Raw genomic sequence first — 57,217 nt, forward strand, 5'->3', positions numbered from 1 at the left:
CGCCGCGTGGCGGTCAGCCTGGGCGTGCTGGGCCTGCCGTTCGAACACCGCGACTGGTCCACCGGGCGCGATGCCGCGCAGATCCGCCAATACAACCCGCTGGGCCGCGTGCCCACGCTGGTGCTGGACAGCGAGGAAGTGCTGTTCGAATCCTCGGTGGTGCTGGATTACCTGGACCAAACCGTCGGCGCGGCGCGCGCGCTGCTGCCGGCCAGCGGCATCGAACGCCGCCAGGCGCTGCAGTTGGTCGCGCTGGCCACCGGCGCGGCCGACAAGGCCGTGTCGATGGTCTACGAGCGCGTCTACCGCCCCGAAGACAAGCGGCACGCGCCCTGGCTTGAACGCTGCACCGTGCAGATCGACAGCGCGCTGACTGCGCTGGAAGCGCACTGCATCCAGCGCAAAGATCACGACTGGCTGGTTGGCGAACGCATGACCCAGGCCGACATGACCGTGGCCTGCTGCTGCACCTTCGCCACCGATGCGGTGCCGTTTGATCTTGCGCCCTACCCGGCGCTGGCCGCACGCGTGGCGCGCTACGAGGCGCTGCCGGTGTTCCAGCAGTTCCACGTGGCGTTTGATGCGCCTGCGACGACGTAAGCGGCGCGGCGCTGCCGGCTCAAGCCCCTCTCCCACCGGGAGAGGGGTTGGGGTGAGGGTTCGGGGCGAAGCCTCCTGGATCCAAACCCCATAAGGGCTTCGCCCCGTCCCCTCATCCGCCCCTTCGGGGCACCTTCTCCCGGGGGGAGAAGGGAACAAGCCAAGGTTCAGCTGAAATGACCCAACAACTTCCCCTGCTGATCGAACTGGGCACCGAAGAGCTGCCGGTCAAGGCGCTGCCGGGGCTGGCCGATGCGCTGTTCGATGGCATCAGGTCCGGGCTGGAAAGGCGCGGCGTGGCCGTCGATGCCACCGATGCGCGCCCGCTGTTCACCCCGCGCCGGCTGGCGGTGTTGCTGCCGGCGGTGTCGGCCGAGCAGCCCGAGCAGGCCAGCGAGGTGTTTGGCCCCTACCTCAACGTCGCGCTGGACGCAGAGGGCCAGCCGACCAAGGCCCTGAGCGGATTCGCCGCCAAGGCCGGGGTTGAATGGACCCAGCTGGCGCGTGTCACCGACGCCAAGGGCGAGCGCTTCGTCCATCGCGCAGTCAAGCCGGGCGCGCGCACCGCCGAGCTGCTGCCGGAGGTGATCGCCGAAGCGATCGCGGCCATGCCGATCCCCAAGCCGATGCGCTGGGGCGACCACGACTACGCCTTCGCCCGTCCGGTGCACTGGCTGGTGGTGTTGCTGGGTGATGCGGTGATCCAGATGCCGCTGATGGGCATCACTTCCAACCGCATGAGCCGCGGCCATCGTTTCGAACACGACAAGCCGGTGTGGATCGGCGCGCCGAACGACTACGTTGAGGCGCTGGCCGCCGCGCACGTGCTGGTCGATCCGCAGCAGCGCCGCGCCCGCATCATCGAGCAGGTGCAGGCCGCCGCGCGCAGCGTGGGCGGTGATGCGCGCATCACCGACGACAACCTGGAGCAGGTGGTCTGCCTGACCGAATGGCCCCACGCGATCACCTGCAGTTTCGAGTCGGACTTTCTGGCCGTGCCGCAGGAAGCGCTGATCGAGACGATGGAGGTCAACCAGAAGTTCTTCCCGGTGCTGCGCGATGGCAGGCTGACCGAGCACTTCATCGGCATCGCCAACATCGACTCGCGCGATCCGGCGCAGGTGCGCGCCGGCTATGAGCGCGTGATCCGTCCGCGTTTTGCCGATGCCCGGTTCTTCTTCGACGAGGACCTCAAGCAGGGCCTGGCGTCGATGGGCCAGGGCCTGAAGACGGTGACCTACCAGGCCAGGCTGGGCAGTGTGGCCGACAAGGTCGAGCGGGTGGCCGCGCTGGCCGCGACCATCGCCGCCAGGGTGGGCGCCGATGCCGAACAGGCGCGGCGCGCGGCGCGTCTTGCCAAGAACGACCTGCAGTCGCGCATGGTCAACGAATTCCCCGAGCTGCAGGGCATCGCCGGCCGCCATTACGCCATCGCCGCGGGCGAGCCGGCCGCGGTCGCGCTGGCCATCGACGAGAGCTACCAGCCGCGTTTTGCCGGTGATGACATCGCCCTGTCGCCGCTGGGCAAGGTGCTGGCCATTGCCGAGCGCCTGGACACGCTGGCCGGGGGTTTCGCCGCGGGGTTGAAGCCGACCGGCAACAAGGATCCGTTCGCGCTGCGGCGCAATGCCCTGGGCCTGGCGCGCACGATCATCGAGAGCGGGTTTGATCTGGACCTGCGCGACTTGTTCGAGCAGGCGATCAGGCTGCTGCCGCCCGAGGTGCAGCCAGGCGCCGACCGGCAGATCGAACGCCTGGCCCTGGAGCTGTTCGATTTTGTGGTCGATCGCCTGCGTGGCTACTACGCCGACAGGGGCGTGAGTGCGACCCAGTTCAACGCCGTGGCCGAGTTGAAGCCCGCTTCGCTGTACGACTTCGACCGCCGCATCGAGGCCATCGGCAACTTCGCCGCGCTGCCCGAGGCTGCGGCCCTGGCCGCGGCCAACAAGCGCATCGGCAACATCCTCAGGAAGGCGCAGGCCGAAGGCTTTGCGATCCCCGATCACATCCACCGCGGCCTGCTGGAGCATCCGGCCGAGGCCGCGCTGGCCGAGGCGGTGGAGGCGGCCATCGGCGACACCGATATCGCCCTGCACCAGCGCGACTACGTGCAGGTGCTCTCGCGCCTGGCGCTGGTGCGCGAAGCGGTGGATGTGTTCTTCGATGGGGTCATGGTCAATGCCGAAGATCCGGCCGTGCGCGGCAACCGCCTGGCCCTGCTGCAGCGCCTGCATGGCCGCTTCGGCGCGGTGGCCGACATCGCCCAGCTGTCTGCATGAGTCCTGCGCGCAGGGATGCGCAACGTCATGACCGCTTAACCCGTCCCGGCGCGGGCCCCGGGTATGCTGCGGCCATGCGCGTCCTTGCCCCGCTCGCCATCGCCGCGATGCTGTTGATGCCCGCGGTGTCGTTCGCAGCGGTGATCGTCGACCAGGTTCAGATCAAGGGCCTGGATGAGAACGACGAGGTCCAGCGGGCGATGGCCGAGAACATCCGGGTGGCGCTGACCCTCAATGACGCACTGGGCCGGCGCCTGGGCGAGGCGCGCCTGGAATACCTGTTGGAGCGGACTCGGGACCAGGCCGCCGCTGCGCTGGAGCCGTTCGGCTACTACTCGCCGACGGTGGAGGTGACCTCCAGCCGGCGCGATGCCGAGGTCACCGGCAGTGGCGCCGAGGCCGCCAGCGGCGCCCCTGCACAGCAGCAGGATCAGGATGACGCGGACGAGGACGCAGCGGGCCAAGTGCAGCGCGATGGCGGCGATGCCGATGGCAAGATCACCACCGTCACCGCCCCGGCCGATGTTCCTGCCGATGCCGGCAAAGGCGCCGTCGCCCGGCAGGCGGCCGGCGCGGCCAATGCGGCCGGCGCCAGGTCCACGCGGCCGCGGTCGCCTGCAGAGCACATGACCGTCACCGTCACGGTGAGCCCCGGTGAACCGGTGCGCGTGCGCCAGGCCGACATCCACATCGACGGCCAGGGCCACGACGACCGCTACCTGGCCCGGGACCTGAAGGATTTCGCCCCGCGCGTGGGCCAGGTGTTCGATCACCAGACCTACGAGGCCAGCAAGCTTCGGATCGTGCGCCGGCTGGCCGAGCGCGGCTACCTGGACGCCGATTTCCAGCAGCGCCGGGTCGCCATCACCCGCGCCGAGCACGCCGCCGACATCCAGCTGTCCTGGATCAGCGGCATCCGCTACGACATGGGGCCGACCATCTTCCACCAGGACTACTTCCGCCCGGGGCTGCTCAACCAGCTGGTGTACTGGGAGGAGGGCAGTTATTACCACCAGGGCAAGCTGGACCGCCTGCGCCAGTCGCTGGTGGCGCTGGACTACTTCAGCAGCATCGGCATCGCGCCCAACCCCGATGCGGCGGTGGACGGACGCGTGCCGATCGAGGTCAACCTCAAGCTGGCCCCGCGCACCATCTACCAGTACGGCCTGAGCTACGGCACCGAATACGGCGCCGGTTTCCTGGCCGGCGTGGAGCGACGCTACCTCAACAGGCGCGGGCACAAGCTCAAGACGCTGCTGGACTACGCACAGAACCGCAAGGCGTTGACCACCAGCTACAGGATTCCGGCCTTCGCCTGGCTCGACGGCTGGTACACCGCCGCCGCCCAGCTGTACGAGGAACAGACCGACTACATCGACGCCCGCCGGATCGAACTGATCGGCAGCCGCAGCGGCCAGCTCAACGAGAACTGGACGCTCACCGCCTCGGTCCACGCGCTGCGCGAGCGCTGGCTGTTCCAGCTGGCCGACGAGGACGGCGACGGCGCCGAGGCCGCCGCGCCCTACCGCTATGCCACCTACGTGTATCCGCAGATGGAAGCGCAGTACATCAACGTGGACGACCGGCTGTTCCCGCGCAGCGGCCTGAACGCCAACATGGCCGTGCGCGGCGGGTTGAACGGCGTTGGTTCGGACACCGATTTCAGCCAGATCCACCTTGCCGGGCGCTGGTACAAGGGCCTGGGCCTGAACGACCGGCTGATCGTGCGCGGCGAACTGGGCTACACCTCGGCCGGCTCGCAGGATGCGCTGCCGCCGAGCCTGCGCTTCTACGCCGGCGGCGACAACAGCATCCGCGGCTACCAGTACCGCGAGGTCGGCCCGCGCGTGCGCACCACCGGCGGCCAATATTCGGTGGGCGGCAACAAGCTGGTCACCGGCAGCGTCGAGTACGAGCACTACTACAAAGGTGGCCCGTTCGGCGGGGCGATCTTCGTCGACAGCGGCACCGCCTACAACGACTCGCCGGACTTCAGGACCGGTGTCGGCATCGGCGTGCGTTACAAGTCACCGATCGGCCCGGTCCGCGTCGACATCGCCCATGGCCTTGATGACGCCGATTCGATCGTGCAGCTGTACCTGAGCATCGGAGTGGCGCTGTGAGCCGGCGCCCGGGCGAGCTGTCGCCGGAGGAGCGCGAAGCGCGCATCGCGCAGTTGCGGGCCAGGCGCCGTGCACGGGTGCGCACCCTGGCCGCGCGCAGCGCGCTCGGCATCGGCGTGCTGGTGGCCAGTTTGCTGGTGGCGCTGTATTGGCTGGCGCAGACCGTGGCCGGACGCGACGTGCTGCTGGCCCAGATCATCGCGCGCCTGCCGGCCGGTTCCACCTTCACCTACAGCAGCGCCGAAGGTCCGCTGGCCGGCCCACTGACCCTGCGCGACGTGCATTTCCACCTGGGAGACATCGACTTCACCGCCAGGCGGGTGACCCTGGATCCGGATTTGCGCCCGCTGCTGGGCAAGCGCCTGCGCCTTGACACGCTGGAGGTGGAAACGGCGGTGCTGGACATCCCGCCCGGTCCCGACCAACCCATCGAGCTGCCGCGCTGGCCCGAGGTGCTGCCGCAGATAGAACTGCCGCTGGACATCCAGGCCGACGCCCTGGTGGTGGACGGCTTGCGCTACACCTCGGCCGGCCAGACGGTGGTCCAGGTGAGCAGCGCGCGCGGCGCCATCGACATCGGCGACGGCTATGTCCAGGCCAGCGCGCTCAAGCTGCGCAGCACCTTGGGCAATTTCTCGGTGGATGGCCATTACCGCCCGGGCGACGGGTACCAGACCGACCTGACCGTCTCGGCCGGCTTCCCCGCCGCGCGTGGACGCACCCCGGCGCGGCTGGGCCTGGTCGCCCGCGGCGACGTTGCCCACATGGAAGTGGCCATCGGGGGCCACGCTCCGGCGCCGGTGCAACTCAACCTGGACGTGCGCGGGGCGAGCAGGCCGGACTGGGCCCTGCGCGCGACTGCCCAGCGCCTGGACCTGTCGCTGTTGGGCGTGGGCACGGCCGAGGACCCGCCACTGGCGTTCGACCTGCAGGCCAGCGGCACCGAGGGCGGCGCGGCCATCAGCGGCCAGGCCAGGCGCGGCGATGCGCTGGTGGTGATCGAGCCCTCGCACGTGCGCATCGACGGCCAGACCCTGACCGTGCAGCCGCTGGCCGTGCAGCTGCTGGGCGGCCGGATCACCCTGCGCGGCTACGCCGACTTCACCGACACCCAGGACCCGCGCTTCAAGTTCGCCGTCAACGCGCGCGACCTGAAGTGGGGCCAGGGCGAGCAGCGCATCGATGCCAATGCCGATCTGGGCGTGGCCGGGCGCAAGGCCCGCTGGGTGGCGATCGGCAAGGCCGATCTGGCCCGCGGCCAGGACAGCGCCAGGGTCGATTTCGACGGCCGCGGCGATCTGGAAAGCGTGCTGCTGAAGACCTTCAAGGCGACCACCCGGGCCGGCGCGCTGGAGGTCACCGGCCAGCTTGCCTGGGCGCCGCAGCTGTCCTGGGACGTGCAGGCCAACCTCAAGGAGTTCGATCCGGGCTATTTCGCCGCTGGCTGGGACGGCGCGGTCACCGGCAGGCTGGCCAGTACCGGCGCCCAGCGCGATCCGGCCGCCGGCCAGGGCACCGGCCTGGACGCGGCGCTGGAAGTTCCACAGCTGGGCGGCAGCCTGCGCGGACGCAAGCTGGCCGGCAGCGGCCGCTTCAACCTGCATGGGGTCGACGGCGACGGCGTGCTGGACCTGACCGTGGGCGCCAGCCACGTGCAGGTGCAGGGCAAGGTCGCCGACACCCTGGACATCGAAGCCAGGCTCGCGCCCCTGCAACTGGCCGACCTGCTGCCCGCGGCCACCGGCACGGCGTCCGGCACGCTCAAGCTGAGCGGGCCGCGCAACGCGCCGACCATCGATGCCGACCTGTCCGGCAGTGCGCTCAGCTACAGCACCTACCAGGCCAGGGAATTCAGCCTGCGCGGCCGCCTGCCCTGGCGTGGCACCGGTGGCGAGCTGGCCCTGCGCGGCAGCGGCGTGCGGGCCGGTCTGCTGCTGGACACGCTCCGCGTCCAGGCGCGCGGTGCGGTGCAGGACCTGCAGCTCAACGTACAGGCCAACAGCGCGATGGCCTCGCTCACCGTCGCCGGCACCGCGCAGCAGCAGGCCGGCAACTGGTCCGGCGCGCTGCAGACCTTGCGCATCGTGCCGTCCAGGGGCGATGCCTGGGCGCTGACCCGGGCCGCGCGTTTCGCCCAGCAGGGCGGCGCCTTCACCCTGTCCGACAGCTGCCTGGCCGGCGGCGATGGCGGCACCCTGTGCGTGTCGGCCGATTGGCCGCGCAATGGCCTGCGCGCGCGCTCGGACAGACTGCCGCTGGCCCTGGTGCAGCCGTGGCTGCCGCAGCAGGATGGTCGCGCGCTGATCCTGCGCGGCGAGCTGACCCTGGAGGCCCAGCTCAGGCCACAGGGCAACGCCTGGCAGGGCCAGGTCCATCTGGCGTCGATGGAGGGGGGCCTGAAGATGGGCAGCAAGGCGCGCGGCGAGATCATCCGCTACGACCACTTCAGCATCGACCTGGACCTGACCCCGCAGCAGATCCAGGCGCGCCTGGGCACCGGTTTTGCCGGCAATGGCTTCATCGATGCCAAGTTCACCACCGGCTGGGAGGCGTTCGCCCCGCTCCAGGGGGACGTATATCTGTACAACGACCGGCTGTTCTGGCTGGAGCTGTTCTCGCCGGACCTGGTGCGTCCGCAGGGCAAGCTGAAAGGCCACATCGGCATCGCCGGCACCCGCGGCACGCCGCTGCTCAGTGGCGAGGCCGAGCTGGCCGACTTCACCGGCGAGCTGCCTGCGCTGGGCATCACCCTGGTCGAAGGCCGCGCGCAGCTGACCGCGCTGGACGACGGCAGCGCCCGGATCACCGGCAGCATGAAGTCGCAGTCGGCCACCGGCAGTCAGGCCACCGGCGGAACGCTGGCCATCGACGGCTCGCTGGGCTGGCAGGGGGGCGACGAGCCGCTGCTGCTGAACGTGCGCGGCGAGGATTTCCTGGTCTCGGACACCACCGAGCTGCGTGCGGTGGTCGCCCCGGACATGACCATCGCCCTGCATGGCCTGGTCCTGGGGGTCGGCGGCAAGATCCACGTGCCCAGCGCCAGCATCAACCTGGAAAAACTCAGCGAAGGGGTGTCCACCTCCGAGGACGTGGTGGTGCTGGACCCGGCCGATCCGGAAGCCGGCGGCAGCTCGCGGCTGCAGCTGGACCTGGCGATCAGCCTGGGCGAGGCGGTCGAGCTCAACGGGTTCGGCCTGGAAGGCTCGCTGCAGGGCCAGATGAGCGTGCATTCACGCCCCGGCCGGGCGATGGCGGCCACCGGTCAGCTGGACGTGGACGGCCGCTACACCGCCTATGGACAGAAATTGAACATCAGCCGCGGCCAGCTCAGCTGGAGCAACGACGATGTGTCCGATCCCAACATCGACATCCGCGCCGAACGCGAAGTGGTCAGCGCCGGGGTGACCGCCGGCATCGACGTCACCGGTCGGGCCAGTTCGCCGCGCGCCCGGGTCTGGTCCAGTCCGGAAACCTCCGAGTCCGACGCGCTGGCCTACCTGGTGCTGGGCCGTCCGTTGAGCACCGCCAACAGCCGGGAAACCCAGCAGGTCAGTGCGGCGTCCTCGGCGCTGTCGGCCGGCGCCGGCCTGCTCGCCTCGCAGCTGGGCGCCCGGATCGGCCTGGACGATGCCGGGGTGCTGGAATCGCGCACCATGGGCAGTTCGGTGTTCGGTGTCGGCAAGTACCTTTCGCCCAAGCTCTACGCCAGCTACGGCGTGTCGATGATCGGCAGCGGCACCGTGGTGACCCTCAGATATCTGATGCGCAAGGGCTTCACCGCCGAAGTGGAGTCCTCCACGATCGAGACCCGCGGGTCGATCAACTGGCGCACGGAAAAATAGCCGGGCCGGCACACCGCAGCGCGCTTGCTCCGGCCACCAGCGCCGGCGTTGATCGGCAGGCCTTTCGCGCGGCGTTGTCCGCGCAGGACGGGCAACTGGACCGGGAATGCGAGAGACTCACCACAGGCAAGCCGCTGCTGGGCCTGTGGACCGAGGGTGGCGGACGACGGTCATCCACCTGGCACCGGCCCTGGTGGGCCGGTCTGATCAGGCTGCTGGAGCGCCTCAGGGCATTGTGCGGGAACGATGATTTCAAGACTTCCTCGATGGGTGTGGACTGGCGCCTGGGTGCTCGCCGCCATCGCCGGCATGGTCAACGTGGTGGGGCTGCTGGGTTTCGAGCACCAGGCCATCTCCCACCTGACCGGCAACACGAGCCTGCTCGGCGAGGCGCTGGCCGCGCATGACCTTGCCGGCGTCCTTCACTTCGCATTGCTCATCGGTGCCTTCGTGGCCGGCAGCACGCTCAGCGGGTTCCTGATCCAGGACAGCACCCTGCAGCTGGGCCGCCGCTATGGCGTGGCCCTGCTGCTGGTGTCGCTGCTGCTGTTTGCCTCGGTCCCGCTGCTGCAGCTCAACAGCGCCTACGGCATGTACGCGGCGGCCTGTGCCTGCGGGCTGCAGAACGCGATGGTCAGCACCTACAGCGGCGCGGTCGTCAGGACCACGCATGTCTCGGGCATGTTCACTGATCTGGGCATCTTCCTCGGCCATGCCCTGCGCGGCCTGCCGGTGGACATCCGGCGCCTGACGCTGTGTCTGCTGGTCATTTCCGGCTTCCTGTGCGGCGGCATTCTCGGCACCTTCGCCTTCCATGCGTTTGGCTATCGTGCCCTGTTTTTTCCGGCAGGGCTGACCGCCGTGGTCGCCATTTCCTATGGGGTGTATGCCTTTGCCAGGGGCCAGGCCGGGTAGGGTTGCGCTGGAATCCCCGCTCACCTGGCACCGGTGCTCGATCCATGCCGCGCGCCGGCTTGCCTGGCCTCCGGTGGCTTTCCTGAACACCGTCACGCCCGGCACCAACAGGATCACGGCGATGATGATGAAGGCCCAGAACCGGAACACGCTGTGATCACAGCCTGGCGCGTGGCGTGGCCGCCACCGGGCATGGCCTGCGCCCGGAAAGGGTCATGACCAGCGCGCGCAGGAGGGCGAATCGGCGCACCCTATCATGTGTCCTGTCCGCGCCGCCCGTGCTTGCTGCCCCGATTGCCATGTCCACCACGACCACCACGACCACCACGACCCCCCCTTCCCTGGCTGCCGCCGTCACCAGGCGCCCCGTCGCCGTCGGCATCCTGGCCGCCATCACCGGCTCGCACCTGGTCAACGACATGATGCAGTCGCTGATCCTGGCGCTGTATCCGATCCTCAAGGGCCAGTTCCAGCTCAGCTTCGCCCAGGTCGGCCTGATCACCCTGACCTACCAGCTCACCGCCTCGCTGTTCCAGCCGCTGATCGGCCTGCGCACCGACCGCAGGCCGGCGCCGTATTCGCTGCCGATGGGCATGGCCTCCACGCTGTGCGGCCTGCTGCTGCTGGCCTACGCGCCCAGCTTTGTGCTGGTGCTGGCCGCGGCGATGCTGGTCGGCATCGGCTCGGCCATTTTCCACCCGGAATCCTCGCGCATCGCGCGGCTGGCCTCGGGCGGGCGCCACGGGCTGTCGCAGTCGGTGTTCCAGGTCGGCGGCAATACCGGCACCGCGATCGGGCCGCTGATCGCCGCGGCGGTGATCGTGCCCAACGGCCGCACCAGCGTGGCGTGGTTTGCCGGGGCGGCGCTGATCGGGATCGGCCTGCTGAGCTATGTCGGCCGCTGGTACCAGCAGCATCTGGCCAGCGCCGCCCGTGCGCCCAGGCCGGCCGCGGCCCCGGGCATTGCGCCGTTGCCGCCTCGCACCGTGGCCTGGGTGGTGGCGATCCTGCTGGTGCTGATCTTCAGCAAGTACTTCTACATCGCCGGCCTGAGCAGCTACTACACCTTCTATTTGATCCAGAAATTCCAGGTCTCGGTGCAGAGCGCACAGCTGCATCTGTTCGGCTTCCTGCTGGCTTCGGCGGTGGGCACGCTGATCGGTGGACCGGTCGGTGATCGCATCGGCCGCAAACCGGTGATCTGGGCCTCGATCCTGGGCGTGGCCCCGTTCGCGCTGGCGCTGCCCTATGCCAGCCTGGGCTGGACCACGGTGCTGACGATGATCATCGGCTTGGTGTTGTCCTCGGCATTCTCGGCGATCCTGGTCTATGCGCAGGAGCTGATGCCCAACCGCATCGGCACCGTCTCGGGCCTGTTCTTCGGCTTCGCCTTCGGCATGGGCGGACTGGGCGCGGCGGTGCTGGGCGTGCTGGCCGATCACACCAGCATCTTGTGGGTCTACCAGGTGATCTCGTTCCTGCCGCTGCTGGGGATCGTGGCCGCGCTGCTGCCCAGCCGGCGCCACGGCTGAGGGCCGGCACCAACCCGGCGCAACCGGTCTTGTCAACGCCTTGGATCACCCGCGCATCGGGGCCACAATCGTCGGCTCCGCCGTCCCGATTGAATCCCAAGCATGGCAGCACTGCCCGCCGCGCTCGCGCGCCAGATCGCCCAGACCATCGCCGAGGAGATCGGCGCCCAGGCCCCCCAGGCGCTGGCCGCCATCGCGCTGCTGGATGAAGGGGCCACCGTGCCGTTCATCGCCCGCTACCGCAAGGAAGTCACCGGCGGCCTGGACGACACCCAACTGCGCACCCTGGAAACACGCCTGGCCTACCTGCGCGAACTGGAAGAGCGCCGCGCCGCGATCCTGTCCAGCATCGAAGAGCAGGGCAAGCTCACCGATGCATTGCGCGGCGAGCTGCTGGCCGCCGACAGCAAGTCGCGGCTGGAGGACCTGTACCTGCCGTACAAGCCCAGGCGCCGCACCCGCGCCCAGATCGCGCGCGAAGCCGGCCTGGAGCCGCTGGCCGATGGCCTGCTGCAGGACCCCACCCGCGTGCCTGAAGACTTTGCCGCTGGCTTCGTCGATGCGGACAAGGGCGTGGCCGATGCCAGGGCCGCGCTGGAAGGCGCGCGCGCGATCCTGATCGAGCGCTGGGGCGAGGACGCCGCGCTGCTGGGTCAGCTGCGCAGCTGGCTGGAGTCCGAAGGCGTGCTGCGGGCCCGGGTGATCGACGGCAAGCAGGAAGCCGGGGCCAAGTACCGCGACTACTTCGACCACAGCGAAGCGCTGTCGAAAATTCCTTCTCACCGGTTGCTGGCGCTGTTTCGTGCGCGCCGCGAGGAGGTCATCCAGCTCGAACTCGAACCGGGTGCCGACCCCGAGGCCGGCAACGCCTATGCCGAAGGCCGCATCGCGCTGGCCGCCGGCATCGCCGCGCAGGGCCGCGCCGCCGATGCCTGGCTCTCGCAGGCCTGTCGCCTGGCCTGGCGCGCCAAGCTGCACCTGCACCTGATGCTGGACCTGTTCAACCAGGCCCGCGAAAAGGCCGAAGGCGAGGCGATCACCGTCTTCGGCGACAACCTCAAGGACCTGCTGCTGGCCGCGCCGGCCGGCCCGCACGCGGTGCTGGGCCTGGACCCTGGCATCCGCACCGGCTGCAAGATCGCCGTGGTCGATGCCACCGGCAAGCTGGTGGCCACCGACGCCATCTATCCGCACGAACCCAAACGCCAGTGGGAGCAGTCGCTGCACACGCTCAAGCGCCTGTGCGCGCAGCATGAGGTGGCCCTGATCGCGATCGGCAACGGCACCGCCAGCCGCGAGACCGACAGGCTGGCCGCCGAGGTGATCAAGGCCTGCAACAACCCCAAGCTGCAGAAGATCGTGGTCAGCGAAGCCGGCGCCTCGGTGTATTCGGCTTCGGAAACCGCGGCCAGGGAATTCCCGGACCTGGACGTGTCGATCCGCGGCGCGGTCTCCATCGCCCGGCGCCTGCAGGACCCGCTGGCCGAGCTGGTCAAGATCGATCCCAAGGCCATCGGCGTGGGCCAGTACCAGCACGACGTGGACCAGTTCCGGCTGGCGCGCGCACTCGATGCCCGGGTCGAGGACTGCGTCAACGCGGTCGGGGTGGACGTCAACACTGCTTCGGCGGCGCTGCTCACGCGCGTGTCGGGCCTGTCTTCGACCGTGGCCGAAAACATCGTGGGCTATCGCGACCAGCACGGCGCCTTCAGGAGCCGCAAGGAGCTGCTCAAGGTGCCGCGGCTGGGCGAGAAGACCTTCGAGCAGTGCGCCGGGTTCCTGCGCATCGCCGATGGCGAGCAGCCGCTGGATGCCTCGGCGGTGCATCCGGAGGCCTACCCGGTGGTCGAGCGCATCCTCGGCCAGGCCAACGGCCGCGGCATCAAGCAGATCATCGGCGACACCGCGTTCCTGCGCAGCCTCAAGGCCGAGCGCCTGACCGACGAGAAGTTCGGCCTGCCCACCGTGCGCGACATCCTCAAGGAGCTGGAAAAACCCGGCCGCGACCCGCGCCCGGAGTTCAAGGCCGCGCGCTTTGCCGAGGGTGTGGAGGACATCAAGGACCTGCGCGAAGGCATGATCCTGGAAGGGGTGGTCAGCAACGTGGCCGCCTTCGGCGCATTCGTCGACATCGGCGTGCATCAGGACGGGCTGGTGCACATCTCGGCGCTGTCGGACCGCTACGTCAAGGACCCGCGCGATGTGGTCAAGGCCGGCGACATCGTCAAGGTCAAGGTGCTGGAGGTGGATGTGGCGCGCAAGCGCATCGCCCTGACCCGCCGCCTGGACGATGTGCCCGGCGCGCCGCCCGCACGCGAGGAGCGCAGCGCCGGTCCGCGCGGCAACAGCAACCCAGGCAATGCGCGTGGCGCGCGTCCCGGCAGCGGCGGCAACGCCCGCCCGCCCAGGCCGACCGCACCACCGGCCGACAACGCCCTGGCCGCGGCCTTGGCCAAGGCCCGCGGCAGGTAGCGGGTACGGGCGTCATGTCGCCCCTGGATGCCTGCACCTCATGCGTCCATCAGTTCGCCTGAAGAGCCCGCCAGGCAACCGCGCGCGCCCACCGCGCGCGCCTGCGGCGCGAACGGGGTCGACGCGAACGGGGTCAGGTTCACTTTTCCTACAGCCGGATGCGGCAGGGACGCACGCCAGGACGTGGCACGCCCTGACAGAACGGCTGATCGGCGACGCCGATGCTGATGCCATGGCCCGTCTCCCCCGCATTGCGCTCCCCGGGATTCCGCAGCACGTGGTGCAGCGGGGCAACAACCGGCTGCCGTGCTTCCTGGATGATCGCGACCGCCTGCGCTACCTACAGCTGCTGCGCGACGCACTGCATCGCTCCGGCTGCGCGCTGCATGCCTACGTGCTGATGGACAACCACGTGCACCTGCTGCTGACCCCGCCCACGGTACAGGCCACCGGACGGCTGATGCAACGCCTGGGCCGTCACTATGTGGCCTTGTTCAATGGCCGCCACGGCCGCACCGGGACGTTGTGGGAGGGCCGGTACAAGGCCTGCCTGATCGACAGTGAAGACCACCTGCTGCGCTGCTATCGCTATATCGAGCTCAACCCGGTGCGCGCGGCGATCACCGATGATCCGGCACGCTACCGCTGGTCAAGCTGCTTGGCCAACCTGGGCCTGCGGCCCCACTCCGCGCTGCAGCCCCATCCCAGCTTCCTCGCGCTTGGCTCGGACACCGCCACCCGCGCCAACGCCTACCGCGCCCTGCTCGACGCCGCGCTGACCCCGGAAGACCTCGCGGCTATCCGAGCAACCCTGCAACAGCAACGCGCCTTGGGCACCAGCGCCTTCCAGGCTATGGTCCAGGCCAAGACCCAACGCTTCGCCGGCGTCAGACCCGCCCACCGCCCGCGAAAGAGCGCCGCCACCGGCGATAAGTGAACCTGACCCCGTTAGTTCGCGCGATCCTCGGGCAGGCCTGGTAAAATCCATTAGCTCCCGGAAATCCCAAGAAACTTATCGCTTGGGATTTCTTAATAAATCTGAGGTTTATATGTACAAATTAGGAAGGCTTCAGTACGGATTGTCTTTGACAACATTATCTATTTTAATAGCTACAGCAAGACCAAGTGGTTGGTGGAAAGTATATGCAGCACTGGCAATACTAATGACAGTTTGGTTTTTATTTTCTATATTATCCAAGAATACTAACTGGAAGAGTTAAGAACGACGCCCCCCGCCATGAGCAGCAGGGGGCAGGACGCCAGGGCCGAGGACTGCGTCAACGCGGTCGGCGTGGACGTCAACACCGTCTCGGCCGCGCTGGTCACGCGCGTGTCGGGGTTGTCTTTGACCGTGGCCGAGAACATCGTGATCTACCGCGACCAGCACGGCCATTGAACTTGGCCGGGTTGTGCGTGGTGCCAAAACCTCAGGGACGGAGGTAATTAAGCCGCCTGCGGCTCCCGCCCTTGCCCAGCGCACGTTCCACCATCGCCTGGAAGCGCGGGTTTCCCATGAAACGCTCCTGTATGAGGTGCTTCCGCACCGCGTCTTTGTCTTTCGGAGCTGGCCTTGGCGCTTAATTACCTCCGTCCCTGAGGTTCGTGGTTACGGTGCGCGCTTGCTCAGCAAATCCGCCATCCGGGTTTGCCAGCCTGGGCCGCTTGCCTTCCAGCGTTCCAGTGTCTCGGGCGGCAGCCGCAGGGTGGTCAACGCCTTCGATGGCCGCTTCCCTGGGCCGCGTGTGCGCTTTGGTTTGAGCATCTCTGCAGCGAGTTCAGTCGGGAAAACTTCCCGCAGCACTTCTGCGGCGGGCCGCGCCCTAGCGAAGGTCTCGTTCGTCCATTCGGGGTTGTCGGTGTCGATCATCTCGGGATCAGGGCGTTTGCTCATAGCGGCGAACCTCTCGTTTGTTGGCCTTGCGTAGGCTGATGACCCGGATGCCGCCGGCGATGGGGGCGAACACCAGCATGTACAGGCGGTCGGCCAGCAGGCCCAGCGCCTGGAAGCGGCGCTCCGGGTAGTTGTGGCGCGTGTCTTCCACGATGCGCGCCGTGCTGAAATCGAACTGCGAAGCCTGATCGAACGAGATGCCGCGTTCGGCGATGTTCCGTTCGTTCTTTGCTGGGTCGAATTCAATTTCCATTATGCAAATTGTAGTAACGAAAAGTGCGGGTGTCAAGCATTTTGTTACTGCAATTTGGCAAAAGGGTGGCAAAAGGGGACGTGGCAAAAGGGGACGGAGGCAATTAAACCGCCTGTGGCCGCCTTGGCCGGCCACGTGCACGGCAAGCGGCCGGACGTCCCAGCGCACGGCAAAAGGGGACGGAGGCAATTAAACCGCCTGCGGCCCCCTTGGCCGGCCACGTGCACGGCAAGCGGCCGGGCGTCCCAGCGCACGTTCCACCATCGCCTGGAAGCGCGGATCTCCCAGGGCACGCTCCTGCATGAGGTGTTGCCGCACCGCGTCTACATCTTCCTGGGTCTGGCCCCGGCGTAGCCAGGCGCCGTATGCCTGAGCACGTGCGGCAGCATCTGCGCCCAGGCGCAGGTAGACCTCGTGCTGCGTGATCAACGGATCCGCCGCGCGACCCAAGTGGGTGAGGACACTTGACCATCGATACTCCTCTGGAAGCGCCACCATGCGGGCGCGCGTCGGGTTGCGCTCGATGTAGCGCAGCACGGTCAGCGCGTAGTGGTCGGTCTGGACCAGACAGGACTTGAAGCGCCCCTGCCACAACGTCCCACTGCGGCGGTGCCGGGTGTTGAAGGCCTGCACGTAGGACTGCCCGCTCAACCGCATGGCCGCCGAGACCACACCGCTACGGTCGGCCGAGACAAACAGATGCACGTGATTGTCCATCATCACGAAGGCATGGACCCGCATACCAAAGCGCTCACATGCCTGGCGCAGCAGATGGTGATAGTGATGCCGATCTTCGTCGTCCAGGAAGATCGCGCAGCGGTTCACGCCGCGCTGGACGACGTGCATCGGGATGCCTGGAAGCTCCAGGCGCGGCTGACGCGGCACGGGCTTACCCCACGATGAGAAAGATCCAAGCCTGCTCGTCGCAGACCGCGCATGCGATCAGACATTGCCGCAACAGCCCGTAGGATTTACGGCTTACTGTAATTACCTCCGTCCCCTTTTGCTGCGTCCCCTTTTGCTGCAACGCTGCAGTCCTCCGCTCGCCCAACCCCCGCTGGCCTGCGATGATGGCCGCTGCCAACGCTGCTGCCATGACATGACTGACGCCATCACCCTTCCCGCCGTGCGCACCATCGCCGTCAAGGGTGTGGTGATCGGCGAAGGCATGCCCAGGATCATCGTGCCGATCACCGCTGCGAGCGCGGCCGGGGCGCTGGCTCAGGCCGGGCGCATCGGGGCCAATGCCGACACCGACGTGGTCGAGTGGCGGATCGACTACCTGGACATCGCCGGCGATGCCCAGGCACTGATCGAACTGGCTCCGCAGGTTGCGGCGGCCGTCAACGGAAAGCCGGTGCTGCTGACCTTCCGCACCCGCAGCGAAGGCGGCGCCGCGGCGATCGACGATGCCGGCTACGGCAGGCTCTACGCGGCACTGATCCAGGCCGGCGCCGCCGACCTGTACGACGTGGAGATGTGCCGCGATCAAGCAGTGGTCAGGCAGATCGTGGCGGCCGCGCACGCCGCCGGTGCCTGGATCGTGATGTCCAATCATGACTTCCAGGCCACCCCCGACACCGCCGAGATCGTCTCGCGCCTGCGCAGGCAGCAGGCCCTCGGCGCGGACGTGCTGAAGATCGCGGTCATGCCGCACGACCCGGGTGATGTGCTCAAGCTGCTCGCCGCCACCTGGCAGCTGCGCCAGTCCAGCGACCGGCCGCTGCTGACCATGTCGATGGGTCCGCTCGGGGCGGTCTCGCGCCTGGCCGGGGCCACCTTCGGCCAGGCCCTGACCTTCGGCATGCTCGGCGCCGGCTCGGCGCCGGGCCAGATCGAAGTCGGCACGCTGCGCGCGATCCTCACCGCGCTGGACCATGGCGGCAGCGCGACGCCGTAGGCGAGGCGGCCGTTGCGGCGGCGCGCGCGCCTACCGCGACCGCAACAGCAAGGTTTGACGCCTTGCTTCTCGTTTCCGGCGCAGCATCGTCCAGTCCTCTGCGCTCGCGCTCAGGTGACCCTTTCGTTCTGTCAGGAGCAACCCAGCATGGCTTTTCTCGACCTGCCCACCCATCGCCTGCATTACCGCATCGACGGCGCCGAAGCTGCGCCCTGGCTGACCTTCTGCAATTCGCTGGGCGCGGACCTGTCGATGTGGGACGGCCAGGTGGCCGAACTGGCCGGTGACCTGCGCATCCTGCGCTACGACCGCCGCGGTCATGGCCGGTCCAGCGCTGCGCAAGGCCTCTACACGATCGATCAGCTCGGTGGCGACGTGCTCGCGTTGTGGCAGGCGCTGCAGATCGAGCGCACCCATTTCTGCGGGCTGTCCCTGGGCGGCCTCACCGGCCAATGGCTCGGCCTCAATGCCGCAGATCGCCTGGACAGGCTGGTGGTCTGCGCCACCGCGGCCAGGATCGGCACTGCCGAAAGCTGGGCCGAGCGCATGGCCACGGTGCGCGAAAAGGGCCTGGAGCCGCTGGTCGAAGGCACGGTGGCGCGCTGGTTCACTAAAGGTTTCAGCGACCGCCACCAAGCACAGGTCAAGGCGATCATGGACGTGTTCCTGGCAACCGCGCCGGAAGCCTACATCGGCTGCTGCAATGCGGTGGCCCAGGCCGATTTCCGCGATGCATTGCCCGGGCTCGGCGTGCCGCTGCTGGCCATTGCCGGCGACGATGACCCGACCTGCCCGCCAGCCGACCTGCAGCACATTGCCCAAACCGTTGCCGACGGCCGCTGTGCGCAGGTCCCCGGACGCCACCTGTGCAATGTCGAGTCGGCCGCCGCGTTCACCGCTGTGCTGGGGGATTTCCTGCGCGTCTGAGCCCGTGCCACGGGTCACGGGTTTCAGTCGCGCCTGTCCTGATTGGCGGCGTCGAAAAAGCGAACGGCGCCGCAAGGCGCCGTTCGCGTGCGTAACGCCTTCGCGCTTGCGCGTTACATCTTGTTGGCGACCTTCAGCTTGCTGGCGTCGACCTTCTTGACGCCCTCGATGCCCTTGGCCTCGGTCACGGCCTGATCCTTCTCGGCCTGGGTGGCCACCGTGCCGCTCAACCAGACCACGCCGTTGGTGGTCTCCACGCTGATGTCGGTGCCCGAGGTCTTGCCGCTGGCCAGCAGGTCGGCCTTGACCTTGGTGGTGATCCAGGTGTCGGTACCGGGCTGATCGGACTCGGCATCACGGTCCATGCTGCCATGCTCCATGGTGTCGTCGTGCTTCATGCCCTCGGCCGCCATCGCGCTGCTGACCTTGAGCTTGCTGGCATCGACCCTCTTGACGCCTTCGATGCCCTTGGCCTCGGTCACGGCGCGCTCCTTCTGGGCCTGGGTGGCGACCGTGCCGCTCAACCAGACCACGCCGTTCTTGGTCTCGACGCTGATGTCGGTGCCCGGGGTCTTGCCGCTGGCCAGCAGGTCGGCCTTGACCTTGGTGGTGATCCAGGTGTCGGTGCCGGGCTGATCGCTGTCGGCAGCGGCGGTCTGCGAGGTCGAGCGGTCCGCGGACTGGGCCATGGCCGGCGCGGACAGGCCCAGCGTGACCAGGATGGCGAGTGTGAGCGAAGTGCGTGTGTGGTTCATCATTGACTCCCTGTGGTCCCCATGTTTTGGGATGGCGCATCATCCCGGCACCCCTGTTCAGCGACCGTGACTCGGTGGGCGGGACGTCATCGCGGAAGCTGAACAAGGCGAACACGCACCGCTCACGCACGGCGCCGCCTGTTGTTGTTTTTGCCCCCTCTCCCCGCAAGCGGGGGCGTTTCAGGCAAGCCCCGGTTCGTCCAGGCGCAGGGTCAGGCACTTGGCCGAACCGCCGGCCTTGAGGAACTCGTCCAGCGGCGTTTCGCGCACCCGGTATCCGGCCGCTTCAAGTTGCGCGCGCAGGGCCGGGGTGGCCCGGTTGAGGATCACCACCTCGTCCAGGTTCACCGCGTTGCAGGCGAAGGCCAGGGCGTCGCGCTCGGAGACGGCGATGCGCTTGTCCTGCGGCACGCGCGCGGCGATGGCGGCCTGCGCGGCCGGGTCGAATGCGGCCGGGAAGTACAGAAGGTGGCCGCCGGAGAGCGGGCACAGGCAGGTGTCCAGGTGATAGAAGCGCGGATCGACCAGCCGCAGCGGCACCACCTCGATGCCCAGCAACGCGCCCAGCGCGTCGCCGGCGCGCGCATCGCTGCGATGGCCATGGCCGAACCACAGCCGCGGCGCGGCGCGGTCCAGCAGCGCATCGCCGGCGCCTTCGAACTCGATTCCCTCCAGTGGGCCTAGCTCGAAACGCTGGGCCGAGAACCACCGGGTGAAGTGCGATTGCTCGCCGGCGCGCTCGGCATGACGGAAGCGGCTGGGCACGGCCAGGTCGCGGTAGACCAGGCCGGCGTTGGCGGTGAACACCATGTCCGGCAGCCCGGGCACCTGTTCGATCAGTGCCACCTCGGCCACATCGGCCACCAGCTCGCGCAGGGCGTCCCACTGGCGCGCGGCGCGATCGCGGTCGGCCTGGTCGCGGTTGCCCGTCATCCAGGGGTTGATGTCGTAGTCCACCGAAAAGTGGGCGGGCGGGCACATCAGCACGCGCGGACGGGGCGAAGTGGACATGGCGGCAGCTCCGGGGAATGGCGATATGGCATGCTAGGCCGCGCGCCAGAGAGGCGGCAGTAGGCAGATCGCCATTGTTTTGCGCAAAGCTGTCATTTCGATGACAACTGCTGGCAGATCGCCAGGTACCCCACAGCAACGCCCGGACTGCCCATGGCCGATGCACTCGACGCGCTGGATCAGGATCTCATCGCCCTGTTACGGGCTGACAGTCGCACCCCGGCGGCGCTGCTGGCCAAGCAGCTCAAGGTCTCGCGCAGCACCGTGCAGAACCGCATCGCGCGGCTGCAGCGCAGCGGCCTGCTGCTGGGCTTCACCATCAGGCTGGCCAGCGAGACCGGCCTGCACGGGGTGCGCGCCATCACCCAGATCGAAGTGCGCGGCGGGTCCAGCGACAAGGTCATCGCCGCGCTGCGCCGCCTGCCCGAAGTGGTGAGCGTCTATTCCACCAACGGCCGCTGGGACCTGGTGGCCGAGGTCCGCACCGAGGATTTGGCCGGCTTCGACCAGGCCCTGCGCCGGCTGCGCGACATCGAAGGCATCGCCTCATCGGAAACCAGCCTGCTGCTGGCCGAGCAGGGCTGAGCAACCCGATTCAGCGCGTGCTGCGTCGGCGCCGCACGATGCGCAGGCCAAGCAGGACCAGGATGATGCCGGTCGCGCCAAGGCCGAAGGTCAGCAGAGCGCGATGATCGGCCACCTGCGCTGGCGCAGACATGCCCAGCACCCGCAGCAGGATCGACCCAGCCAGTGCAAGGGCGCCGATGCCCAGCAGGGTTGACGCCTGCCGGGGCAGCGGCCGTCCCACGCGCGCCTGCCAGGGTTGCTGGCGAAGGCCCAGCCGGCGGGTCAACCGGGCAAGGGCTCCCCCAGCTGCAATCAGCAGCGCGGTCCAGGCCAGCAGCATCCAGCCCGGCACCTGTCCGCGCGCGATGGCGTAATGGTTTGCCAGCAGGACCAGGGCCGCTTCCAGCCCGATCACCCAGCCCAGCACCATGCCGTGCAGGCCGCCGCGCACGCTGCACCACAGTGACAGCGTCGCGTTGACCAGCAGGCAGGCCAGACCGGTGCCCAGGAGCATGGCGAAGTACACCACCGGCGCCTGCAGCACGACCCCAAAGACGGCCATCACTGCGCAGGCGATTGCGGTGCTGATGCCCATGCGCTCCAGCAGCAGCCGGGCCAGGTCATGGGCGCGGCCCGCACCGGTGGCCTGGCCAGGCAGCAGCGCCAGTTCGTACAGACCCAACTCCGGCTTGCGGAACAGCGTCCACAGGCGCATCAGCGCACTGACCGAGACCACGGCGACCATGATCGAAGGCAGGAACAACAGAAACCTCCGGTCGCCTGTTCCCGCCTGCCCGCTGAGCGGCGCAATCAGCCACAACCCGGCCAGTGCCACCAGCCAAAGGTGGCCCAGCAGCAGGGCGCGCAGCCTGGGCTTGCCGATCGTCGGTCCCAGCGCCACACCCAGAATGGCCCGCGCGCGCTTCTGCACCGGCAGCATGAGATCGGGATGGACGTTGCCGCCAAGCCAGCCGATGGCCTGCTGCTGACGCATCTGTTCCAGGGAAAACGTCCCGGTCAGCAAGGCGATGGCGATCGGCCGCAACCATTGGCCGGCCGGCGCGCCGTGCCGGAACATGGGCCACCAGCACAGGGCGATCAGCCCGGCCAGCACCAGCGGCGTCACCAGCGCGCTGGCGTCGGTCCAGGGCGGCTGCTCGATGCCGATGTGGGCGGCGAGCTTCAGGGCAAAGCCCAGCGGGATCAGCGCTGCCATCACGATCGGCGGCACGCTGGTCAGCAGCATCGTGGCCAGGGCCACGACGGTCAGGACCCACACGCCGGGCAGGAGGCTGGCTTGGTCCAGCCAGGCCCAGGCCAGTGCCGGCAGCAGTACCGTCAGCGCCCAGGCCGGCAGCAGCAGGGTGGCCAGGGTGCGCCAGGTGCGCGGCAGCAGCATGCGATGCATCTGCCAGACCGTGCCCAGCAGGTGGCCGCTCATCAGCATCCACCAGAATGCAATGCCGATGCTGCTGAGCAGCAACCGGGGCATGTGCGCCGGCGGATCAAGGCAGGCGGCGCCGAGGTTGAACGCCAGCCACAACCCGTGCACCAGCCAGGTGCCGGCGTGGCGGCTGACCAGCACGACGGCCGGCAGGGTGAGGGTGCGCGCGCTCACCCTGCGATCTCCACGAACAGATCTTCCAGACCCAGGTGTTGCTGGCGCACGCCCGGGTGCTCGGCCAGTTGCCGTGCAGTGTGGCCGTCATCGACCAGGACCAGGCTGGACACGCCCCCAGGTTGTAGGTGGCGCGCAAGTTCGCCCGGCAGTGGCGCGGGCAGCTGGTCGGCCACCTGCGCCGGCACGTGAACACGGATGATGTCCTCCTTGGCCGCGTCGATGTCGGTGTGCAGCAGCAGCCTGCCTTGGTGCAGGAAGGCCACGTGCGAGGCCACCCGCTCCAGGTCCGAGACGATGTGGGTGGAGAACAGCACCGTGCCGCCTTCCTCGCCGGCCTGGGCGGCGATTTCGCGCAGCAATTGGCGGCGCGCGACCGGGTCCAGCGCGGAAGCCGGTTCGTCCAGGACCAGCAGCGCCGGCCGCGGCGCCAGGGCGCGGACGATGGCCAGGCGCTGGCTCTCCCCTGGCGAAAGTTTGGACAACACCTTGTCCGGGCGGATGTCCCAGCGTGCCAGCAGGGCTTCGGCATGGGCCTGGTCCCAGCCGCTGTAGAGCTGGGACAGGAAACGCATCAGCTGGCGTGGGGTCATCCACTGGAAGGCGAGCGGCTGCTGGGGCACGTAGCCCAGGCGCTGCTTGGCCGCGTCATTCATGCGCAGCGACGGTTGGCCGAACACGAACGCCTGGCCCGCGTCGGGTTCGGCCAGGCCCAGCAGCAGGTTGAGCAGGGTGGACTTGCCGGCGCCGTTGCGGCCGATCAGGCCCAGCACGGTGCCTGGGGCCAGCTGCAGCGACAGGTCCTGCAGCACCTGCTGACGGCCGTAGCGCTTGGACAGGCCTTCGGCGCGCAGTGGCACCTGCGCCTCGGCGGTGGAAACGATGTCGGTGAGGTGCAGCGATCCAGCGGCGGTGTTCATGCTTGAGACTCCTGGTTGAGCAGCGATCGCAGGCGAGCCAGGACGGCCTCATCCGGCAGTTCGAGTTGACGGGCGTGGTGGGCCACGGTTTGCAGCGCCGGCTCCAGCAGCGCCAGGCGCGAGGCCGGCGAGCGTGCGCTGCGGTCCTGGGCGGCGACGGCCATGCCCTTGCCGCGCTGGCGCACCAGCACGCCCTCGGCCTCCAGCAGGCTGTAGGCCTTGGAAACGGTCATGGGATTGATCGCGTGGAACGCGGCCACCTCACGGACCGAAGGCAGCGTCTGGCCGGCCGGCAGCTGACCGGCGCTGGCCAGCCGGCGCAGCTGGTCGACGATCTGCCGATAGATCGGCACGGCCGAAGTGGGTTGAATCGAGAGCAGCGATGCGTCCATGTGTATCAATACTCTAATACACGTGGCGCTGTGTCAAGTGGCAAGCCGGCGCTCGGCGGTCGAAGGTGCGCCCATTCCACTGTCACCAAGCCGCGATCGCCCAGGGCAGATGCAAGCACCCGCACGCCACCGGCAAGCGCCCGACGCCGCAGCTCGCCCGAGATGATCAGAACTCCACAAACGACTGCCAACTGCGCATGGTCGGCGCCACCTCGGCTTGCCGTCACCGCCACGGCGAGCCGCCTCCACGCCTGCTCCTGGAGCAGCCCCCGCCGATCAGCCCGAGCCGTACAACTTCGCCGCCGGCTGGAACAGCACCCAGCTGGTGGCGATGTACTTGTCGCCGCCCTGTGGGCGGTTGCCGCGGTGGGTGTGGGTGAAGGCGGCCGGGGCGATCAGCAGGCTGCCGGTGCGCGGGGCGATGCTGCGCCGCTGGTGGAAGAACTCGGTCTGGCCGGCCTGAAAGTCGTCGTTGAGGTACAGCGTCCACAGCAGGTGGCGGTGCAGGGTCTCGGCCTGGCCGTCCTTCGGGTACAACTCGCAGTGCCAGTACGGATAACCGCCTTCGCCGGCGCGGTAGCGCTGCAGGTTGATGCGTCCGGGCCGGAACACGGTCATCAGCAGGTGCGAGAGGGTCGCATCGTCCATCGATTCGAGGTCTTCGTAGACGATGCGTCGCGCGCTGCCGCCGGCGGGCGTGTACTGCAGCATGACCGGCGCGATCAGCGCGAACGGATAGGTCCGCAGGTACTGCTTGAGACCGTGGAAGACCGCCTGGTTGAGCATCTGCTCGACGTCGGACCAGCCTGCGCGGCCGCTGATGGCGATGTCGCTGGAGCGCTTGAGGTCGGGAAAGTGGCCGCCGCCGACCCGGCCCGGGGCCTCCTGGCCGCTGGCTTCGAAGCGCTCGATGATCGCCGCGCAGGCCGCCGGGTCGAGCGCCTCGGGGATCACGGCGATGAAGTCCTGCTGGTGCGCATGCATGGCCGCCACGATACCAGTGGCCCCGCACCATCGGCGTCAGACCGGCCTGGCCTGGCCCGGAAGCGTCAGCTTGGCACCCCGGGCGACGCCGATAGGGACGCGTCGGCGGGCTGGAAGTAGCGCTCGGCCGCCTGGACCTCGCCGCGCGAGCCCAGGAACACCGGCACGCGCTGGTGCAGCCCCTGCGGCGCGATGTCCAGGATGCGCGCGCGGCCGGTGCTGGCCAGGCCGCCGGCCTGTTCGACCAGCAGGCCCATCGGGTTGGCCTCGTACATCAGGCGCAGCTTGCCGGCCTTGGACGGGTCCTTGTTGTCCCACGGATACATGAAGATGCCGCCGCGGGTCAGGATGCGGTGCACGTCGGCCACCATCGAGGCGATCCAGCGCATGTTGAAGTCCTTGCCGCGCGGGCCGTCCCGGCCGGCCAGCAGGTCGGCCACGTAGGCCTGCATCTGCGGTTCCCAGTGGCGCTGGTTGGACATGTTGACCGCAAATTCGGCGGTTTCCGCCGGGATCTGCATGTTGGCCTGGGTCAGCACGAACAGGCCCTGCTCGCGGTCCAGGGTGAAGGCGTGGGTGCCATGGCCGGTGGTCAGCACCAGCATGGTCTGCGGCCCGTAGATGCAGTAGCCGGCCGCGACCTGGGCGTGGCCCGGCTGCAGGAAGTGTTCGTCGCGCGGGTCCTGCACGCCCTGCGGCGGGCAGCGCAGCACCGAGAAGATGGTGCCGACCGAGACGTTGACGTCGATGTTGGAGCTGCCGTCGAGCGGATCGAACAGCAGCAGGAAATCGCCCTTGGGGTATTCGGCCGGGACCGGCTGGCAGTGGTCCATTTCCTCCGAGGCGCACGCGGCCAGGTGGCCGCCCCAGGCATTGGCTTCCAGCAGGATGTCGTTGCTGATCACGTCCAGCTTCTTCTGCACCTCGCCCTGGATGTTGCCGGTGCCGGCCTCGCCCAGGACCCCGCCCAGTGCACCCTTGCCCACGGCAATGGAGATGGTGGTGCAGGCGCGCACGACCACCGAGATGAGCTGGCGCAGCTCGGCGCTGATGCGCCCGTGGCGCTGTTCTTCAACCAGGTAACGGGTCAGGGTGACAGGCTGCATCGGCGACGGTGCCTCGTGACGGGGGGGAGGCCCGCATTGTCGCCGCAATCGCATGACCAGGCGATGTGCGGCCCATGAAGGGGGCCAGGCACCGCTGCTGGCTTTGCCATCGCGCCAACCAGGGCGTGTGCCGGGCCATGCCGGCAAGGTCGGCACGCACGGCCATGGACCAAAGTTGCTTTGCCAAAACCGGCGCACCGGGCGTGCAATGGGCGCCTGCACGCCCTGGCGCTGGCCGCGTAGCGCATCGGCGCGTTGCCCATGCCGCCTGCGCGCGCCGGATGAAGACCAGGCCTGGCACCTGGCTGCTCGGTGCCTTCCCACTGCCGTTGAGACGCCATGATCATTTCCGCCTCCACCGATTACCGCGCCGCCGCGCAACGCCGGCTGCCGCCGTTCCTGTTCCACTACATCGATGGCGGCGCCTACGCCGAGCACACCCTGCGCCACAACGTCTCGGACCTGGCGGACATCGCCCTGCGCCAGCGCGTGCTCACGGACATGTCGGCGCTGGACCTGCGCACCCAGCTGTTCGGTGAAACGCTGTCGATGCCGGTGGTGCTGGCGCCGGTGGGCCTGACCGGGATGTACGCCCGGCGCGGCGAGGTGCAGGCCGCGCGCGCGGCGGCCTCGCGCGGGATCCCCTTCACCCTGTCGACCGTGTCGGTGTGCCCGATCGAGGAAGTGGCCCCGGCCATCGAGAGGCCGATGTGGTTCCAGCTGTACGTGCTCAAGGATCGCGGCTTCATGCGCCATGCGCTGGAGCGCGCACAGGCCGCCGGCGTGACCACCCTGGTGTTCACCGTGGACATGCCCACGCCGGGGGCGCGCTATCGCGACGCGCACTCGGGCATGAGTGGGCCGAATGCCTCCATGCGGCGCATGTGGCAGGCGGCGACCCATCCGCGCTGGGCCTGGGAGGTGGGCCTGCACGGCAGGCCGCACGACCTGGGCAACGTGTCGGCCTACCTGGGCAAACCGACCGGGCTGGCCGACTACATCGGCTGGCTGGGGGCGAACTTCGATCCGTCCATTTCGTGGAAGGACCTGGAGTGGATCCGCGCGTTCTGGAAAGGTCCGATGCTCATCAAGGGCATCCTGGATCCGGACGATGCGCGCGATGCGGTGCGCTTGGGCGCCGATGGCATCGTGGTCTCCAACCACGGCGGCCGCCAGCTGGACGGCGTGCTGTCCACCGCGCGCGCGCTGCCGGCCATCGCCGATGCGGTCAAGGGCCAGATCAGGATTCTGGCCGACTCGGGCATCCGCAGCGGCCTGGACGTGGTGCGCATGCTCGCCCTGGGCGCCGATGCGGTGCTGCTGGGCCGGGCCTGGGTCTATGCGCTGGCCACCGCCGGCCAGGCCGGGGTGGCCCAGCTGCTGGACCTGATCGAAAAGGAAATGCGCGTGGCGATGGTCCTGACCGGCTCGCGCACCATCGCCGATATCGGCCCGCACACGCTGGTGCCGCGCAGCGCCGTCTGAGCCCGGGTGTGGGAGCGGCCACGGCGGCGATCAAGCCTTCCCAGGCCCCCATCGCCGCCGTGGCGGCTCCCACGCAGCGGCGGGCGGCAGCCTCTCAGCCCTTGACCACCGCGGCGATCGCCTTGGCCACCCGCTCCAGGTTGCCCGCGTTGAGCGCGGCCACGCAGATGCGGCCGGAGCTGATGGCGTAGATGGCGTGCTCTTCGCGCAGGCGCTCCACCTGCGGCTTGGTCAGGCCCGAGTAGCTGAACATGCCCGCCTGCCGGGCGATGAAGCTGAAATCGCCGGCGCCGGCGTCGGCCAATTTCTGCACCAGGCCGGCGCGCAGCGCATGGATGCGCTCGCGCATGGCGGTCAGCTCGGTTTCCCAGTCGGCGCGCAGCTCGGCGTTGTTGAGCACGCCGGCCACCAGCGCCGCACCGTGGCTGGACGGGCTGGAGTAGATGGTGCGGATGATGCGCTTGACGTGCGACTGCACGGCCTTGGCCTGCGCGGCGGTGGCGGCCACGATCGACAGCGCGCCCACCCGCTCGCCATACAGCGAGAACGACTTGGAGTAGGAGCTGGCGACGATGAAGTCGCTGATGCCGGCATCGACCATGACCTGGATCGCGGCCGCGTCTTCGCGAATGCCCCTGTCGAACCCCTGGTAGGCCATGTCGATGAACGGGAACAACTCGCCATCCTTCAACACCTGCGCCACCTGCTTCCACTGGGCCACGGTCAGGTCGGCCCCGGTCGGGTTGTGGCAGCACGCGTGCAGCAGCACCGTGGTCCTGGGCTTGAGCGCCTTCAGGTCGGCCAGCATGCCGGCAAAATCCACGCCGTGGGTGCCGGCATCGAAGTAGCTGTACTCGCCGACCTCGAAACCGGCGGCCTCGAACACGGCGCGGTGGTTTTCCCACGAAGGCTTGCTCAGGGCCACGGTGGCGTGCGGCAGCAGCTTGCGCAGCAGCTCGGCGCCCACCCGCAGCGCACCGCTGCCGCCCACGGTCTGGGTGGTGGCCACGCGGCCGGCGGCCAGCAGGGCCGAACCCTGGCCGAACAGCAGTTCGCCGGTGGCCTGGGTGTAGGCGGGCAGGCCGTCGATCGGCAGGTAGCCGCGCGGCCTGGCTTCCAGCGCCAGCGCCTGTTCGACCTTGGCCACCGCCCTGAGCAGCGGGATGCGGCCGGACTCGTCGTAATAGATGCCCACGCCCAGGTTGACCTTGCCCGGGCGGGTGTCGTGGTTGTAAGCCTCGGTCAGGCCCAGGATGGGATCGCCCGGAACCTGTTCAACGGATGCAAAGGAAGACACGGCGTGACTCGATGAGGGAGAAAGGAAGGGCGCGCCCCAGGCCGCTGGCGCGCGGCGAAAAGCGGCGGGAAAAATGGGCCGCAATCTTAACAGGCGCAGGCGCTGGAGACCCGGCGTTGGCGGGGCCTTCGGCGCTCGGCAGATGGTTGCAGGCGACAACGTTCAGCCCGTCGCCACTGGCGCGGGCCGATGCTGTTGTTGCATGGCGGCGGCCCCAGACTGCCGCTTCCACCGTGGCCACAAGGGGAACACCGATGGACACCGCCAACCTGATCTGGGGCATGTTGTTTGGCGCCATCGGCGGCGGCTATCTGGTCTATGGCCTGCGCCAGAAGCTGCTGGTGCCGGCGCTGTGCGGATTGGCGCTGGGGCTGTTGGGCTGGTGGGTGGACGCGGCGTGGCTGACGCTGAGCATCGGGATCGTGCTGATGGCAGTGCCGTATTTTTTCCGGTTTTGATGTGGCCGGCCGGCGCTGACCCAGGCCCGGCGCACGCGCACCGCTACACCTTGCCCTGCGCCTGCAACGCCGCGAACTCCTCGTCGGTGAACAGCCGCGAGCGCACCAGGAAGCGCACCCCTTCGCCGTTTTCCAGCGAAAACATCCCGCCCCGCCCCGGCACCACGTCGATGATCAGCTGGGTGTGCTTCCAGTATTCGAACTGCGGGGCGCTGATGTAGAACGGCGCGCCGCCGATTTCGCCCAGCTGCACGTCGCGGTCGCCGACGATGAAGTCATCGGTGGGAAAGCACATCGGCGAGGAGCCGTCGCAACAGCCGCCGGATTGATGGAACAGGACCGGTCCGTGGCGTGCGCGCAGCTTCTCGATCAGCTGCAGGGCGGGGAGGGTGGCGATGACCTGACGGGTGTCCATGGTGATCTCCTGGTTCGATGGATTGCACGATCGGGCTCAGCTGCCGTCGCCGCCCCAGGTCCAGCGGGCACCGGCCATCACTCCGCGGCCCGGGCCGGGTTCGTAGTAGCGGCCATTGCCTTCGTTGACGATGACCGAACCGATGTACTCCTGGTCCAGCAGGTTGTCCACGCGCACAAAGCCGGTGAGTGCGCCGTGGGGGAAGTCCCAGCGGTGGCCGGCCTCCAGGTTGGCCAGGAAGTAGCCCGGCGAGGATGCGCTGCCCTGGTCGTTGACCGTGACATCGCCCACGCCTGCGCCTTCCAGGCGGGCGTTCCAGGCGCCGTGGCGCCAGCCCAGGGTGGCGCTGAGCTGGTTGCGCGCGGTACCGGGGATGCGGGTGCCGGCGGCCACCAGGGTGGCCGGGTCGGTGCAGCCGCTGCCGGTGCAGATCGGGAAGCTGTCGCGGAAGACCGCGTCCAGGTAGGTGTAGGCCACCTCCAGCGACCAGTCCTGGGCCAGTGGCAGGCCGGCGGCCAGTTCCACCCCCTGGCGACGGGCGCGGCCGACATTGCGGTAGCTGCTGCGGCCGCCGACGTTGCGGGCCACGGCCAGTTCGTCGTCGGTGTTGGCCTGGAACAGCGCCAGCTCGGCATGTGCGCCGGACCGGGCGCGCCACTTGGCGCCCAGCTCGTAGTTGCGGCTGACCGAGGGCTTGAGATCGAAGGCCAGCCCGGCGCCGCCGTCGGCGCGGTAGCCGATTTCGTTGAAGGTCGGCGTCTCGAAGCCACGCCCGGCCGACAGGTACAGGCGCAGGTCGTCGCCGGCGGCAAACACCAGCCCGGCCACCGGCGTGGTCTGCGAATACTCCCTGGCGCCGCTGTCGTCGGGGTTGGCGCCGACGATGTACAGGTCATGCGAGTCGAAGCGCACCTGGCTGTGGCGCGCGCCCAGCAGCAGCGACCAGCGCGGCACCAATTGCCAATAGGCCTGCGCGTACTGGTCGAAGTTTTCCACCGTGTCGCGCTGGTTGCGGCGCAGCCGGCCGCGCACGCCCAGCACATCGCCGACGAAGTTCTCATGGCCGGTGCGGTGCTGGCGCTGGCGCTCGAAGTTGCTGCCGGCGGTGAATTCCAGCGGCCGGCCAGCCAGTTCCCCGTCCCACGACCAGCGCCCGTCGGCGCCGCCGTAGTCGCTGTCCAGGTCGATCACCGCGCCATTCTGCAGCGGGTTGCCTTGCGCGGCGATCGGAATGGACAGGTACTGCACGACCTTGCGATTGCCGCCCCAGGCGCTGACATGCAGCTTCTGGTGCGCGCCGAAGGCAAGCGTGTACAGCGCCCCCAGCTGGTTCTGCTGGACCGACTTGCGGGTGTTGTACTCGGTGGCCTGCGCCGTGGCCTGGGTGCGGTCTTCCTGCACCTGCGCCCAGGTCAGGCCCAGCGGATCCTGCGCATCGGACTGAAAGCCGTTGCCGACCAGAGCCAGGGTGCCGGCGTTCCCCAGGTCGAAGGTGAACCGGGCGTTGGCCGAGTTGCGGTCGGCCGCGCTGTGGTCGCGGTAACCGTCGGTCATGAAGCGCTGCACCGCCACGTTGTAGCCCGCCGGCCCGGAGCTGCCACGCACACGCGCCCCGGCGGTCCAGCTGTCGTCGCGGCCATAGGTGCTCTGCACGGTCAGTTCCTGGTCCTGCGTTGGCGCGGCGCTCCACAGCTGGATCACCCCGCCGGCGGAGTTGCCGTACAGCGCCGAGAACGGCCCGCGCAGCACTTCCACCCGCGCGCCGCCGAGCAGGTTGAAGTGCGAGAGCTGGCCCTGGCCGTCGGGCATGGTCGCCGGGATGCCATCGGAATACAGGCGGATGCCGCGCACCCCGAAGGTCGCGCGCGCACCGGCGCCGCGGATGGAGATCTGCGTGTCCTGGGCGTAGTTCTGGCGGTCGCGCGCAAGCAGGCCGGGCACACCGCCCAGCTCATCGGACAGGTTGACCTCGTTGTGGCCACTTTCGCCCAGGTCCACGGTGGTGACCGAGGCCGGGACATCGAAGGCGGGCACGCGCTCGAGCCGGGTGGTCACCAGCACCCGCTCCAGGGTGAGCGGATCGGCCGAGGGCGGGACTTCATCGGCCCGGGCCGGCGCGCTGGTCAGCATGACGGCCAGGCAGGCCGCCTGCAGCAAGGGGATACGCGGGGAATTCATGGAGGGACAGTCTTCGTCTGCGGGGGTTGCGGCTGGAGCGCCAACGCGCGTGGCCAGTGCGGACGGAACAAGCGCCGGCCGCGCGCCCAGATGCTACGACTTTGCTCGCGCCGCTGATGTCAGCGCAGCCCCGCAAAGATGCACATGCATCCACTGGCGCTGCAATGCACTGCGTTGACCGGAGGTGGAATGCTGGAACAAGGCGATCCGCCGACCGAACTCCAGCGTCCATGTCCACGCTGATGCTGCCCAAGGCTTCCGAACGCGTCCGGCTGCCTTCCAGCGCCAGCATCACGACCCGGTGGTTTGCCAGGACGCACCGAGGGTGAGCTTGGCGTTGGACTTCAGGCCGCCGGTGGCCAGGATGTCCTCACGGTTGCCGCTGATGCCGTCGTTGGCGCCAGTTTCACTTTCTCGGTGATGCCCAAGGCAGTCGCACCCCGACGAGAAGGTGCGACCGCCGGCAACAACCCGATCAGAAGAACCCGAGCTTCTTCGGCGAGTAGCTCACCAGCAGGTTCTTGGTCTGCTGGTAATGGTCGAGCATCATCTTGTGGTTCTCGCGGCCGATGCCCGACTGCTTGTAGCCACCGAAGGCGGCATGCGCCGGATAGGCGTGGTAGCAGTTGGTCCACACCCGCCCGGCCTGGATCGCGCGGCCCATGCGGTACAGGCGCGAGGCATCGCGGCTCCACACGCCGGCGCCCAGGCCATAGAGCGTGTCGTTGGCGATGGCCACCGCCTCGGCCTCGTCCTTGAAGGTGGTCACCGAGACCACCGGGCCGAAGATCTCCTCCTGGAACACGCGCATCTTGTTGTGGCCCTTGAACACGGTCGGCTTGACGTAGAAGCCGCCGGCCAGATCGCCCTCGAGCTTGTTCTGCTCACCGCCGATCAGCACCTGGGCGCCTTCCTGCTTGCCGATGTCGATGTAGGACAGGATCTTTTCCAGCTGCTCGCCGGAGGCCTGCGCGCCGACCATGGTGTTGGGGTCCAGCGGATTGCCCTGCTTGATCGCCGCCACCCGGGCCAGCGCCTTCTCCATGAACCTGTCGTAGATCGACTCCTGGATCAATGCACGCGAGGGGCAGGTGCAGACCTCACCCTGGTTGAAGGCGAACAGCACGAAGCCTTCCACCGCCTTGTCCAGGAAATCGTCATCCTCGGCCATCACGTCGGCAAAGAAGACATTGGGCGACTTGCCGCCCAGCTCCAGGGTCACCGGGATCAGGTTCTGGCTGGCGTACTGCATGATCAGCCGACCGGTGGTGGTCTCGCCGGTGAAGGCGATCTTGGCGATGCGCGGGTTGCTGGCCAGCGGCTTGCCGGCTTCCAGGCCGAAGCCGTTGACGATGTTGAGCACCCCGGCCGGGAGCAGGTCGCCGATGACTTCCATCAGCACCAGGATCGAGGCCGGGGTCTGTTCGGCAGGCTTCATCACCACACAGTTGCCGGCGGCCAGGGCCGGGGCCAGCTTCCAGCACGCCATCAGCAGCGGGAAGTTCCACGGGATGATCTGGCCGACCACGCCCAGCGGCTCGTGGAAGTGGTAGGCCACCGTGTCCTTGTCGATCTGCGAGATGCCGCCTTCCTGGGCGCGGATCGCGCCGGCGAAGTAGCGGAAATGATCGGCGCACAGCGGCACGTCGGCGTTGAGGGTCTCGCGGATCGGCTTGCCGTTGTCCCAGGTCTCGGCGTAGGCCAGCAGCTCCAGGTTCTGTTCGATGCGGTCGGCGATCCTGAGCAGGATGTTGCTGCGCTCGGTGGCCGAGGTTTCGCCCCAGGCGGTCTTGGCGGCATGGGCGGCATCCAGCGCCGCCTCGATGTCGTCCTTGCCCGAGCGCGGGATCTGGGTGAAGACCTTGCCGGTGATCGGGGTGATGTTGTCGAAATATTCACCGCCCTTGGGCTCGACCCACTTGCCGCCGATGAAGTTGGCGTAGCGCGGCTTGAAGATGGACTGCGGGTCGGTGGACAGCGGCTTGGTGCTGGTGACGGCATTCATTGCTTGTCTCCTGGTGCGGATGTGTTGGTGCACGTGTAAGTCTGCGATGGCGCGCATGACCCGTGCCAGAAACTCCATGCTGCATCGCGTCACCTGCCGATCGCAGGCCATCGCACGTTTGCCAACTGAAACCTGTTGCGGCGCATCATCGCTTCCCATTGCCAAGCGCCTCACGCTGTGATGTTTATTGACACAGCACACTGTTGCGCTGTCGCAGGTTGCGACACCTGGAGGGCACATGGCACAGCAGCAAACCCTGTCGGACCGGCATCTGGGCCTGGCCCGACGCGCATTCTTCGAACACGGCGGCGCGCCGGTGGGCAAGGTGCCCGAGACCATCCTGCGCTCGTGGGTGCGCTGCCAGCGCCAGGGCCTGGCCGCCGAGCAAGCCCCGCACATCGAGCCGGTTCCGGCCGCGCGCCTGCAGGAAATGCGCGAGCGCCACGAGAAACTCTGGCGCCTGGCGCGCGCCGAACTGGAACTGCTGTCTTCGGATGCGGCCGCCACCGGCAGCATCGTCATCCTTACCGACGAGGACGGCTGGATCCTGGATGCCGAGGGCAGCGCCAGTTTCCTGGACCGCGCCGGCCGGGTGGCGCTGATGCCGGGCGCGTGCTGGAGCGAGGCGCAGGTCGGCACCAATGCCATCGGCACCGCGATCGTGGAAGGCCGCTCGGTGGTGGTCCATGGCGGCGAGCATTACCTGACCCCGCACGGGATCCTGAGCTGTTCGGCCTGCCCGATCTTCGACCCGTACGGGCTGCCGGTGGGCGTGCTGGACATTTCCGGCGATTCCAACGTGCAGCACATGCACGCGCTGGGATTGGCGCGACTGGCGGTGGCCAACATCGAGCATCGTTACTTCGATGAGGGCATTCCCGACGCGGAGCTGCTGCGCCTGCACCGCGATCCGGCGCTGCTGGGGACCGCGCGTGAAGGGCTGCTGGCCTTCCGCAGCGGCCGCCTGGTCGCGGCCAACCAGGCCGGGCTGCAGTTGTTCGGCCTGGACCGCAGCGAGCTGGGACGCGCCCCGTACGCGGCCCTGTTTGAAGATGCACTGGGCAAGTTGCGCGACGACGGGGTGCTGCTGGACCGCCAGGGCCGGGCGCTGTATGGCCGGGTGGACGACGGCCAGGCACGCCCCAGGCGCCCGGCCGCGCGGCCGCCGATCACCGTCTCGGCCGCGCTCACCCCGCAGCCGGCCGACGCGCCGCTGTTCGACCCGGTCCAGGAAGCCGACCTGGTCCGCGCCTGCCGGGTGCTCGATGCCGGCCTGTCGGTGCTGGTGCAGGGCCAGACCGGGACCGGCAAGGAAGTGTTCGCCCGCGAACTGCACCGACGCTGTGCGCGCGCCGGCAAGCCGTTCGTGGCGGTCAACTGCGCGGCCCTGCCCGAAGGCCTGATCGAAGCCGAACTGTTCGGCTATGAGGACGGCGCCTTCACCGGTGCGCGCAAGAACGGCAACCCGGGCCTGCTGCGCCAGGCCGATGGCGGGGTGCTGTTCCTGGACGAGATCGGCGACATGCCGCTGGCCCTGCAGCCGCGCCTGCTGCGGGTGCTGCAGGAGCGCGAGCTGTCACCGTTGGGCGGCGGCAAGCCGATCAAGCTGGATTTCGCCCTGGTCTGCGCGACCCACCGCGAGATGCAACAGGCCATGGGCGAGGGCCGCTTCCGCCCCGACCTGTACTACCGCATCGCCCACCACACCGTGCACATCGCCCCGCTCAGCGCCAATGCCGATCGTGCTGCCGTGGTGGATGCGCTGTGGCAGCGCCTGGGCCAGGGCCGCAGGCTCACCGAGCAGGCCAGGCAGCAGCTGGCCGACTACAGCTGGCCGGGCAACCTGCGCCAGCTCGGTGCCTGCCTGCGCACCCTGGTGGCGTTGAGCGAACCCGGCGCGCTGGTCGGCGTCGAACTGCTGCCGGCCTACCTGCACGACCTGCGCCCGGCAGCCAGCCGCGCGCAAACGCCGGCCAATCCCATGCTGGCCAGTCCCGCAGCGTCGGCTTCACCGCTGGAGGCGCTGGCCGAGGCGGCCATGCGCCAGGCCCTGGCCGAATGCGATGGCAACGTCAGCCGCGCCGCACGCAAGCTGGGCATCAGCCGCAGCACCCTGTACCGCCGCCTGGGCCAGGACCTGCACGGCAAGCCGCATTAGCCTGACCGCTTGCGCCCGGCCGCCTGCGTGCAGTGTGCATGCCCCCTCTCCCCCGCAAGCGGGGGAGAGGGCTGGGGTGAGGGGGAGGCGCACGGCGCCGGGAACGCCACGCAGCCGATGGGCCAGCCGCCATTGGACCTGCCCCGGCCACCGTGGCCGGGCAGGCACTCCCAGCCAGCCGTCAACGCCCTGGCAGCGCCGATCGCATCCTTTGACTCAGGCCGCGCTCGCCTGCGCCGCCTGGCGGCGGAACATCGCATCGAGCAGTGCGCGCATGCGGGCCAGATCACGCATCGCAGCGGCACAGGTGGCGGCGTCGCGGGTTTCCAGCACGCGCTGGGCGGCATCGGACAGGTCGTGCAGGACCTGCGCCGCATCGATGTCCAGGAAGATCCGCAGGCAGCGCACGTGCCGCTGCAGGGACTGCTGCAGGGGCAGGTCGGCGCTGCCGGGCTGGGCGGCGATGGCGTTCAAGGTCAGGTCGAGCTGGGCGAGTTCGTCGAACAACTCATCGGTATCTGGACGCATCTGGTGATATCCCGTGGGTGGCCCCGTCGGTCAAGCGAACGGGGGTTGCGCGATCCTCGGGTCAGCCACGTGAACGGGCGGTTACGGCGGCGGTGGGGAGACCATCGCGATGCGTCCGGCCTTCAGCCTGGCACGCCGGCCGCGGTGCCATCCAGTTGCCATCTCAGGCCAGCACGGCGTGCCCGATTCAGGTCGCTGCGCGGCGCACCTGCGCATGCCGGCACCCATCCCGGGCGGCGTCGCTCGCGTTGCTGGCCCGATGTCGGCGGCCCTGGCCCCGCCAAAGGCCGGTCCTACACGTCGCCAGCGTCGGCCCAGCCCGCGCCGGTGCCGCGGTGCAGGATGCGATCGTGGTCCTGCACGCGCCCGGCCGGCAGCGCCTGGGCCTGTTGCAGCTGCGTGTAGAGCGCGGTGAAGTCCGCTGCGGTGGCCTGGATCAACGCATCGAAGCTGTCGATCACGAAGTAGGTCTTCTGGAAATCGTCGATGCGGTAGCGCGTGCGCATGACCCGCATGAGGTCGAAGCCGATCCGGTTGGGCGCGTCCGATTCGAGCGCATGAAGCGATTCGCCGCGCGAGGAGACGATGCCGCTGCCGTAGATGCGCAGCCCCTGCGGCGTATTGATCAGGCCGAACTCCACCGTGTACCAGTACAGCCGGGTCAGGTTGACCAGCGCGTCGGGGCCGATGCGGTGCGCCTTGACCCCGCCGCGGCCGTAGGCCTGCATGTAGTCGGCAAAGCGCCGGTCCATCAGCAGCGGCACGTGGCCGAACAGGTCATGGAACAGGTCCGGCTCGGCAAGGTAGTCGAGCTGCTCGGGCCGGCGGATCCACCAGGTCACCGGGAAGCGCCTGTTGGCCAGGTGTTCGAAGAAGGTCAGTTCCGGCAGCAGGCCTTCCACACTCACCAGCTGCCAGCCGGTGGCCGCACCCAGCACCACGTTGAGGTCGTCAAAGCGCGGGATCTGCTGGGCGATCATGCCCATCGCGTCCTGCGCCACCAGGAACTCCTCGCAGGCCCGGCCTTGCAGCACGCTGCGCTGGCGCTCGAACAGGCGGCCCCAGGTGGCGTGCTCCTGCGGCGTGTAGCGATCCCACCGCTGGTCCACCACGGCGGTGCTGTAGACCGGCACGTAGCCCTTGTCGGTGAGCGGGTTCGCGGCGCGGCGCGGGGGCGTGTTCATGCGCGTTTCCAGGCAGCCAGGCAGGCCTGTCACGCTACCGGCAAGGCGGCGCAACGGGCTTGCGAAAGTTGCGCTGCGCAACCGGGCGGGCGCAATCTTGTTGCGTCACTGCATGTTGCAACGCGAGAAATGGACGCCAATCCCCTGCTGGACCGCACGGATCTTCGCTTGCTGGCGCTGCTGCAGACCCAGGGCCGGGCCAGCAATGCCGAGCTGGCCGCGCAGATCAACCTGTCGCCCTCGGCCTGCCTGCGCCGCACCCAGCGGCTGGAAGCGGCCGGGGTGATCAGCGGCTACGGTGCCCGGCTGGAGGCGCGCGCGCTGGGCCTGGGGCTGCAGGCCTTCGTGCGCGTGCAGCTCGAACACCACGACCAGCCGGCGATCGACCGCTTCGCCGCGGCGGTGACCTGCTGGGACGAAGTGGTCGCCTGCCATGCGCTGGCCGGCGACATGGACTACCTGCTGCAGGTGCTGGTGCGCGACCTGGATCATTTCTCGCGGTTCCTGCTGGACAAGCTGCTTGCGTCGTCCGGCGTGGCCGACGTCAATTCCAGCTTCGTCCTGCGCACGGTCAAGGACGCCGTCGGCATTCCGCTGCCAAACCACTGAGGGAACCGATGCAGGCGCTGGTTCCCGGCGCGCCGGCGCCTGGGCTGATCGATGGTCACACGGCGCTGTGCCACTCCTGCACGATCTGCCGCTCCCTGGCTGCGCGCGCAGCGTCACGACCTGCTGCCAGCCGATCCGCTGGCGCTTGCGCGGACCGGACAGTGGCTGGCAGGCCACCGGCCGCAGCTGCGGTGAAATGAAAACCGGCCCGCTTCCTCGCAGGAACGGGCCGGCCGGATCACACTTGGCGCGGGTTACTTGCCCAGCAGCGCCAGCGCTTCGTTGAAGGTCTTGCTCGGGCGCATGGCGCGGGCGCACTTGGCTAGGTCCGGGTGGTAGTAGCCGCCGATGTCCTGCGGCTTGCCCTGGGCACCGTTGAGCTCGCCGACGATGGTGGCTTCGTGCTCAGCCAAGGCCTTGGCCAGGGCGGTGAACTTGGCCTTCAGCTCGGCGTGTTCGTCCTGCGCGGCCAGGGCCTGGGCCCAGTACAGGGCCAAGTAGAAGTGGCTGCCGCGGTTGTCGATCTGCCCGACCTTGCGTGCCGGCGACTTGTCGTTGTCCAGGAACTGGCCGGTGGCCGCGTCCAGCGTCTTGGCCAGGGTCAGGGCGGCCGGATTGTCGTAGGTCTGGCCCAGGTGTTCCAGCGAGGCGGCCAGGGCCAGGAATTCGCCCAACGAGTCCCAGCGCAGATAGCCCTCCTGGATGAACTGCTGGACGTGCTTGGGCGCGCTGCCGCCGGCGCCGGTCTCGAACAGGCCGCCGCCGGCCATCAGCGGCACCACCGAGAGCATCTTGGCGCTGGTGCCCAGCTCCAGGATCGGGAACAGGTCGGTCAGATAGTCGCGCAGCACATTGCCGGTCACCGAGATGGTGTCCTGGCCCTTGCGGATGCGTTCCAGAGAGAACTTCGTGGCTTCCAGCGGCGGCAGGATGCGGATGTCCAGGCCGCTGGTGTCGTGATCCTTCAGGTATTTTTCGACCTTGGCGATCACCTGCGCGTCGTGGGCGCGGGCCTTGTCCAGCCAGAACACCGCCGGAGTGTTGCTCAGGCGCGCGCGGGTCACCGCCAGCTTGACCCAGTCCTGGATCGGCGCGTCCTTGGCCTGGCACATCCGCCACAGGTCGCCGGCTTCCACCGCGTGCTCGAACACGGTTGCGCCCGACCCATCGCTCACCACCACCTTGCCGTCACCGGCGATCTGGAAGGTCTTGTCGTGGCTGCCGTATTCCTCGGCCTGCTGCGCCATCAGGCCCACGTTGGGCACGCTGCCCATGGTGGCCGGGTCGAACGCGCCGTGTTCGCGGCAATCGTCGATGGTGGCCTGGTACACGCCGGCGTAGCAGCGGTCCGGGATCACCGCCTTGGTGTCCTGCAGCTCGCCCTTGGCGTTCCACATCTTGCCGCTGTCGCGGATCATCGCCGGCATCGAGGCGTCGATGATCACATCGCTGGGCACGTGCAGGTTGGTGATGCCCTTGTCCGAATCGACCATCGCCAGCGCCGGGCGCGTGGCGTACTGGGCCTCCAGGTCGGCCTTGATCGCCGCGGCCTGGTCGGCGGGCAGCCTGGCGAGCACCGTGTACAGGTCGCCGATGCCGTTGTTGGGGTTGAAGCCGACCGACTTGAGCGCTTCGCCATGTTTGGCCAGCACGTCCTTGTAGAACTCACCCACCACGATGCCGAACATCACCGGATCGGAGACCTTCATCATCGTGGCCTTCAGGTGCACCGAGAACAGCACGCCCTGGGCCTTGGCATCCTCGATCTGGGCGTCGATGAAGCTGGCCAGCGCCTTCTTGCTCATCACCGCGGCATCGACGATCTCGCCGGCCTTGACCGCCACCGCGTCCTTGAGCACGGTGGTAGTGCCGTCATTGCCGACGAAGCTGATCTTCAGGGTGTCGGCCCCCGCCAAGGTGACCGACTTTTCGCTGCCGAAGAAATCGCCCGATTCCATGTGCGCCACGTGGGTCTTCGAATCGGCCGACCACTTGCCCATGCGGTGCGGATGCTTGCGCGCGTAATTCTTCACCGACAGCGGCGCGCGGCGGTCGGAGTTGCCTTCGCGCAGCACCGGGTTGACCGCGCTGCCCTTGGTCCGGTCGTAGCGCGCCTTGATGTCTTTTTCGGCCTCGGTCCTGGGCTCGTCCGGGTAGTCCGGCAGCGGGTAGCCCTGGTCCTGCAGCTCCTTGATGGCAGCCTTGAGCTGCGGCATCGAGGCGGAGATGTTGGGCAGCTTGATGATGTTGGCTTCCGGCCTGGTGGCCAGTTCGCCCAGCTCGGCCAGGTCATCGGCGACCCTCTGCTCGGCGCCGAGCAGGTCCGGGAACTGGGCCAGGATGCGCCCGGCCAGCGAGATGTCCCGGGTCTCCACCACGATGCCGGCCGTGTCGGTGTAGGCATCGATGATGGGCAGCAGCGACTGGGTGGCAAGGAAGGGAGCTTCGTCGGTCAGCGTGTAGATGATCTTGGGTGTGCTGGACATTGCGGGTCTGTCTCTCTTGCGGATGCGGGAATGTGCGGATAAAAGCCGGGGGCGCGCAGCACGCCGGCGCGGATCGCACCGATGCGCGTGACGGGCGTGCCGCTGGCATCGTGGCCGGACTTGGCAGGTGCCTTGCCAAGGGGCGGCCGTGAGCGGCCAAGCACACCATTGTCGCCGCTGGCGGGTGACAGGGCAAAGCGGCGCAGCCGTATGGCGTGGGCTGCTGTGTTGCAGCGGTTCTGCGCGAACAGTTGGTTGCCGGCGAAAGCATCGTGTCCCCGACGACCGTGGGAGCCGCTTCAGCGGCGAAAGGTGTTCCCGGCAAGGCGCCTTCGCCGCTAAAGCGGCTCCCACGACCGCAATGGCATGCCTGTGCGCAGCTCCAGCCTTGCCGACGGCTCGGAAAACCACGCGCGCCTTCTACAATGGCCCGATGAATCCGCCCAACCCCGCCATCCGCCTGAAGAACGCCTGGCGTTCCAGCCATCCCTGGATCTTCCAGAAACTGGTGGACAAGCCGCCGCAGAAGCCCAAGCCCGGCACCATCGTCGACGTGTTCGGCGTGGACAACGCCTGGGTCGGCCGCGGCTTCTACAACGGCCATTCGCGCATCGCCGTGCGCATCCTGGAAACCGACCCGGACGTGGCAGTGGACCAGGCCTGGTTCCACAACAAGATTGCCCAGGCCGTGGCGCTGCGCCGCGAGTTCCTCAAGCTGGATGAGGTGTCCGATGCCTGGCGGGTGGTCCACAGCGAGGGCGATGGCCTGTCCGGGCTGGTGGTGGACCGCTACGGTGAGCTGATCGTGGTCGAGTTCTTCGCCGCGGGCATGTTTCGCCATCGCGAATGGGTATTCGAAGCCCTGCGCGCGCAGTTTCCCGGCTGCCGCTTCCATGCCTTTGCCGAGGAGCACGTGCAGAAGCAGGAAAGCTTTGATTTCCACAGTACTTCGGGCACCGAGGCGGAAATCATCACCGAGTACGGGGTGAAGTTCCGCGCCGACCCGGCCGGCGCGCACAAGACCGGTTTCTTCGCCGACCAGCGCGAGAACCGCCAGTGGCTGAGCCAGCTGGCAGCCGGCAAGACCGTGCTGGACCTGTGCTGCAACACCGGCGGCTTTGCCGTGTATGCGGCCGTGCGCGGCGCCAGCGAAGTGATCGCCGTGGACATCGACCAGGACGTGATCGCCATCGCCAAGGGCAACGCCAGGCTCAACGGCGTGCGGCCCAAGTTCGTCCAGGCCGACATTTTCCCCTACCTGCGCGATGCCGCCGCCCGTGGCGAGGCCCACGACATCGTGATCCTGGACCCGGCCAAGATGACCCGCGACCGCGAGCAGGTGATCCCGGCGCTGAAGAAATACCTGGACATGAACAAGCTGGCCCTGGGCGTGGTCAAGCCCGGCGGGCTGCTGGCCACCTTCTCCTGCACCGGCCTGGTGGCCGAACACGAATTCCTGGACATGCTGCGCCGCGCGGCCTATTTCTCCGGCCGCACCATCCAGATCCTGAAAGTCTCCGGCGCCGGCCCGGACCATCCGTTCATGGCCCACGTGCAGGAGTCACGCTACCTCAAGGCGGTGTTCTGCCGGGTGCTGGACTGAGCGCGCGCGGGCGCGTGGCGGCACGGTCAGCGATCCAGTGGACTGACCACGCCGCGCGCGCCGCGGTTCAGCACGTGGGTATAGATCTAGGTGGTGGCCACGTCCTTGTGGCCGAGCAGTTCCTGCACCGTGCGGATGTCGTAGCCGGCTTCGATCAGATGGGTGGCAAAGCTGTGCCGGAAGGTATGGGCGGTCACCGGCTTGAGCAGCTGCGCGCGCGTGCGTGCAGTCTTCAGTGCCCGTGACAGCACCGCCTCGCCGAAGTGGTGCCGCCGCTGCACCCCGCTGCGCGGGTCGACAGCCAGATGGTGCGAAGGAAACACGTATTGCCAGCCCGGTTCGCGATTGGCATTTGGATACTTGCGTTCCAGCGCATGCGGCAGCCACGCATGGCCATGGCCTTGGGCCACATCGCGCCGATGCAGCAGCAGTGCCCGTTCCACCTCGCGCTGCAGCGGCTCGGCCAGCGACCTGGGCAGCACCGTGCGGCGATCCTTGCCGCCTTTGCCGTCGCGCACGGTGATCTCCCCGCGGGTGAAATCCACATCCTTGACCCGCAGCCGCAGGCATTCCATCAGGCGCATGCCGGTGCCATACAACAGGCTGGCGACCAGCCAGGCACGGCCGTCCATGCAGGCCAGCAGCGTGCGGGTTTCCTCGACCGACAGCACCACCGGCAGCCGCTGCGGGCGCTTGGCGCGGGTCAGGTTCTCCAGCCAGGGCAACTCGTCTCCAAGCACTTCCCGGTACAGGAACAGCAGCGCGGCCAGCGCCTGGTTCTGAGTGCCGGCGGCCACCGCGTGTTCGTTGGCCAATGCGGACAGGAAGGTTTCCACCTCGGCCGCGCCGAGCTGGCGCGGATGGCGTTTGCCGTTGGCCAGGATGAACCGGCGGATCCAGCCCACATAGGCCTGCTCGGTGCGCAAGCTGTAATGCTTGGCCCGCAGACGCCGGCGAACCTGCTCCAGCAACCGCGGCTTCTGCCCGTCCGCCGCCGGCCCCGCTACACCCATCTCCCGTTGTCCGTAACTCATACATCCCCGCATCCCGTCCATTGCGCGGACAGCGTGGATCCACGCGAGCGCGCCCACCATCAGCAAAGCGGCTGGTGCGGGGTAGGAAAATGCCTTGACTTGCAGGACCGGTCGCCTGAACAATCCGTGCAACACCCCGGTTTCGGGGTCGAATAGGCGTTAGGCCCCCTCCACTACTCCAATCAGACTGAAAATATATGAGCCGCACTATGCTCGCCGTTGCCGCCCTCAGCCTCATGTTGGTAGCTGGTCCACTGTATGCGCAGAACCCTCCGGAATCAGCCACGGTGACGGAGCTCTCCGATTCTGCGTTACCGGCTGACTTGGATCGAGTACTTCGGGACTATGAGCGCGCATGGCGCGCGGGGGACGCGAAGGCGATCGCCTCGCTTTTCACGGAGGATGGGGTCTTGCTGCAAAACCACCGTCCGCCAATCCGCGGGCGCCCGGCTATCCAGGCTGTCTATGAGGGCCAACCCGGCAGCCCATTGCGGCTACGCGCGCTCGCTTATGCGGGTGGAGACACTGTTGGCTATATCGTCGGTGGGTACCGTTACGGCGATGCGCCGCACGACATCGGAAAGTTCACCATCACCTTGCAGCGTGCGCCTGGCAAGCATTGGCTGATCTCCTCAGATATGGACAGTATGAACGCGCCGCCGAAACCCCGACCGGCACCGGATACACCAGCGCCAACCAAGACCCCACCCGGGTCTCACTAGACAGGGGTCTAACAATTCATTCAAGCCGAACCCGCTTCGCGGGTCGGCTTAATTCAGGCGTTAGAGGGCACTGATGGCACAGTACGTAGCTGAAACGATCTGGATTCGCGGTGACCAAGACTTTCTTGGAAACCGTTACAGCCGCCGGCACACCTTACGGTTTGATGCGGGCTTTGATATAGCGGGATCTTCGTCGCCGCACGTGGTGCCTATCCCTTACTCGGATACGGCTGCTGTAGACCCGGAGGAGATGTTCGTATCCTCATTGTCCAGTTGCCACATGCTGTGGTTTCTATCTATAGCTGCAAAACGCAAATTCGTAGTGGAATCCTACAAGGACGTTGCTGTTGGCGTCATGGAGAAGAATTCGCAAGGAAGAGTGGTTATGAGCGTGGTTACACTCCGCCCTGACGTTCAATTTTCGGGTGGCAAGCTACCGACTCGCGCAGAGCTTGATCAGATGCACCACGAAGCACACGAGGAGTGCTTCATTGCTAACTCTGTCAAGAGCGAAGTCCGTTGTGAGCCCGTGTATGGTGCCCTCTAACAATTCATTCAAGCCGAACTGGCTTCGCCAGTCGGCTTAATTCAGGCGTTAGGCCGCCACCCACCTCTTCTCAGTACGGATGCTTATGAGTGTACATGCAGATATGCCTGCGTCAAAGATCGTCGCGGTTCTTCTCGGGTTCCCGATTGTCTCGACGCTGTTCTCTTTGCTTCTTTTAAATAAAGGCGCTTTCTCTTGGACAGGCCTTGATTTTTTCACGGCCTTCTGGCTGCTGATTACGTTTTGGTACTTAGCACAGATCGTCATCTTAGCTAAAGTACTTAAATCATCTGGCTGGAGCTGGAGTGACATTGGCTACTCGTTCAATCGAAGAAAAACAGCGTACTTTGTATCCGGCTATTTGGTCTTTGCTTTTGCTTTGCTCGGGTTCGTTGAGTTCGCACTTGCCAATGCCGGCTCTGATCCAGAGAAGGTCAAAGCTCTGTCCAATCTCGCCAATCTCACCCCGAAGAGCCTGCCGCAGCGCATAGTGTTTATCTTCATGGGACTCGCAGCTGGTCTCTGCGAAGAGCTCGTGTATCGTGGCTTCGCTATAAGCTCCATGAAGAGCCGTGGCATCAATCAATGGTTAGCCTCTTTTATTGCCGCATTCCCGTTTGTATTTCAGCATGGCCTCAAGTCGCTTGATCAGTTCTGGTGGTTCTTTATTTGGGCTCTTGTGTTTGGTGCAATTTTTATCATCGCCAAGCGGCTCTATATCAACATCGTCATCCACTGGCTTGTGATTCTCTCGGCAGTACTAGCTATTTTGCAAACACTGAGATAGGTCGCACTGGTGGCCTAACAATTCATTCAAGCCGAAGCCGCTTCGCGGCTCGGCTTAATTCAGGCGTTAGGTGGTGATGCGGATGGATTCGCATGGTTTCTTCTTCGGACAGTTCGCCGCGTCGGCCAGGGTCGGCGCCGGTGACGGCGTTGACCTTGCCGCGAGCGGATCGTCTGCGTTGGCCTCGGGGCGTTGGGCCCGCTGCACTCGGCTTGTCATGGCTTCGGCTGCATTGCGCGCCACGGCGTTCCGGGCAGGCCCAAGACTGCGGCGCTGTGGCATTCTTGGCTCAAGCGGTGACGGTGCTCCGGCATCACCACCTAACAGTTCATTCAAGCCGAACTGGCTTCGCCAGTCGGCTTAATTCAGGCGTTAGGTGGTGATGCGGATGGATTCGCATGGTTCCTGCTTCGGACCGTTCGCCGCGTCGGCCGGGGTCGGCTCCGGTGACGGCGTTGACCTCGCTGCGAGCGGATCGTCCGCGTCGGTCTCGGGGCGTTGAGGCTGCTGCACTCGGCTTGTCATCACTTCGGTGGCATTGCGCGCCACTGCATCCCGGGCAGGCCCAAGGCTGCGGCGTTGTGGCACTCTTGGCTCAAGCGGTGACGGTGCTCCGGCATCACCACCTAACAGTTCATTCAAGCCGAACTGGCTTCGCCAGTCGGCTTAATTCAGGCGTTATGCGGCACTGGAACAAGGTCATCCCGGGTCATTTCTTCGGACAGTCCGCGTCAACGTGTCGGGTCGCTTCGTTCAGCAGTCCACGGCTTCGGCCAGTGCACCGCAGCATTGGCGGCGCGACTTCGGCAAGTTCGAATGATCTGCAGTATCCCCTGCTCCCGATCGCTGGCGGCTTCGGTCACATCCGAGACTTCAAGCATCATCGCAACTCAATCGTGGTGTAGTGTGTCGGCCAAGGGGTTGGGTGACGGGCGTCCCATGGGCAAGCGGCAAGGTTCCCGGCCAGTCCCGCATAACAAGTCATTCAAGCCGAAGCCGCTTCGCGGCTCGGCTTAATTCCAGCGTTAGGTGGTGATGCGGATGGATTCGCATGGTTCCTGCTTCGGGCCGTTCGCCGCGTCGGCCAGGGTCGGCTCCGGGGGCCGCGCTGACCTCGCTGCGGGCGGATCGTCCGGCTCGGTCTCGGGGCGTTGGGGTTGCTGCACTTGGTTTGTCATCACTTCGGTTGCATTGCGCGCCATGGCGTTCCGGGCAGGCCCAAGGCTGCGGCGTTGTGGCACTCTTGGCTCAAGCGGTGAGGGTGCTCCGGCATCACCACCTAACAGTTCATTCAAGCCGAACTGGCTTCGCCAGTCGGCTTAATTCAGGCGTTAGGTGGTGATGCGGATGGATTCGCATGGTTCCTGCTTCGGGCCGTTTGATACGTCGGCCAGGGTCGGCTCCGGTGACCGCGCTGACCTCGCTGCGAGCGGATCGTCCGCTTCGGCCCCGGGGCGTTGGGCCTGCTGCACTCGGCTTGTCATCGCTTCGGTGGCACTGCGCGCCATGGCGTTCTGGGCAGGCCGCAGGCTGCGGCGCTGTGGCACTCTTGGCTCAAGCGGTGACGGTGCTCCGGCATCACCACCTAACAGTTCATTCAAGCCGAACTGGCTTCGCCAGTCGGCTCAATTCAGGCGTTAGGTGGTGATGCGGATGGATTCGCATGGTTCCTGCTTCGGACAGCTCGCCGCGTCGGCCAGGGTCGGCTCCGGTGATGGCGTTGACCTTGCTGCGAGCGGATCGTCCGGCTCGGTCTCGGGGCGTCGGGCCTGCTGCACTCGGCTTGTCATCCCTTCGGTGGCATCGCGCGCCATGGCATCCCGGGCAAGCCCCAGGCTACGGCGTTGTGGCATTGTTGGCTCAAGCGGTGGCAGTGCTCCGGCATCACCACCTAACAGTTCATTCAAGCCGAACTGGCTTCGCCAGTCGGCTCAATTCAGGCGTTAGGTGGTGATGCGGATGGATTCGCATGGTTCCTGTTTCGGACGGTTCGCCGCGTCGGCCAGGGTCGGCTCCGGTGACGGCGTTGACCTCGCTGCGGGCGGATCGTCCGGCTCGGTCTCGGGGCGTTGGGTTGCTGCACTTGGTTTGTCATCACTTCGGTTGCATTGCGCGCCATGGCGTTCCGGGCAAGCCCAAGGCTGCGGCGTTGTGGCATTCTCGGCTCAAGCGGTGAGGGTGCTCCTGCATCACCACCTAACAGTTCATTCAAGCCGAACTGGCTTCGCCAGTCGGCTTAACTCAGGCGTTAGGTGGTGATGCGGATGGATTCGCATGGTTCCTGCTTCGGGCAGGTCGCCGCGTCGGCCAGGGTCGGCTCCGGGGGCGGCGCTGACCGCGCTGCGAGCGGATCGTCCGCTTCGGCCTCGGGGCGTTGGGCCTGCCGCACTCGGCTTGTCATCGCTTTGGTGGCGTTGCGCGCCACGGCGTTCCGGGCAGGCCCCAGGCTGCGGCGTTGTGGCACTCTTGGCTCAAGCGGTGACGGTGCTCCGGCATCACCACCTAACAGTTCATTCAAGCCGAACTGGCTTCGCCAGTCGGCTTAATTCAGGCGTTAGGTGGTGATGCGGATGGATTCGCATGGTTCCTGCTTCGGGCCGTTTGATACGTCGGCCAGGGTCGGCTCCGGTGACCGCGCTGACCTCGCTGCGAGCGGATCGTCCGCTTCGGCCCCGGGGCGTCGGGCCTGCCGCACTCGGCTTGTCGTGGCTTTGGCTGCATTGCGCGCCACGGCGTTCCGGGCAAGCCCAAGGCTGCGGCGTTGTGGCATTGTTGGCTCAAGCGGTGATGGTGCTCCGGCATCACCACCTAACAGTTCATTCAAGCCGAACTGGCTTCGCCAGTCGGCTTAATTCAGGCGTTAGGTGGTGATGCGGATGGATTCGTATGGTTCCTGCTTCGGGCTGTTCGCCGCGTCGGCCAGGGCCGGCTCCGGTGATGGCGTTGACCTCGCTGCAAGCGGATCGACCGGCTCAGTCTCGGGGCGTTGGGCCTGCCGCACTTGGTTTGTCATCACTTCGGTTGCATTGCGCGCCACGGCATTCCGGGCAAGCCCACGGCTGCGGCGTTGTGGCACTCTTGGCTCAAGCGGTGATGGTGCTCCGGCATCACCACCTAACAGTTCATTCAAGCCGAACTGGCTTCGCCAGTCGGCTTAATTCAGGCGTTAGGCCGTAGCCCGATAGCCTTCCGCATGTTTCACTCAACAAAAAAGGGGAATTCCGCAATGCGTCTTTACGTCTCGCTCGCTCTCGCTGCAACGCTCACTGGATGCGCCACGAGCACTTACTGGCTTTACCCACCGGGAGGTGACGACGCACAGTGGAACCGCGATGTGTACGAGTGCACACAGGAAGCACAGCAACAGTCGTCCTCTGCATACGTAAATCCTTATGGTGGAGCCGCCCAAAGCGGATCGGGCACGAACTATGAACTCCGCAACGCCTGTCTACGGGCGCGCGGATATCGTGAAGGGCAGCCATGAATGTTTTCGTGCTGAAGACGCAACTCCCGCCCTCCGACGAGGTGCGGAGAGAATGTCATGACGCCCCCGAGGAGATAGACGCGGAGCTGTATCTACGGTCACTAGCCGACGACATCAACGGACTGTCCATTGTCCGAAACGTCGATAGAAGTGGTTTTGTCCTTACCATCCGGGCTGACATCGGAATCAAACAGGCCGAACTGAAGGCAGCGATGAAGCCGTACTTTTCCGGTGATCGGTTCTGCACTCTCCGCTTTGTTTCATTAGAGCCCGTAGCTTAGTAGGCGCAACGGCCTAACAATTCGTTCAAGCCGAACCTGCTTCGTTACAGCAACGGCGTGGCAGAAAAAGCTTGCCACGCCGTTGCCTCCACTACGCAGGTCGGCTTAACTCAGGCGTTAGGCCTCAGGAGCAGCAGCCCCATGATTCATCTTCTAAACCTCATAGGCCAGCTCTTCTACTTCGGCTTTGCCATCTACTTCGTCGTCGCAGCATGGATTGATAAAGGTTTCGGCGCTGCTGTTGTCATGTTTATACTTGCTTGTATCTTCCACGCACCAATCGCCAAGATGTTTCCCTTGCCAAACTCAAACGACCAGTCAAGGCCTCGCAAGCGGCGTTGACTTCGGGAGGCTCAATGAAGCAGATAGATCCTGAGCAGTTGAAGCGCGACAAACCCACAGCGTCGTGCGCGGGCTGCGGCAAAGAAATTGATCGGACTTCTGCCCAAGCTGGCTGGGTCCAACATAACGGCCGCTACTACTGCCCATCGTGTGCACGCGATGAGGGGTTGTACTGAGGCCTAACAATTCATTCAAGCCGAAGCCGCTTCGCGGCTCGGCTTAATTCAGGCGTTAGGTGGTGATGCGGATGGATTCGCATGGTTCCTGCTTCGGGCAGTTCGCCGCGTCGGCCAGGGTCGGCGTCGGTGACGGCGTTGACCTCGCTGCGAGCGGATCGTCCGCGTCGGTCTCGGGGCGCTGGGCCTGCCGCACTCGGCTTGTCATCACTTCGGTTGCATTGCGCGCCACGGCGTTCCGGGCAAGCCCAAGCCTGCGGTGTTGTGGCACTCTTGGCTCAAGCGGTGACGGTGCTCCGGCATCACCACCTAACAGTTCATCCAAGCCGAACTGGCTTCGCCAGTCGGCTTAATTCAGGCGTTAGGTGGTGATGCGGATGGATTCGCATGGTTCCTGCTTCGGACAGTTCGCCGCGTCGGCCAGGGTCGGCTCCGGTGACGGCGCTGACCTCGCTGCGAGTGGATCGTCCGGCTCGGCCTCGGGGCGTTGGGCCTGCCGCACTCGGCTTGTCGTGGCTTTGGCTGCATTGCGCGCCACGGCGTTCCGGGCAAGCCCAAGGCTGCGGCGTTGTGGCATTGTTGGCTCAAGCGGTGATGGTGCTCCGGCATCACCACCTAACAGTTCATTCAAGCCGAACTGGCTTCGCCAGTCGGCTTAATTCAGGCGTTAGGCCGCGCAGACAAAGGAGTGAGTCGTGAAGAGAATGATCCTTGCAGTTGTATTGATGCTAGCTGTGTCTACGCTCGCCAAAGAGCTGATCAGCCTGGCGGGACCAAGTGATATCAATCCTTGGCAGGTGGAGCCAGGCATCATTGGCCTACTGGCGGCCTGTTTAGGTGGATTCATCGCTCGCGCTCATTTCGTGCCTATCGCGTTGCTAGTGCACGCCGTGGTTTGGTTGGTCATTCTTTACACTCTGCGCCTTATTACCAATGGCCAAAGCTCTTATGTGGACCTTGCGGCCTACAACGCTGTTGCAATGGCCATCTCGTTTCCGCTGGTGGCGCTCGGTGCGTATCTTGGGCAACAGTTATCCAGACTTCGCGGGTCAAGAGCTTCGGCCGCGGCCTAACAATTCGTTCAAGCCGAACTTGCTTCGTTACGGCTTTGGCATGGCAGGAAAAGCTTGCCATGCCAAAGCCTCCACTACGCAAGTCGGCTTAACTCAGGTGTTAGGTGCCACTGCATGGTTCGCACAATCGGCGAGGACAAAAGCGAGCAAAAGGTTATTGATGACATTGCCGACTTCGGGTGGCATTGCGTCAACATCCTCGCTGAGGGCGAGCACGTCGCGTACTCGTTTACCGTGGGTCTATTCCAAAGCTATGGGCATCCTGAGCTCATCATCTTCGGCCTGCCGTCCGAGATAGCTCATCAAATCCTCGCCATTGCCGCTGATGCAGTACAGTCTGGCGCGCCGCTAGACCTCACTCAGCCAACCGACGCGCTACTCAACAACTACCATTGCTGTTTCGCTGAGGTTCCGCTCACTGAGTACTACGAGCACGTTGGCTACTGCAGATGGTATTACCAAGGCAATGGCTTTCCGCTCTACCAGATTGTTTGGCCGTCTCGGTCCGGTCTGTTTCCGTGGCATCATCAGGCCACACCGGAGTTCAGGGCCTCTCAGCCTGTTATCGCGCAGGCGCCGGGTGGCACCTAACAATTCATCCAAGCCGAACCCGCTTCGCGGGTCGGCTTAACTCAGGTGTTAGGCCTCACAACGACCATGCTCGATCCTGCAAAAGTCCTCGCCGGTGCTCGCTCCAGGGTTCACTTCAACCCTCATGACCTGGTCAGAGAGTTGATGGCTTATGGAGAATCGGATGCGGCGGAGAAGCTTCTGCTGCTAGACGAGCAGGCCATAGCTGCAGTGGGTGTCCTTGCCTCCAGGCACTACTCCGGACCAGACAACCCAATACTCGACAAGGCAATTTGCTTGGGTATCGTGGAGTTCTTGGAAGGACAAGGCAGGCCACTCAAGCGCAATCGACGGGTCTACCCAAAGAGAGATGGCGCCAGTGACGCCTAACAATTCATTCAAGCCGAAGCCGCTTCGCGGCTCGGCTTAATTCAGGCGTTAGGCATCACAATGGAATTTCTCGCCTTCTTGAAAGACTACTCGTACATCCCCGCTATCGTGCTAGCTGCATTCGGTTGGTGGTGGGTGCACAAGCTCAACGCAACTCGTGATCGGATCAATGCAGAAAGGAGCATGCGCATCACAGAGCTAGCCAAGGTTTATGCCATTATTTTGCGCGTGGGCATTTACGGAACTCTTACAAAGAAGGACGATGCAGGAAAAATCACTTGGGTCAATGAAGAGCTCGAGGACGCTATCGGCAAGATCTACCTGTACGGCACCAAGCGCCAAGTAGACCTGACTCAAAACTATGTTCAGTCATGGGCCGAGACAAATGGCGCCAACGGCACGGAGCTTCTCAATGACATTCGTGAGCACATCCGTGGCTCCTTGGGGTTGCCGCCAGTTCATGGCACGCCAAGCTACCTCCGGGTTGAGGTTAAGCGGGGCAATGCGGGTGATGCCTAACAATTCATTCAAGCCGAAGCCGCTTCGCGGCTCGGCTTAATTCAGGCGTTAGGCCGCTATGGACAATGATGATGTTCTGAGATCAGAGGATGTTGCCTATGTGAGAATCGCAGTTCTGCAGGTTCGTCGTAGAGTCCTTCTCGGTACTGCGGCAGTTTCCATCGTCGCCGCAGTAGTCATGGGCCTTGTCGTGTACTACTTCAAATTCCATAACGTCGTCGCCTCAACGTTTGTCGCTGCAATATTTCTCATACTTGGCGCGCTTGTCGTTTTTCGTTGGTGGCGGCACTATCGCAGCGTACTTGGACAGATCGATCACATTGCCCAGCGAGTTGCGAGTGGAGAGACTTTATACGGATCCAAGATGGCAATTCACTCTTATCGGTGAGCGGCCTAACAATTCATTCAAGCCGAACCCGCTTCGCGGGTCGGCTTAATTCAGGCGTTAGGTGGTGATGCGGATGGATTCGCATGGTTCCTGCTTCGGGTCGTTCGCCGCGTCGGCCAGGGTCGGCTCCGGTGACGGCGCTGACCTCGCTGCGAGCGGATCGTCCGGCTCGGTCTCGGGGCGTTTGGGCTGCCGCACTCGGCTTGTCATCACTTCGGTTGCATCGCGCGCCATGGCGTTCCGGGCAGGCCCCAGGCTGCGGCGTTGTGGCACGCTTGGCTCCAGCGGTGACGGTGCTCCGGCATCATCACCTAACAGTTCATTCAAGCCGAACTGGCTTCGCCAGTCGGCTTAATTCAGGTGTTAGGTGGTGATGCGGATGGATTCGCATGGTTCCTGCTTCGGGCCGTTTGATACGTCGGCCAGGGTCGGCTCCGGTGACGGCGCTGACCTCGCTGCGAGTGGATCGTCCGCGTCGGTCTCGGGGCGTTGGGCCTGCCGCGCTCGGCTTGTCATGGCTTCGGTTGCATTGCGCGCCAGGCGTTCCGGGCAAGCCCAAGGCTGCTGCGTCGTGGCATTCTTGGCTCCAGCGGTGGCGGTGCTCCTGCATCACCACCTAACAATTCATTCAAGCCGAACCCGCTTCGCGGGTCGGCTTAATTCAGGCGTTAGGTGGTGATGCGGATGGATTCGCATGGTTCCTGCTTCGGGCCGTTCGCCGCGTCGGTCAGGGTCGGCTCCGGTGACGGCGCTGACCTTGCTGCGAGCGGATTGTTCGCTCGGTCTTGGGGCGTTGGGGCTGCCGCACTCGGCTTGTCATTACTTCGGTTGCATTGCGCGCCGCGGCGTCCCGGGCAAGCCCAAGGCTGCGGCGTTGTGGCACTCTTGGCTCAAGCGGTGGCAGTGCTCCGGCATCACCACCTAACAGTTCATTCAAGCCGAACTGGCTTCGCCAGTCGGCTTAATTCAGGCGTTAGGTGGTGATGCGGATGGATTCGTATGGTTCCTGCTTCGGACAGTTCGCCGCGTCGGCCAGGGTCGGCTCCGGTGACGGCGCTGACCTTGCTGCGAGCGGATCGTCGGGCTCGGTCTCGGGGCGTTGGGCCTGCCGCACTTGGTTTGTCATCACTTCGGTTGCATCGCGCGCCACGGCATCCCGCGCAAGCCCACGGCTGCGGCGTTGTGGCATTGTTGGCTCAAGCGGTGACGGTGCTCCGGCATCACCACCTAACAGTTCATTCAAGCCGAACTGGCTTCGCCAGTCGGCTTAATTCAGGCGTTAGGCCACATGGACAGTTCTGACCGCGTGTCGCTGGAGGACCTCGCAGAAGTCCGGCGGGCCTTGTCTGTCATGAGCCGCCGCTCACTTATCGCTGCGACAGCGGGTGGTCTCATCTTTAGCGCATTGGCAGTAGTAGCGTGGCTGTGGCTGCATCCCGGCGAGCCTTCTACCGCCGTCTTCCTAGCCGTTGCCACCTACTTACTGTTCGGGCTGCCGCTCTTGGTGCGTTGGCTGCGTCATTGGCGCAAGATTCGTCGGCAGCTCGCAGCGGTCGAGGTGAAAGTTCGGGCTGGTGAGGTGGTGTATGGGTCGCAAGTGCAGTTTCACTAGCTTGTGGCCTAACAATTCGTCCAAGCCGACGCCGCTTCGCGGCGCGGCTTAACTCAGGTGTTAGGCCTCATGTCGAGCCTTCTTGAAATTCTTGGTGTGACGCTGCTCGCAGCGTTGTCTATCTACTGCTTGTGGTACGGGATCAAGGGTCTGCGCGCTGGCGAGGTGGATTCACCAACAATGATGAGTCCAGGCACCACCAAGGCAGCGGACGCGCCCGTTACGTACTGGATTCTTGAGGTCTGTTGGTTCTTTGGAGCGACCGTCCTCGGGGCAACAGCACTTCGGTGGTTTCATGCAATCATTGAGGCCTAACAATTCATTCAAGCCGAAGCCGCTTCGCGGCCCGGCTTAACTCAGGCGTTAGGCCTTGCGAAGAAGGGTATTGCGACGTGAAGAATTTTTTATTGCTCGTAATCATCGGTGCCATCGCCTGGTACGGCTACGGCAAGTACAAGGCTATGAGCGCTCGGGAGGCAGCCGCTCACTATCCTGCAGCGGCTACCCACGCATCGCCTTCCGCTGCATCAGAGACAGCACAGTTCAGCTGTGATGGTCGCACGCACTGTTCACAGATGCGCTCTTGTGCGGAGGCCACGTATTTTGTGCAGCACTGCCCTAACACCGAGATGGACGGAAATAGTGACGGCGTGCCTTGCGAGCGGCAGTGGTGCCAGTGAGCGGCGCAATGCCTAGTTCATCCAAGCCGAGCCCGCTTCGGGGGTCGGCTTACAGTAATTCAGGCGTTAGACATAAGAGGGAAGCAGCAATGTACTTGAAGGACTCAAAGCTCTGGGTTGCCGTCGCGGCGGCATTGGCGGGGTATCTCAACGTCCGCCTCGTCGAGACGTTCTGGGTATTCTGGCTGCCCATCAATCCGATCGCGGATATGCTCTTTGGGCACCGACCTGTGTCGCCCTATTACGGGTGGGTGCTCTATCCCACCGACGCGCTCGCGTCTGTGCTGGTCAGCCTGCCGCTCGGTGTGTTCATAGCTTGGCTGGGCACTCGGCACTATCGCTGGGCAGTTGCGTTCGCCACGCTGCCCTATCTGAGTTCAGTTTATTGGTTCGGCCTTCTCGAGATCGTCCCGACCGCACGCCTTGAGGCTGCGGCCATTGCCGTCATCTCTGTGGTCGTGACTCCGCTGGCCTGTTGGAGCGGGCGTTTGTTGCTCAATCGCTTCACGCCCAACACCTCGTCCAAGCCGAATCCGCGTCACCAGTCGCCTTAATTCAGGCCTTTGGCGACAAGCGGCGACACATGCACGCTTGATATCTTGGCGATGGTCTGGAAGCTTGCCCAGCTTTCATCAGCACCCACCCGCTGGGCTAGGTGCTGGATTCGCTGGTTGCTCCGCATCTTTCGTTTTTTCCCCACCGAGCTGTGCTGGCTTGCAGCGTTGGTGGCCTACTACTGGAAAACGTGCGGCGCGTCCAGCCTGCAACATGCATTAACCTTTGTCGCGCTGGCGTTCTGGTTCATTTTCATCGCCGGTTGGATTGTCAAAAACGGTACATTGCAAGAATGGTTGAGCGGGTAGGTGCAAGCACGCAGTTGAGATGCCGCTGTGATGCTGCCTGAATTCATCAATCCGAATTGGGTTTGCCAGTCGGCTTACAGTAACTCGGACGTTGGGGGCCACATCATGCATCCGGTGATCCACTTCCAGTCACGGCTCTTCGATGTGTCTGTTGAGCCTGAGAATCCCAATAACCCGGTCGCGGGCACTTCGTTATTGGAGTGGCTTCGCGTACGCGTTCCGGCTGACGTTGCCATGTCTGCACCCCAATCGGAGGATTGGGGCTGGTATTGCGACGTCACTTGGCGGGGCCGTCATTACATGATCGGTGCGAGCGCAAGCCAGAGCACAGACGGGAATCATCAGTGGGTCTTGCAGGTCGTCAGGTTCAGATCATTCAAAGAACGGCTCCTTGGCAAGGCCAGGATGTTGGCTGATGATCCATGCTTCGCTTACTTCCATGGCCTCATCCTGCAAGAGCCGGCGTTCACTGACGTATCGGTCGCAAGTTGACACGTAGGGGCCCTAGCAATTCAGGCCGCCGCCCCTTCGCGGGTGGGCTTAATCCAGGTGCCAGGCCTCTGTCTGGTTTGCTCGGCTTGTGGAGTTCCAGAACACTGAAAAGCATCACGAAAGGTCAGCGGCGTATTGCGAGTCTCGTGGCGCTTCCTTGGCACCTGATGACGGTCCTGTTGCAGGCTGCAGGGCCCTCCACGGGTTTGCGGCCGCTCAGAGTTCGATCACGTCGAACTTCACCTCGGGGTTGACCTCGGCGTCGTAGTCCACATCGTCGCGTTCGAAGCCGAACAGCCTGAGGAACTCGTGCTTGTAGTTGGCGTAGTCGGTCAGCGCAAACAGGTTCTCGGTGGTGACCTGGGGCCAGATCGCCTTGGCCGCGGCCTGCACCTCGGGCTTGAGCTCCCAGTCGTCCAGGCGCAGGCGGTTTTCCTCGTCGACCTGTGCCGGGGCACCGTCGCTGCGGTACATGCGCGCGCGGAACAGGCGGTTGAGCTGTTCGATGGCGTCCTCGTGCAGGCCCTGCTGCTTCATTACCTTGAAGATGATGGAGATGTACAGCGGCATCACCGGAATCGCCGAACTGGCCTGGGTGACCACCGACTTGAGCACCGCGACATTGGCGCTGCCGCCGTTGGCCGAGAGCCTGGCGTTGAGCCGCTTGGCGGTGGCGTCCAGGTCGGCCTTGGCCTTGCCCAGCGCGCCGTGCCAGTAGATCGGCCAGGTGATCTCGGTGCCGATGTAGCTGAAGGCCACGGTTT

The 57,217-nt window shown here is 66.2% G+C and carries 49 protein-coding genes and 2 pseudogenes (2 of these 51 only partly in view); 31 read left to right on the plus strand and 20 right to left on the minus strand.

Annotated features, from left to right (window positions below; all coding sequences use genetic code 11):
* The 9 genes and pseudogenes from DSC_RS00500 to DSC_RS15845 all read left to right on the plus strand — a co-directional run.
* A protein-coding gene (locus DSC_RS00500; RefSeq protein ID WP_014159131.1) for a glutathione S-transferase family protein crosses the window boundary here: on the plus strand, window positions 1-600 show its 3' portion. Its footprint begins 36 nt before the window's first position; only the last 600 of its 636 coding nucleotides appear in the window; its start codon lies off the left edge, out of view; the stop codon is at window positions 598-600.
* Window positions 601-776: 176 nt separating this feature from the next.
* Window positions 777-2,879 (plus strand): glycine--tRNA ligase subunit beta, encoded by a 2,103-nt coding sequence (gene glyS / locus DSC_RS00505; protein WP_014159132.1) that lies wholly within the window; start codon window positions 777-779, stop codon window positions 2,877-2,879.
* Window positions 2,880-2,953: 74 nt separating this feature from the next.
* On the plus strand, window positions 2,954-5,002 hold the full coding sequence (locus tag DSC_RS00510) for an autotransporter assembly complex protein TamA (protein WP_014159133.1): 2,049 nt from the start codon (window positions 2,954-2,956) through the stop codon (window positions 5,000-5,002).
* A 44-nt stretch (window positions 5,003-5,046) separates the two neighbouring features.
* Window positions 5,047-8,844 carry a translocation/assembly module TamB domain-containing protein gene (locus DSC_RS00515; RefSeq protein WP_043290811.1) on the plus strand — a complete coding sequence of 1,266 codons (3,798 nt, stop codon included), beginning with the start codon at window positions 5,047-5,049 and terminating at the stop codon, window positions 8,842-8,844.
* A 246-nt stretch (window positions 8,845-9,090) separates the two neighbouring features.
* Window positions 9,091-9,759: a YoaK family protein gene (locus DSC_RS00520; protein WP_043290251.1), complete on the plus strand. Its 669-nt coding sequence runs from the start codon at window positions 9,091-9,093 to the stop codon at window positions 9,757-9,759.
* A 299-nt stretch (window positions 9,760-10,058) separates the two neighbouring features.
* Window positions 10,059-11,291, plus strand: a complete 1,233-nt coding sequence (locus DSC_RS00525; RefSeq protein WP_014159136.1) for an MFS transporter — start codon at window positions 10,059-10,061, stop codon at window positions 11,289-11,291.
* A 102-nt stretch (window positions 11,292-11,393) separates the two neighbouring features.
* On the plus strand, window positions 11,394-13,763 hold the full coding sequence (locus tag DSC_RS00530) for a Tex family protein (protein WP_014159137.1): 2,370 nt from the start codon (window positions 11,394-11,396) through the stop codon (window positions 13,761-13,763).
* A 232-nt stretch (window positions 13,764-13,995) separates the two neighbouring features.
* Window positions 13,996-14,700, plus strand: coding sequence for a transposase (locus DSC_RS00535; protein WP_043290253.1), 705 nt, complete (start codon window positions 13,996-13,998; stop codon window positions 14,698-14,700).
* A gap of 306 nt (window positions 14,701-15,006) precedes the next feature.
* Window positions 15,007-15,153, plus strand: a pseudogene (locus DSC_RS15845) (helix-hairpin-helix domain-containing protein); the annotation flags it as partial.
* A gap of 216 nt (window positions 15,154-15,369) precedes the next feature.
* Here DSC_RS15845 and DSC_RS15850 read toward each other — a convergent pair.
* The 3 genes from DSC_RS15850 to DSC_RS00545 form a co-directional block, all read right to left on the minus strand.
* The gene (locus tag DSC_RS15850; RefSeq protein WP_014159140.1) at window positions 15,370-15,654 is read right to left on the minus strand and encodes a BrnA antitoxin family protein; all 285 of its coding nucleotides are present in this window, start codon (window positions 15,652-15,654) and stop codon (window positions 15,370-15,372) included.
* Window positions 15,638-15,907 (minus strand): BrnT family toxin, encoded by a 270-nt coding sequence (locus DSC_RS00540; RefSeq protein WP_014159141.1) that lies wholly within the window; start codon window positions 15,905-15,907, stop codon window positions 15,638-15,640. Before DSC_RS00540 ends, DSC_RS15850 begins: the two co-directional genes overlap by 17 nt.
* Window positions 15,908-16,096: 189 nt before the next feature.
* On the minus strand, window positions 16,097-16,792 hold the full coding sequence (locus tag DSC_RS00545) for a transposase (protein WP_043290254.1): 696 nt from the start codon (window positions 16,790-16,792) through the stop codon (window positions 16,097-16,099).
* Between the two features lie 214 nt (window positions 16,793-17,006).
* On the opposite strand from DSC_RS00545, the gene aroD reads away from it, so the two are divergent.
* The gene (gene aroD / locus DSC_RS00555) at window positions 17,007-17,807 is read left to right on the plus strand and encodes a type I 3-dehydroquinate dehydratase (protein WP_014159144.1); all 801 of its coding nucleotides are present in this window, start codon (window positions 17,007-17,009) and stop codon (window positions 17,805-17,807) included.
* A 147-nt stretch (window positions 17,808-17,954) separates the two neighbouring features.
* Entirely contained in the window at window positions 17,955-18,734 is a 780-nt protein-coding gene (gene pcaD / locus DSC_RS00560) for a 3-oxoadipate enol-lactonase (RefSeq protein ID WP_014159145.1), read from the plus strand.
* 113 nt (window positions 18,735-18,847) lie between these two features.
* Here the strand turns inward: pcaD and DSC_RS16390 are convergent, their stop codons facing one another.
* The 3 genes and pseudogenes from DSC_RS16390 to DSC_RS00570 form a co-directional block, all read right to left on the minus strand.
* Window positions 18,848-19,147, minus strand: coding sequence for a BON domain-containing protein (locus tag DSC_RS16390; RefSeq protein WP_122231072.1), 300 nt, complete (start codon window positions 19,145-19,147; stop codon window positions 18,848-18,850).
* Window positions 19,148-19,492, minus strand: a pseudogene (locus DSC_RS16395) (BON domain-containing protein); the annotation flags it as partial. It abuts the gene before it with no gap.
* Window positions 19,493-19,669: 177 nt separating this feature from the next.
* Window positions 19,670-20,500 (minus strand): dimethylarginine dimethylaminohydrolase family protein, encoded by an 831-nt coding sequence (locus DSC_RS00570; protein WP_014159147.1) that lies wholly within the window; start codon window positions 20,498-20,500, stop codon window positions 19,670-19,672.
* A 153-nt stretch (window positions 20,501-20,653) separates the two neighbouring features.
* On the opposite strand from DSC_RS00570, the gene DSC_RS00575 reads away from it, so the two are divergent.
* Entirely contained in the window at window positions 20,654-21,085 is a 432-nt protein-coding gene (locus DSC_RS00575) for an Lrp/AsnC family transcriptional regulator (RefSeq protein WP_014159148.1), read from the plus strand.
* A 10-nt stretch (window positions 21,086-21,095) separates the two neighbouring features.
* Here DSC_RS00575 and DSC_RS00580 read toward each other — a convergent pair whose 3' ends face one another.
* From DSC_RS00580 to DSC_RS00600, 5 genes are all read right to left on the minus strand, one after another.
* Window positions 21,096-22,685: a hypothetical protein gene (locus DSC_RS00580; protein WP_014159149.1), complete on the minus strand. Its 1,590-nt coding sequence runs from the start codon at window positions 22,683-22,685 to the stop codon at window positions 21,096-21,098.
* Complete coding sequence (locus DSC_RS00585) at window positions 22,682-23,605, minus strand: ABC transporter ATP-binding protein (protein ID WP_014159150.1); 924 nt, start codon at window positions 23,603-23,605, stop codon at window positions 22,682-22,684. Before DSC_RS00585 ends, DSC_RS00580 begins: the two co-directional genes overlap by 4 nt.
* Window positions 23,602-23,997, minus strand: coding sequence for a GntR family transcriptional regulator (locus DSC_RS00590; protein ID WP_014159151.1), 396 nt, complete (start codon window positions 23,995-23,997; stop codon window positions 23,602-23,604). The genes DSC_RS00585 and DSC_RS00590 overlap by 4 nt, the downstream gene beginning before the upstream one ends.
* Window positions 23,998-24,273: 276 nt before the next feature.
* The gene (locus DSC_RS00595) at window positions 24,274-24,981 is read right to left on the minus strand and encodes a 2OG-Fe(II) oxygenase (protein WP_014159152.1); all 708 of its coding nucleotides are present in this window, start codon (window positions 24,979-24,981) and stop codon (window positions 24,274-24,276) included.
* Window positions 24,982-25,046: 65 nt separating this feature from the next.
* Window positions 25,047-26,087, minus strand: a complete 1,041-nt coding sequence (locus tag DSC_RS00600; protein ID WP_014159153.1) for a class 1 fructose-bisphosphatase — start codon at window positions 26,085-26,087, stop codon at window positions 25,047-25,049.
* Window positions 26,088-26,426: 339 nt separating this feature from the next.
* On the opposite strand from DSC_RS00600, the gene lldD reads away from it, so the two are divergent.
* The gene (gene lldD, locus DSC_RS00605) at window positions 26,427-27,572 is read left to right on the plus strand and encodes an FMN-dependent L-lactate dehydrogenase LldD (protein ID WP_014159154.1); all 1,146 of its coding nucleotides are present in this window, start codon (window positions 26,427-26,429) and stop codon (window positions 27,570-27,572) included.
* A 94-nt stretch (window positions 27,573-27,666) separates the two neighbouring features.
* Here lldD and DSC_RS00610 read toward each other — a convergent pair whose 3' ends face one another.
* Complete coding sequence (locus DSC_RS00610; RefSeq protein WP_014159155.1) at window positions 27,667-28,869, minus strand: amino acid aminotransferase; 1,203 nt, start codon at window positions 28,867-28,869, stop codon at window positions 27,667-27,669.
* A gap of 254 nt (window positions 28,870-29,123) precedes the next feature.
* Between DSC_RS00610 and DSC_RS00615 the strand changes: the two genes are divergently transcribed.
* Window positions 29,124-29,327, plus strand: a complete 204-nt coding sequence (locus DSC_RS00615; protein ID WP_014159156.1) for a hypothetical protein — start codon at window positions 29,124-29,126, stop codon at window positions 29,325-29,327.
* Window positions 29,328-29,370: 43 nt separating this feature from the next.
* Here the strand turns inward: DSC_RS00615 and DSC_RS00620 are convergent, their stop codons facing one another.
* The 3 genes from DSC_RS00620 to adh all read right to left on the minus strand — a co-directional run bounded on the left by DSC_RS00620 (window position 29,371) and on the right by adh (window position 33,925).
* A complete protein-coding gene (locus DSC_RS00620; protein WP_014159157.1) occupies window positions 29,371-29,742 on the minus strand; it encodes a DUF779 domain-containing protein in 372 nt (123 codons plus the stop codon).
* A gap of 36 nt (window positions 29,743-29,778) precedes the next feature.
* On the minus strand, window positions 29,779-31,920 hold the full coding sequence (locus DSC_RS00625; protein ID WP_043290260.1) for a TonB-dependent receptor family protein: 2,142 nt from the start codon (window positions 31,918-31,920) through the stop codon (window positions 29,779-29,781).
* 475 nt (window positions 31,921-32,395) lie between these two features.
* Window positions 32,396-33,925 (minus strand): aldehyde dehydrogenase, encoded by a 1,530-nt coding sequence (adh, locus tag DSC_RS00635; RefSeq protein ID WP_014159159.1) that lies wholly within the window; start codon window positions 33,923-33,925, stop codon window positions 32,396-32,398.
* A gap of 238 nt (window positions 33,926-34,163) precedes the next feature.
* Between adh and DSC_RS00640 the strand changes: the two genes are divergently transcribed.
* Window positions 34,164-36,083, plus strand: a complete 1,920-nt coding sequence (locus DSC_RS00640) for a sigma-54-dependent Fis family transcriptional regulator (RefSeq protein ID WP_014159160.1) — start codon at window positions 34,164-34,166, stop codon at window positions 36,081-36,083.
* 216 nt (window positions 36,084-36,299) lie between these two features.
* Here the strand turns inward: DSC_RS00640 and DSC_RS00645 are convergent, their stop codons facing one another.
* Window positions 36,300-36,611, minus strand: coding sequence for a hypothetical protein (locus DSC_RS00645; RefSeq protein ID WP_014159161.1), 312 nt, complete (start codon window positions 36,609-36,611; stop codon window positions 36,300-36,302).
* Between the two features lie 293 nt (window positions 36,612-36,904).
* A complete protein-coding gene (gene phhA, locus DSC_RS00650; RefSeq protein ID WP_014159162.1) occupies window positions 36,905-37,795 on the minus strand; it encodes a phenylalanine 4-monooxygenase in 891 nt (296 codons plus the stop codon).
* A gap of 129 nt (window positions 37,796-37,924) precedes the next feature.
* Here phhA and DSC_RS00655 point away from each other — a divergent pair, with 129 nt between their 5' ends.
* Window positions 37,925-38,404, plus strand: coding sequence for an Lrp/AsnC family transcriptional regulator (locus DSC_RS00655; RefSeq protein WP_014159163.1), 480 nt, complete (start codon window positions 37,925-37,927; stop codon window positions 38,402-38,404).
* Between the two features lie 254 nt (window positions 38,405-38,658).
* Here DSC_RS00655 and DSC_RS00660 read toward each other — a convergent pair whose 3' ends face one another.
* Window positions 38,659-40,890: an NADP-dependent isocitrate dehydrogenase gene (locus DSC_RS00660; RefSeq protein WP_014159164.1), complete on the minus strand. Its 2,232-nt coding sequence runs from the start codon at window positions 40,888-40,890 to the stop codon at window positions 38,659-38,661.
* 433 nt (window positions 40,891-41,323) lie between these two features.
* Between DSC_RS00660 and DSC_RS00665 the strand changes: the two genes are divergently transcribed.
* The gene (locus DSC_RS00665) at window positions 41,324-42,493 is read left to right on the plus strand and encodes a class I SAM-dependent rRNA methyltransferase (protein ID WP_014159165.1); all 1,170 of its coding nucleotides are present in this window, start codon (window positions 41,324-41,326) and stop codon (window positions 42,491-42,493) included.
* Between the two features lie 86 nt (window positions 42,494-42,579).
* On the opposite strand, the gene DSC_RS00670 is transcribed toward DSC_RS00665, so the two are convergent.
* Window positions 42,580-43,527 (minus strand): integron integrase, encoded by a 948-nt coding sequence (locus DSC_RS00670; RefSeq protein ID WP_083833419.1) that lies wholly within the window; start codon window positions 43,525-43,527, stop codon window positions 42,580-42,582.
* Between the two features lie 236 nt (window positions 43,528-43,763).
* On the opposite strand from DSC_RS00670, the gene DSC_RS15860 reads away from it, so the two are divergent.
* From DSC_RS15860 to DSC_RS00715, 14 genes are all read left to right on the plus strand, one after another.
* Window positions 43,764-44,249, plus strand: a complete 486-nt coding sequence (locus DSC_RS15860; RefSeq protein ID WP_238527682.1) for a YybH family protein — start codon at window positions 43,764-43,766, stop codon at window positions 44,247-44,249.
* 73 nt (window positions 44,250-44,322) lie between these two features.
* On the plus strand, window positions 44,323-44,796 hold the full coding sequence (locus DSC_RS15865; protein WP_014159168.1) for an OsmC family protein: 474 nt from the start codon (window positions 44,323-44,325) through the stop codon (window positions 44,794-44,796).
* Between the two features lie 103 nt (window positions 44,797-44,899).
* Entirely contained in the window at window positions 44,900-45,583 is a 684-nt protein-coding gene (locus DSC_RS00675; protein ID WP_014159169.1) for a CPBP family intramembrane glutamic endopeptidase, read from the plus strand.
* Between the two features lie 3,822 nt (window positions 45,584-49,405).
* Window positions 49,406-49,690: a hypothetical protein gene (locus DSC_RS16415; protein ID WP_148268061.1), complete on the plus strand. Its 285-nt coding sequence runs from the start codon at window positions 49,406-49,408 to the stop codon at window positions 49,688-49,690.
* 871 nt (window positions 49,691-50,561) lie between these two features.
* Window positions 50,562-50,939 (plus strand): hypothetical protein, encoded by a 378-nt coding sequence (locus tag DSC_RS16420; RefSeq protein WP_148268062.1) that lies wholly within the window; start codon window positions 50,562-50,564, stop codon window positions 50,937-50,939.
* A gap of 114 nt (window positions 50,940-51,053) precedes the next feature.
* Window positions 51,054-51,530, plus strand: coding sequence for a DUF4262 domain-containing protein (locus DSC_RS00680; protein WP_014159175.1), 477 nt, complete (start codon window positions 51,054-51,056; stop codon window positions 51,528-51,530).
* A 66-nt stretch (window positions 51,531-51,596) separates the two neighbouring features.
* The gene (locus DSC_RS16425; RefSeq protein WP_148268063.1) at window positions 51,597-51,899 is read left to right on the plus strand and encodes a hypothetical protein; all 303 of its coding nucleotides are present in this window, start codon (window positions 51,597-51,599) and stop codon (window positions 51,897-51,899) included.
* 60 nt (window positions 51,900-51,959) lie between these two features.
* The gene (locus DSC_RS00685; protein ID WP_014159176.1) at window positions 51,960-52,418 is read left to right on the plus strand and encodes a hypothetical protein; all 459 of its coding nucleotides are present in this window, start codon (window positions 51,960-51,962) and stop codon (window positions 52,416-52,418) included.
* A gap of 1,676 nt (window positions 52,419-54,094) precedes the next feature.
* Window positions 54,095-54,418: a hypothetical protein gene (locus tag DSC_RS00695; protein WP_014159179.1), complete on the plus strand. Its 324-nt coding sequence runs from the start codon at window positions 54,095-54,097 to the stop codon at window positions 54,416-54,418.
* A 69-nt stretch (window positions 54,419-54,487) separates the two neighbouring features.
* Window positions 54,488-54,733, plus strand: coding sequence for a hypothetical protein (locus DSC_RS00700; RefSeq protein ID WP_014159180.1), 246 nt, complete (start codon window positions 54,488-54,490; stop codon window positions 54,731-54,733).
* A 146-nt stretch (window positions 54,734-54,879) separates the two neighbouring features.
* Window positions 54,880-55,098: an excalibur calcium-binding domain-containing protein gene (locus DSC_RS17470; RefSeq protein ID WP_148268166.1), complete on the plus strand. Its 219-nt coding sequence runs from the start codon at window positions 54,880-54,882 to the stop codon at window positions 55,096-55,098.
* Between the two features lie 89 nt (window positions 55,099-55,187).
* Window positions 55,188-55,652, plus strand: a complete 465-nt coding sequence (locus DSC_RS00705) for a hypothetical protein (RefSeq protein WP_014159182.1) — start codon at window positions 55,188-55,190, stop codon at window positions 55,650-55,652.
* 51 nt (window positions 55,653-55,703) lie between these two features.
* Complete coding sequence (locus tag DSC_RS00710; protein WP_014159183.1) at window positions 55,704-55,961, plus strand: hypothetical protein; 258 nt, start codon at window positions 55,704-55,706, stop codon at window positions 55,959-55,961.
* Between the two features lie 30 nt (window positions 55,962-55,991).
* Window positions 55,992-56,453, plus strand: a complete 462-nt coding sequence (locus tag DSC_RS00715) for a hypothetical protein (RefSeq protein WP_014159184.1) — start codon at window positions 55,992-55,994, stop codon at window positions 56,451-56,453.
* Between the two features lie 216 nt (window positions 56,454-56,669).
* Here DSC_RS00715 and fabV read toward each other — a convergent pair whose 3' ends face one another.
* Window positions 56,670-57,217: the end of an enoyl-ACP reductase FabV gene (fabV, locus tag DSC_RS00720; protein WP_014159185.1), read on the minus strand. Its footprint extends 658 nt past the window's final position; 548 of the gene's 1,206 nt are visible here — the last part of the coding sequence; its start codon lies off the right edge, out of view; the stop codon is at window positions 56,670-56,672.

Source organism: Pseudoxanthomonas spadix BD-a59, from assembly GCF_000233915.3.
Classification (GTDB): domain Bacteria; phylum Pseudomonadota; class Gammaproteobacteria; order Xanthomonadales; family Xanthomonadaceae; genus Pseudoxanthomonas_A; species Pseudoxanthomonas_A spadix.

What these genes read in the sequence shown, in the direction of transcription:
- glyS (WP_014159132.1), top strand. Translation starts at nt 777, where the DNA reads ATGACCCAACAACTTCCCCTGCTGATCGAACTGGGCACCGAAGAGCTG.
- DSC_RS00510 (WP_014159133.1), top strand. Translation starts at nt 2,954, where the DNA reads ATGCGCGTCCTTGCCCCGCTCGCCATCGCCGCGATGCTGTTGATGCCC.
- DSC_RS00520 (WP_043290251.1), top strand. Translation starts at nt 9,091, where the DNA reads ATGATTTCAAGACTTCCTCGATGGGTGTGGACTGGCGCCTGGGTGCTC.
- DSC_RS00525 (WP_014159136.1), top strand. Translation starts at nt 10,059, where the DNA reads ATGTCCACCACGACCACCACGACCACCACGACCCCCCCTTCCCTGGCT.
- DSC_RS00530 (WP_014159137.1), top strand. Translation starts at nt 11,394, where the DNA reads ATGGCAGCACTGCCCGCCGCGCTCGCGCGCCAGATCGCCCAGACCATC.
- DSC_RS00535 (WP_043290253.1), top strand. Translation starts at nt 13,996, where the DNA reads ATGGCCCGTCTCCCCCGCATTGCGCTCCCCGGGATTCCGCAGCACGTG.
- DSC_RS15850 (WP_014159140.1), bottom strand. Translation starts at nt 15,654, where the DNA reads ATGAGCAAACGCCCTGATCCCGAGATGATCGACACCGACAACCCCGAA.
- DSC_RS00540 (WP_014159141.1), bottom strand. Translation starts at nt 15,907, where the DNA reads ATGGAAATTGAATTCGACCCAGCAAAGAACGAACGGAACATCGCCGAA.
- aroD (WP_014159144.1), top strand. Translation starts at nt 17,007, where the DNA reads ATGACTGACGCCATCACCCTTCCCGCCGTGCGCACCATCGCCGTCAAG.
- pcaD (WP_014159145.1), top strand. Translation starts at nt 17,955, where the DNA reads ATGGCTTTTCTCGACCTGCCCACCCATCGCCTGCATTACCGCATCGAC.
- DSC_RS16390 (WP_122231072.1), bottom strand. Translation starts at nt 19,147, where the DNA reads ATGGCGGCCGAGGGCATGAAGCACGACGACACCATGGAGCATGGCAGC.
- DSC_RS00570 (WP_014159147.1), bottom strand. Translation starts at nt 20,500, where the DNA reads ATGTCCACTTCGCCCCGTCCGCGCGTGCTGATGTGCCCGCCCGCCCAC.
- DSC_RS00575 (WP_014159148.1), top strand. Translation starts at nt 20,654, where the DNA reads ATGGCCGATGCACTCGACGCGCTGGATCAGGATCTCATCGCCCTGTTA.
- DSC_RS00585 (WP_014159150.1), bottom strand. Translation starts at nt 23,605, where the DNA reads ATGAACACCGCCGCTGGATCGCTGCACCTCACCGACATCGTTTCCACC.
- DSC_RS00590 (WP_014159151.1), bottom strand. Translation starts at nt 23,997, where the DNA reads ATGGACGCATCGCTGCTCTCGATTCAACCCACTTCGGCCGTGCCGATC.
- DSC_RS00595 (WP_014159152.1), bottom strand. Translation starts at nt 24,981, where the DNA reads ATGCATGCGCACCAGCAGGACTTCATCGCCGTGATCCCCGAGGCGCTC.
- DSC_RS00600 (WP_014159153.1), bottom strand. Translation starts at nt 26,087, where the DNA reads ATGCAGCCTGTCACCCTGACCCGTTACCTGGTTGAAGAACAGCGCCAC.
- lldD (WP_014159154.1), top strand. Translation starts at nt 26,427, where the DNA reads ATGATCATTTCCGCCTCCACCGATTACCGCGCCGCCGCGCAACGCCGG.
- DSC_RS00615 (WP_014159156.1), top strand. Translation starts at nt 29,124, where the DNA reads ATGGACACCGCCAACCTGATCTGGGGCATGTTGTTTGGCGCCATCGGC.
- DSC_RS00620 (WP_014159157.1), bottom strand. Translation starts at nt 29,742, where the DNA reads ATGGACACCCGTCAGGTCATCGCCACCCTCCCCGCCCTGCAGCTGATC.
- DSC_RS00625 (WP_043290260.1), bottom strand. Translation starts at nt 31,920, where the DNA reads ATGAATTCCCCGCGTATCCCCTTGCTGCAGGCGGCCTGCCTGGCCGTC.
- adh (WP_014159159.1), bottom strand. Translation starts at nt 33,925, where the DNA reads ATGAATGCCGTCACCAGCACCAAGCCGCTGTCCACCGACCCGCAGTCC.
- DSC_RS00640 (WP_014159160.1), top strand. Translation starts at nt 34,164, where the DNA reads ATGGCACAGCAGCAAACCCTGTCGGACCGGCATCTGGGCCTGGCCCGA.
- DSC_RS00645 (WP_014159161.1), bottom strand. Translation starts at nt 36,611, where the DNA reads ATGCGTCCAGATACCGATGAGTTGTTCGACGAACTCGCCCAGCTCGAC.
- phhA (WP_014159162.1), bottom strand. Translation starts at nt 37,795, where the DNA reads ATGAACACGCCCCCGCGCCGCGCCGCGAACCCGCTCACCGACAAGGGC.
- DSC_RS00655 (WP_014159163.1), top strand. Translation starts at nt 37,925, where the DNA reads ATGGACGCCAATCCCCTGCTGGACCGCACGGATCTTCGCTTGCTGGCG.
- DSC_RS00660 (WP_014159164.1), bottom strand. Translation starts at nt 40,890, where the DNA reads ATGTCCAGCACACCCAAGATCATCTACACGCTGACCGACGAAGCTCCC.
- DSC_RS00665 (WP_014159165.1), top strand. Translation starts at nt 41,324, where the DNA reads ATGAATCCGCCCAACCCCGCCATCCGCCTGAAGAACGCCTGGCGTTCC.
- DSC_RS00670 (WP_083833419.1), bottom strand. Translation starts at nt 43,527, where the DNA reads ATGAGTTACGGACAACGGGAGATGGGTGTAGCGGGGCCGGCGGCGGAC.
- DSC_RS15860 (WP_238527682.1), top strand. Translation starts at nt 43,764, where the DNA reads ATGTTGGTAGCTGGTCCACTGTATGCGCAGAACCCTCCGGAATCAGCC.
- DSC_RS15865 (WP_014159168.1), top strand. Translation starts at nt 44,323, where the DNA reads ATGGCACAGTACGTAGCTGAAACGATCTGGATTCGCGGTGACCAAGAC.
- DSC_RS00675 (WP_014159169.1), top strand. Translation starts at nt 44,900, where the DNA reads ATGCCTGCGTCAAAGATCGTCGCGGTTCTTCTCGGGTTCCCGATTGTC.
- DSC_RS00680 (WP_014159175.1), top strand. Translation starts at nt 51,054, where the DNA reads ATGGTTCGCACAATCGGCGAGGACAAAAGCGAGCAAAAGGTTATTGAT.
- DSC_RS16425 (WP_148268063.1), top strand. Translation starts at nt 51,597, where the DNA reads ATGCTCGATCCTGCAAAAGTCCTCGCCGGTGCTCGCTCCAGGGTTCAC.
- DSC_RS00685 (WP_014159176.1), top strand. Translation starts at nt 51,960, where the DNA reads ATGGAATTTCTCGCCTTCTTGAAAGACTACTCGTACATCCCCGCTATC.
- DSC_RS00695 (WP_014159179.1), top strand. Translation starts at nt 54,095, where the DNA reads ATGGACAGTTCTGACCGCGTGTCGCTGGAGGACCTCGCAGAAGTCCGG.
- DSC_RS00700 (WP_014159180.1), top strand. Translation starts at nt 54,488, where the DNA reads ATGTCGAGCCTTCTTGAAATTCTTGGTGTGACGCTGCTCGCAGCGTTG.
- DSC_RS17470 (WP_148268166.1), top strand. Translation starts at nt 54,880, where the DNA reads ATGAGCGCTCGGGAGGCAGCCGCTCACTATCCTGCAGCGGCTACCCAC.
- DSC_RS00705 (WP_014159182.1), top strand. Translation starts at nt 55,188, where the DNA reads ATGTACTTGAAGGACTCAAAGCTCTGGGTTGCCGTCGCGGCGGCATTG.
- DSC_RS00710 (WP_014159183.1), top strand. Translation starts at nt 55,704, where the DNA reads ATGGTCTGGAAGCTTGCCCAGCTTTCATCAGCACCCACCCGCTGGGCT.
- DSC_RS00715 (WP_014159184.1), top strand. Translation starts at nt 55,992, where the DNA reads ATGCTGCCTGAATTCATCAATCCGAATTGGGTTTGCCAGTCGGCTTAC.